At 70.5% G+C, this 57,671-nt stretch carries 42 protein-coding genes and 1 pseudogene (1 of these 43 cut by a window edge); 13 read left to right on the plus strand and 30 right to left on the minus strand.

The features are described from left to right. Together BLW57_RS40025 and BLW57_RS40030 are read right to left on the minus strand one after the other, a co-directional pair. Window positions 1-1,520 carry the 5' portion of an FAD-dependent oxidoreductase gene (locus BLW57_RS40025; protein WP_093481235.1) on the minus strand. Its footprint begins 148 nt before the window's first position, so 1,520 of the gene's 1,668 nt are visible here — the first part of the coding sequence; the start codon lies at window positions 1,518-1,520; its stop codon lies off the left edge, out of view. Then, complete coding sequence (locus BLW57_RS40030; protein ID WP_093481236.1) at window positions 1,517-2,095, minus strand: DUF5987 family protein; 579 nt, start codon at window positions 2,093-2,095, stop codon at window positions 1,517-1,519. The genes BLW57_RS40025 and BLW57_RS40030 overlap by 4 nt, the downstream gene beginning before the upstream one ends. Window positions 2,096-2,385: 290 nt before the next feature. Between BLW57_RS40030 and BLW57_RS40035 the strand changes: the two genes are divergently transcribed. Beyond that, window positions 2,386-3,462: a ParB/RepB/Spo0J family partition protein gene (locus tag BLW57_RS40035; protein WP_371127882.1), complete on the plus strand. Its 1,077-nt coding sequence runs from the start codon at window positions 2,386-2,388 to the stop codon at window positions 3,460-3,462. A 20-nt stretch (window positions 3,463-3,482) separates the two neighbouring features. Beyond that, the gene (locus tag BLW57_RS40040) at window positions 3,483-4,247 is read left to right on the plus strand and encodes a helix-turn-helix domain-containing protein (protein ID WP_093481237.1); all 765 of its coding nucleotides are present in this window, start codon (window positions 3,483-3,485) and stop codon (window positions 4,245-4,247) included. Between the two features lie 78 nt (window positions 4,248-4,325). Here the strand turns inward: BLW57_RS40040 and BLW57_RS40045 are convergent, their stop codons facing one another. The 10 genes from BLW57_RS40045 to BLW57_RS40090 all read right to left on the minus strand — a co-directional run bounded on the left by BLW57_RS40045 (window position 4,326) and on the right by BLW57_RS40090 (window position 19,443). Continuing rightward, window positions 4,326-5,675 carry a cytochrome P450 gene (locus BLW57_RS40045; RefSeq protein ID WP_093481238.1) on the minus strand — a complete coding sequence of 450 codons (1,350 nt, stop codon included), beginning with the start codon at window positions 5,673-5,675 and terminating at the stop codon, window positions 4,326-4,328. After that, a complete protein-coding gene (locus BLW57_RS40050; protein WP_093481239.1) occupies window positions 5,672-6,217 on the minus strand; it encodes a flavin reductase family protein in 546 nt (181 codons plus the stop codon). Before BLW57_RS40050 ends, BLW57_RS40045 begins: the two co-directional genes overlap by 4 nt. Next, window positions 6,214-6,672, minus strand: coding sequence for an acyl-CoA thioesterase (locus BLW57_RS40055; RefSeq protein WP_073901598.1), 459 nt, complete (start codon window positions 6,670-6,672; stop codon window positions 6,214-6,216). The genes BLW57_RS40050 and BLW57_RS40055 overlap by 4 nt, the downstream gene beginning before the upstream one ends. 3 nt (window positions 6,673-6,675) lie before the next feature. Beyond that, entirely contained in the window at window positions 6,676-12,552 is a 5,877-nt protein-coding gene (locus tag BLW57_RS40060; RefSeq protein ID WP_093481240.1) for a type I polyketide synthase, read from the minus strand. Then, window positions 12,549-13,667, minus strand: coding sequence for an enediyne biosynthesis protein (locus tag BLW57_RS40065; RefSeq protein ID WP_093481241.1), 1,119 nt, complete (start codon window positions 13,665-13,667; stop codon window positions 12,549-12,551). The genes BLW57_RS40060 and BLW57_RS40065 overlap by 4 nt, the downstream gene beginning before the upstream one ends. Before the next feature lie 2 nt (window positions 13,668-13,669). Further along, complete coding sequence (locus BLW57_RS40070; RefSeq protein WP_093481242.1) at window positions 13,670-15,520, minus strand: CRTAC1 family protein; 1,851 nt, start codon at window positions 15,518-15,520, stop codon at window positions 13,670-13,672. Between the two features lie 56 nt (window positions 15,521-15,576). Further along, on the minus strand, window positions 15,577-16,566 hold the full coding sequence (locus BLW57_RS40075) for a DUF1702 family protein (protein WP_093481243.1): 990 nt from the start codon (window positions 16,564-16,566) through the stop codon (window positions 15,577-15,579). A gap of 90 nt (window positions 16,567-16,656) precedes the next feature. Beyond that, a complete protein-coding gene (locus BLW57_RS40080; RefSeq protein ID WP_093481244.1) occupies window positions 16,657-17,634 on the minus strand; it encodes a DUF1702 family protein in 978 nt (325 codons plus the stop codon). Window positions 17,635-17,737: 103 nt separating this feature from the next. Next, window positions 17,738-18,181, minus strand: a complete 444-nt coding sequence (locus BLW57_RS40085) for a winged helix-turn-helix transcriptional regulator (RefSeq protein ID WP_093481245.1) — start codon at window positions 18,179-18,181, stop codon at window positions 17,738-17,740. A 74-nt stretch (window positions 18,182-18,255) separates the two neighbouring features. Beyond that, entirely contained in the window at window positions 18,256-19,443 is a 1,188-nt protein-coding gene (locus BLW57_RS40090) for an IS701 family transposase (RefSeq protein ID WP_371127883.1), read from the minus strand. A 421-nt stretch (window positions 19,444-19,864) separates the two neighbouring features. On the opposite strand from BLW57_RS40090, the gene BLW57_RS40095 reads away from it, so the two are divergent. Next, window positions 19,865-20,548, plus strand: a complete 684-nt coding sequence (locus tag BLW57_RS40095) for a TetR/AcrR family transcriptional regulator (RefSeq protein ID WP_256339894.1) — start codon at window positions 19,865-19,867, stop codon at window positions 20,546-20,548. On the opposite strand, the gene BLW57_RS40100 is transcribed toward BLW57_RS40095, so the two are convergent. Together BLW57_RS40100 and BLW57_RS40105 are read right to left on the minus strand one after the other, a co-directional pair. Further along, window positions 20,516-21,487, minus strand: coding sequence for an NAD-dependent epimerase/dehydratase family protein (locus BLW57_RS40100; protein ID WP_093481247.1), 972 nt, complete (start codon window positions 21,485-21,487; stop codon window positions 20,516-20,518). The genes BLW57_RS40095 and BLW57_RS40100 overlap by 33 nt on opposite strands. After that, window positions 21,484-22,110 carry a ScbR family autoregulator-binding transcription factor gene (locus tag BLW57_RS40105; protein WP_093481248.1) on the minus strand — a complete coding sequence of 209 codons (627 nt, stop codon included), beginning with the start codon at window positions 22,108-22,110 and terminating at the stop codon, window positions 21,484-21,486. Before BLW57_RS40105 ends, BLW57_RS40100 begins: the two co-directional genes overlap by 4 nt. Before the next feature lie 109 nt (window positions 22,111-22,219). On the opposite strand from BLW57_RS40105, the gene BLW57_RS40110 reads away from it, so the two are divergent. Continuing rightward, window positions 22,220-23,176 (plus strand): ScbA/BarX family gamma-butyrolactone biosynthesis protein, encoded by a 957-nt coding sequence (locus BLW57_RS40110; protein WP_176986005.1) that lies wholly within the window; start codon window positions 22,220-22,222, stop codon window positions 23,174-23,176. A gap of 1,948 nt (window positions 23,177-25,124) precedes the next feature. Here the strand turns inward: BLW57_RS40110 and BLW57_RS40120 are convergent. From BLW57_RS40120 to BLW57_RS40130, 3 genes are all read right to left on the minus strand, one after another. Then, window positions 25,125-25,901, minus strand: a complete 777-nt coding sequence (locus tag BLW57_RS40120; RefSeq protein WP_371127884.1) for a DUF6008 family protein — start codon at window positions 25,899-25,901, stop codon at window positions 25,125-25,127. Window positions 25,902-26,979: 1,078 nt separating this feature from the next. Further along, window positions 26,980-28,287, minus strand: a complete 1,308-nt coding sequence (locus BLW57_RS40125) for a ParB/RepB/Spo0J family partition protein (RefSeq protein ID WP_093481249.1) — start codon at window positions 28,285-28,287, stop codon at window positions 26,980-26,982. Beyond that, entirely contained in the window at window positions 28,284-29,549 is a 1,266-nt protein-coding gene (locus tag BLW57_RS40130) for a ParA family protein (RefSeq protein ID WP_093481250.1), read from the minus strand. Before BLW57_RS40130 ends, BLW57_RS40125 begins: the two co-directional genes overlap by 4 nt. A 564-nt stretch (window positions 29,550-30,113) precedes the next feature. On the opposite strand from BLW57_RS40130, the gene BLW57_RS40135 reads away from it, so the two are divergent. From BLW57_RS40135 to BLW57_RS40150, 4 genes are all read left to right on the plus strand, one after another. Next, window positions 30,114-32,279, plus strand: coding sequence for a telomere-associated protein Tap (locus BLW57_RS40135; RefSeq protein WP_093481251.1), 2,166 nt, complete (start codon window positions 30,114-30,116; stop codon window positions 32,277-32,279). A gap of 12 nt (window positions 32,280-32,291) precedes the next feature. Beyond that, the gene (locus BLW57_RS40140) at window positions 32,292-32,849 is read left to right on the plus strand and encodes a telomere-protecting terminal protein Tpg (protein ID WP_093481252.1); all 558 of its coding nucleotides are present in this window, start codon (window positions 32,292-32,294) and stop codon (window positions 32,847-32,849) included. A gap of 863 nt (window positions 32,850-33,712) precedes the next feature. After that, window positions 33,713-34,165: a MarR family transcriptional regulator gene (locus BLW57_RS40145; RefSeq protein ID WP_073901547.1), complete on the plus strand. Its 453-nt coding sequence runs from the start codon at window positions 33,713-33,715 to the stop codon at window positions 34,163-34,165. 53 nt (window positions 34,166-34,218) lie between these two features. After that, window positions 34,219-34,476 carry a replication initiation protein, RepL2 gene (locus BLW57_RS40150; protein WP_073901763.1) on the plus strand — a complete coding sequence of 86 codons (258 nt, stop codon included), beginning with the start codon at window positions 34,219-34,221 and terminating at the stop codon, window positions 34,474-34,476. Window positions 34,477-35,368: 892 nt separating this feature from the next. On the opposite strand, the gene BLW57_RS42840 is transcribed toward BLW57_RS40150, so the two are convergent. Further along, a complete protein-coding gene (locus BLW57_RS42840; protein WP_256339896.1) occupies window positions 35,369-35,863 on the minus strand; it encodes a hypothetical protein in 495 nt (164 codons plus the stop codon). 304 nt (window positions 35,864-36,167) lie between these two features. Between BLW57_RS42840 and BLW57_RS40160 the strand changes: the two genes are divergently transcribed. Further along, window positions 36,168-36,782 carry a hypothetical protein gene (locus tag BLW57_RS40160; protein WP_093481253.1) on the plus strand — a complete coding sequence of 205 codons (615 nt, stop codon included), beginning with the start codon at window positions 36,168-36,170 and terminating at the stop codon, window positions 36,780-36,782. Window positions 36,783-36,853: 71 nt separating this feature from the next. Here BLW57_RS40160 and BLW57_RS40165 read toward each other — a convergent pair whose 3' ends face one another. Beyond that, window positions 36,854-38,260, minus strand: a complete 1,407-nt coding sequence (locus BLW57_RS40165; protein WP_093481254.1) for a NucA/NucB deoxyribonuclease domain-containing protein — start codon at window positions 38,258-38,260, stop codon at window positions 36,854-36,856. A 721-nt stretch (window positions 38,261-38,981) separates the two neighbouring features. On the opposite strand from BLW57_RS40165, the gene BLW57_RS42845 reads away from it, so the two are divergent. The 3 genes from BLW57_RS42845 to BLW57_RS40185 all read left to right on the plus strand — a co-directional run bounded on the left by BLW57_RS42845 (window position 38,982) and on the right by BLW57_RS40185 (window position 40,960). Then, window positions 38,982-39,260 carry a DUF4913 domain-containing protein gene (locus BLW57_RS42845; RefSeq protein ID WP_256339897.1) on the plus strand — a complete coding sequence of 93 codons (279 nt, stop codon included), beginning with the start codon at window positions 38,982-38,984 and terminating at the stop codon, window positions 39,258-39,260. Between the two features lie 582 nt (window positions 39,261-39,842). Beyond that, on the plus strand, window positions 39,843-40,133 hold the full coding sequence (locus BLW57_RS40180) for a hypothetical protein (protein ID WP_143051672.1): 291 nt from the start codon (window positions 39,843-39,845) through the stop codon (window positions 40,131-40,133). Next, window positions 40,133-40,960, plus strand: a complete 828-nt coding sequence (locus BLW57_RS40185; RefSeq protein ID WP_101377129.1) for a Crp/Fnr family transcriptional regulator — start codon at window positions 40,133-40,135, stop codon at window positions 40,958-40,960. The genes BLW57_RS40180 and BLW57_RS40185 overlap by 1 nt, the downstream gene beginning before the upstream one ends. Window positions 40,961-41,029: 69 nt before the next feature. On the opposite strand, the gene BLW57_RS42850 is transcribed toward BLW57_RS40185, so the two are convergent. Further along, window positions 41,030-41,191, minus strand: coding sequence for a hypothetical protein (locus BLW57_RS42850; protein WP_256339898.1), 162 nt, complete (start codon window positions 41,189-41,191; stop codon window positions 41,030-41,032). A 59-nt stretch (window positions 41,192-41,250) separates the two neighbouring features. Beyond that, window positions 41,251-41,649 (minus strand): annotated as a pseudogene (locus tag BLW57_RS43255) (hypothetical protein); the annotation flags it as partial. A gap of 806 nt (window positions 41,650-42,455) precedes the next feature. Between BLW57_RS43255 and BLW57_RS41060 the strand changes: the two are divergent. After that, the gene (locus BLW57_RS41060) at window positions 42,456-42,722 is read left to right on the plus strand and encodes a hypothetical protein (RefSeq protein WP_093481259.1); all 267 of its coding nucleotides are present in this window, start codon (window positions 42,456-42,458) and stop codon (window positions 42,720-42,722) included. A 204-nt stretch (window positions 42,723-42,926) separates the two neighbouring features. Here the strand turns inward: BLW57_RS41060 and BLW57_RS40200 are convergent, their stop codons facing one another. The 9 genes from BLW57_RS40200 to BLW57_RS40240 all read right to left on the minus strand — a co-directional run bounded on the left by BLW57_RS40200 (window position 42,927) and on the right by BLW57_RS40240 (window position 57,566). Beyond that, window positions 42,927-44,120: a cytochrome P450 gene (locus BLW57_RS40200; RefSeq protein WP_256339899.1), complete on the minus strand. Its 1,194-nt coding sequence runs from the start codon at window positions 44,118-44,120 to the stop codon at window positions 42,927-42,929. Beyond that, window positions 44,117-47,167, minus strand: coding sequence for an AMP-binding protein (locus BLW57_RS40205; RefSeq protein ID WP_093481260.1), 3,051 nt, complete (start codon window positions 47,165-47,167; stop codon window positions 44,117-44,119). The genes BLW57_RS40200 and BLW57_RS40205 overlap by 4 nt, the downstream gene beginning before the upstream one ends. Next, a complete protein-coding gene (locus tag BLW57_RS40210) occupies window positions 47,164-48,348 on the minus strand; it encodes an aminotransferase class V-fold PLP-dependent enzyme (RefSeq protein ID WP_093481261.1) in 1,185 nt (394 codons plus the stop codon). The genes BLW57_RS40205 and BLW57_RS40210 overlap by 4 nt, the downstream gene beginning before the upstream one ends. Window positions 48,349-48,392: 44 nt before the next feature. Further along, window positions 48,393-49,361 (minus strand): proline dehydrogenase family protein, encoded by a 969-nt coding sequence (locus BLW57_RS40215; RefSeq protein ID WP_093481262.1) that lies wholly within the window; start codon window positions 49,359-49,361, stop codon window positions 48,393-48,395. Then, on the minus strand, window positions 49,358-50,494 hold the full coding sequence (locus BLW57_RS40220; protein ID WP_093481263.1) for a fatty acid desaturase family protein: 1,137 nt from the start codon (window positions 50,492-50,494) through the stop codon (window positions 49,358-49,360). Before BLW57_RS40220 ends, BLW57_RS40215 begins: the two co-directional genes overlap by 4 nt. A 43-nt stretch (window positions 50,495-50,537) precedes the next feature. After that, complete coding sequence (locus BLW57_RS40225; protein ID WP_093481264.1) at window positions 50,538-52,484, minus strand: S9 family peptidase; 1,947 nt, start codon at window positions 52,482-52,484, stop codon at window positions 50,538-50,540. Beyond that, a complete protein-coding gene (locus tag BLW57_RS40230) occupies window positions 52,481-54,847 on the minus strand; it encodes an ATP-grasp domain-containing protein (RefSeq protein WP_093481265.1) in 2,367 nt (788 codons plus the stop codon). Before BLW57_RS40230 ends, BLW57_RS40225 begins: the two co-directional genes overlap by 4 nt. Continuing rightward, window positions 54,837-56,123: an ATP-grasp domain-containing protein gene (locus BLW57_RS40235; protein WP_093481266.1), complete on the minus strand. Its 1,287-nt coding sequence runs from the start codon at window positions 56,121-56,123 to the stop codon at window positions 54,837-54,839. The genes BLW57_RS40230 and BLW57_RS40235 overlap by 11 nt, the downstream gene beginning before the upstream one ends. Before the next feature lie 210 nt (window positions 56,124-56,333). Next, window positions 56,334-57,566, minus strand: coding sequence for a helix-turn-helix domain-containing protein (locus BLW57_RS40240; RefSeq protein WP_093481267.1), 1,233 nt, complete (start codon window positions 57,564-57,566; stop codon window positions 56,334-56,336). Window positions 57,567-57,671: the final 105 nt, after the last annotated feature.

The following is a 57,671-nucleotide window of genomic DNA, read 5'->3' on the forward strand; positions in this document are numbered from 1 at the left end:
AGGGCGGCGATGGTCATGGCCGGGTTGACGGTCAGGGCTCCGGGGACGGCGGAGCCGTCGGTGACGAAGATGCCGGAGTGGCCGCGCAGTTCGTTGGTGTCGTCGAGGGCCGAGGTGCCCGGGTCGTCGCCCATCCGGCAGGAGGCCAGCGGGTGGACGGTGTAGGCGCCGACGAGGTCGTTGGTCCAGGGCATCACCTTGGCGAGGCCGTCCTTCTCCAGGATCTCCTTCACGTCGGCGTCGGCCTGGTTCCAGCCGTGCCAGGTGTTCTTCGTCGGTTTGTACGACAGGTTGCCGCGGCCGAGCAGCTGCTGGGAGATGCGGTGGGAGTTGCCGGTGGCCGGCGGCGGCCCGAAGACCCCTTCGTTGTCGTCCTCGGTCATGCAGAAGATCGTCAGCCAGGACTTCCAGTTCTTCAGGATCTCCTTCTTCTCCTTGCCGAACCAGGTCGGGCCGGTGGCGTCGGGGGCCTGCGCGAGGATGGTGCCGAGGCCCGGCGGGAAGTAGAGCTGCTCCAGGGAGTAGCGGGAGTACTCCGGCAGGGAGCCGTCGAGCTTGTCCCAGCTGGCCACGGTCGGGCCCTTGCCGATGGCGTTGGCGCCGTAGGGCAGTTCGCCGTCACCGCGGCTCAGGCCGAGGATTTCGGCGACCTTGTCCTCGTCGAGGATGGCCGTGTTGAGGCGCTCGCCGTTGCCGGAGAAGTAGCGGCCGACCGCGTGCGGCATCGTGCCGAGGTGGGTCTCGCTGCGCTGCAGGATGACCGGGGTGGCGCCGGCGCCCGCCGCCAGTACGACGATCTTGGCCTCGATGACGCCGGAGCCGGCCTGCAGGCGGTAGTCCTCGTCGTGGACGATGTTGTAGTGGACGCGGTAGCCGCCGTCGGCGGTGCGCTCCAAGTGCTGCACCTCGTGCAGGGGGCGGATCTCCGCACCGTGGGCGAGGGCGGCGGGCAGGTAGTTGACGGTGAGGGACTGCTTCGCCTCGAAGCGGCAGCCGGCCATCATGAAGTTGCAGTTGACGCACTTGGTGTTGTCGACGGCCGCGGCGAGCGGGTTGGCGGTGCGCCCGGCGTGGTCGCAGGCCGCCGCCCACAGGCCGCCGGAGTAGGAGGCCTCGTTCCAGTCGGGCTTGCTGACCGACAGGGATTCCTCGATCCGGTCGTACCAGGGGTCGAGGGTGTCGCGGCTGACGGCCTCGGGCCACATCCGGCGGCCGATGCTGCCGTGCCGGTCGAAGACGAACCGGGGGGCCCGCGGCATGGCCGCGAAGTAGACGACGCTGCCGCCGCCGACGCAGTTGCCGCCGAGCACGCTCATGCCGTCGCCGACGACGAAGTCGAAGATGCGGGTGTAGGAGGAGCCGAGCTTGTAGTCGTGCTCGAACTCGTCGGTCTTCAGCCAGGGCCCGCGCTCCAGGACGGTGACCTTGGCACCGCCGGCGGCCAGGTGGTAGGCGGCGATCGCGCCGCCGAAGCCGCTGCCGACGACCAGTACGTCGGTCTTCTCGATCGCGTCGCTCATGCGGGGCTCCCGGTGGGGGTGGTGTCGGGGTGGGGTTGGGCCAGCTGTCTGCCGTAGCCGGAGTTCTTGAAGCGCCACAGTCCGTCGGTGTCCGGCTGGGTGATGCCCATGGCCGTCAGACCGGGGTGGCCGTCCGCGAGGGCCTCGGCGGTGTGCAGGTGGGCCGCGGAGTCGAAGGCCATGTTGCAGAAGAGGGAGAGCAGGACCCAGAAGTCCTTCTCCGGGTGGCCGGGCGTGGTCAGTTCCTGGATGAGGTGGACTCGGTCGTCGTAGTCGAGGGAGACGAAGGGCGGCACGGTCGGGTCGAGGGTGATGCCGGCCTTCTCGGCGTAGTTGCGGGTGTGGCCGTTGACTCGGTCGGCCAGGTCCTCCAGACCGTCGTGGATACCGGTGGCGTCCCAGCGAAGGAGGTCGATGGCTCCGCAGACGACGGCGCCGCCGCCGGTGCTGACTCCGGCGATCGCCCGGTCACCGGGCCACCGCTTCTCGCCCGGGACGATGGTGTCCGCGTAGGCCTCGAGGGTGAGGGTGGTGTCGGGCCCGATGTCGACCCTGCGCTCGGGGATTCTTCTCACTGCGGGCAACTGGGCCTCCGGTCAGGTCATTTGGGGTTCCTGGTGGCGTGAGAAAAAGCTAGAAGTGCTAGGTCTTTTCAAACAACCAACCAGGTGGGTGTTCGCCCGAACACTGGTCCGCATACCCGACCCGCCAAAGTCGCGTTGTCCCCGCCGACGGGCTCCAGAAAAAAACAGGTCGTTCACTATGCTCTCTTCGGATGCGTTGTTCTCCGTGGCGTCCGGGCCCCTCTCCCGCAGTTCGAGGGAATCCGGGCACGTCTCGATCTCGCCGAGGGGGAAGGGGAGAGGTGAACAGCAACGACAGATCTCTGACGCTGCCCGCCAACTTCACTCACCGGGTGCGGATAGAGGCGCTCATGCCGGCCGATTCGCCCCGCCTGAACGGCGTCGACGAAAGTCACGTGCGCCGCCTCACCGACATCTACACCACGCTGCCCCCGATTCTCGTCCACCGCGGGACCATGCGGGTGGTCGACGGAATGCACCGGGTCGCCGCGGCCGCCGCTAACGGGCTCACGTCGGTGGAGGTGCAGTACTTCGACGGCGCGGACGAGGAAGCGTTTCTGCGGTCGGTGACGGCCAATATCGCGCACGGCCTGCCGCTGTCCGTGGCGGACCGCAAGGCGGCCGCCGAGCGCATACTGCGCTCCCGTTCCGACCTGTCCGACCGGGCCGTCGCCGCCTACACCGGGCTCGACGCGAAGACGGTCGCGACGCTCCGCCCGTGTTCGACCGCGGATTCTCCGCAGTCGAACATCCGGATCGGCGCCGACGGCCGCGCCCACCCGCTCGACCGCACGGCGGAGCGGATCCGGGCCGCCGAACTCATGACCCGCAGGCCGGATCTGCCGCTGCGGGCGATCGTCAAGGAGACCGGGCTGTCGCTGGGCACCGCCCACGACGTGCGCCAGCGGCTGCTGCGCGGCGAGGCCCCGGTGCCCACGGGCCGCCGGGCGCCCGCCCGGCGCGAGGCCGCGGAGACGGGGGACCGCCCCGAACCCCTGGCCGCCCCGTCGGCCACCGGCAACGGCGCCCCGGCGGCCGACGGGGGTCCCTCCGGATCGAACCGCACCCGCGGATCCCTGGAGACCCTGCGGCGGCTCGCCGGCGACCCGTCCCTGCGGCACTCCGAGTCCGGGCGCCAGTTCCTTCGCTGGCTGCACACCCACTTCATCGTCGACGAGGCCTGGCGCCAGCAGGCCGACGCGGTCCCTCCGCACTGCACGGGCACCGTCGCGGAACTGGCCCTCCAGTGCGCGGGCGCCTGGAAGCGGTTCGCCGAGGACCTCGACCGGCGGCGGCTGACCCACACGACGCCCGCTCCATCCCGGCACGCGGCCCCCGAATCTCGGCAGGGAGCATGATGCACAGACAGGGAGAAACGGTGACCACCACCGCGATCGAAGCCGCTGTCCTTCGAGTCATCGACGAAATGCATGCGAATCTCGGCCAGGAACTCACGATCGACGACATGGCCCGCACCGCCATGTTCAGCAAGTTCCATTTCACCCGCGTGTTCCGGGACGTGACAGGCACATCCCCCGGTCGCTTTCTCTCCGCCCTGCGTCTGCAGGAGGCGAAACGCCTGCTCCTCCAGACGGATTTCAGCGTCGCCGACATCAGCAGCCAGGTCGGATACAGCAGCGTCGGTACCTTCAGTTCCCGATTCAAGTCCTGCGTCGGCGTCTCACCGAGCATGTTCCGGGAATTGGACGGATTCACCACGGAAATCGGTCCGGACGAACAGAGCGAGCACTCCAGGGGTGCACTGCGCGGGCGCGTGCACCTGCCCCAGGACCGCGCGCCCGGTCACTGCTTCGTGGGCCTGTTCCCCACGCCCGTCCCGCAGGGGCGGCCGGTGCGCTGCGCGGTCCTGGACGGTCCCGGCTCCTTCGAGCTGCGTGACGTCCCGGCCGGCACCTGGCACGTGCTGGTGCACTCCGTGCCGTACGGCTACGAGCACATGCCGTCCGGCACCGGTGACCGTGACGTCGTCTCCGTGGGCAGCTACGGACCGGTGACCGCGCACGAGGACACCCTGCTGATGCCGGCCGAGATCGTCCTGCGCCCGCTGGACGCCCTGGACCCGCCGGTGCTGATGGCGCTGCTCGACCTGCGCGCCGACGCCATGGACCGCATCGCCGGCTGACCGCTCCAGGAACCGGCGAAGGGGCGGGCACGGAAATCCGTGCCCGCCCCTTCGCGCGTGGCCCGCGCGGTGCCCGCCTCAGTCCGCCGCCCGGATCGTCATCGGCAGTCCGCCCCGCATCCGCAGGGACATCATGGGCTCCGGGACGCCCGGGTGTCCGGGCACCACTGCCAGGTCGAGGTCCCGGGTGACGAGCGCGGTGACGAACACCGCCTCCATCATTCCGAGGTTGCTGCCCACGCAGAACCGCGGCCCGGCGCCGAAGGGGATGTAGGCGTAGCGGTGCCGGTGCGCGACGCGCGCGGGGTCGAAGCGGCCCGGGTCGAACCGCTCGGGGTCCTCCCAGAGGTCCGGATGGCGGTGCAGGGTGTAGGGGCACACCAGCACATCGGCCTTGGCGGGCACGTCGAACCCGCCGACCTGGTCGGGTCCCTGGGCGATGCGCGGCAGGATCCACACCGGCGGATACAGCCGCATGGCCTCCTGCACGACCTGCGTGGTGTACGTCAGCTTGTGCAGGTCCTCGGCGTCCGGCAGGCGGCCGCCGGCCAGCACGCCCCGCGCCTCCTCGCGCACAAGGTCGCGTACGTGGGGGTGGCGGGCGAGCAGCAGCAGGGTCCAGCCGAGCGTGCTGGCCGTGGTCTCGTGGCCGGCCAGCAGCAGCGTGACCAGTTCCTCCTGGAGCAGCCGGCGGCCGAGGGCGGCGTCCTCGCGCGCGCGGGCGGCGAGGATCATCCGGGCGAACGCGTCGTCGGCGCCGTCCCCGTCGGTGAGGCGGGCACTGCGGTCGGCGACCAGTTCGTCGACGATCCGGGTGAGTTCCCGGCGCGCCGCGCGGAACCGGCGCTGGGTGCCGAACGGCACCCAGGTCGGTACCAGGCCCTGGCTGACCATGTCGAACATGGCCTGGTCCTGGACGGCCTCGAAGGCGTGCTCGATACCGCCGTGCCCGTCGAGGGGGGTGTCCATGAGGGTGCGGCCGAGGACACCGAGGGTGAGCCCGGTGACCTCGTTCAGCACGTCGACGGGAGTGTCCCCGGCCCGCCGGCGCAGCAGTTCCACCAGCTTGGCGGACTCTTCGGCGACGGCTCCGGCCTGGGCGGCGATCCGCCCGGGCTTGAACGCGGGCTGCACGTTGCGGCGCTGGGCGCGCCACAGCTCGCCCTCGCTGGTGAGCAGGCCGTCGCCGAGCACCTTGCGGGACTCCACCAGGCCGATGCCCTTGTGGTAGTTGGCGGCGTTGTCGGCCAGCACGTGCTTGGCGTAGTCCGGCCGGTTGAAGATGTACAGCTTCTTCGGGCCCATGGAGACGCGGACGGCGTCGGAGAGGTCGGCTGCGTCCCGCATCATGCCGAGCCGGTCGACCGCGAGCTTGCGCAGCAGTCCGGGCAGCCGCCACACGGGCGGCCCGGGCGGGTGGACGCTCATGCGCGCTCCCCTTCCGCGGGCCCGGCCAGCCGCCGGAAGCGGCCGTGGTGGAAGACCAGCGGCTCGCGGTCCGGCACGGCGTCCAGGGCGAGCACCCGGCCAAGGTGGACCGTGTGGTCGCCGCCGTCGTACGCCCGCCAGCGGGCGCACTCGAAGTGGGCAGCCGCACCGGCGATCAGCGGGGCGCCGCTGGCCGGCCCGGGCAGCCAGTCCATGGCGTCGAACTGTGCGGCGCCCACGGGCCGGGAGCGGTCGGCGAAGTGCCGGGCAACGTCCTCCTGCCCGGCACCGAGGACCGACACCGCGAAGGTGTCGGTCCCGGCGAGGACCCGGTTCATGACGGCGTCGTTGCCGACGCACAACAGCACCAGGGCCGGATCCAGCGACACCGAGGTGAAGGAGTTGGCGGTCATGCCGCGCGGGCTGGTCCCGCCGACGGTCACGACCGTCACTCCGGTGGCGAAGGACCCGAAGGCCCGCCGCAGCCGCGCGGGATCGCCGGTGACGGCGTCCCGCGGCGGCGCGGCGGCCAGGGTGCTCATGCCGCCCGCCCCGTCAGCGCCCGGCCTTGGGCGGAGTACGGCTCGAGGGCGTGGGCCAGTGCCTCGGGGATGAGCGAGGGCACCGTGTTGGTGTTCGGGCCGCGCATGCACGCGATCCGCTGGCGGCCGCGGGCGATCAGGACTTCCGCGCCGCCGGTCACCTTGACGTAGTCGAAGGTGAACTCCAGCTGAGTCTGGCCGAGTTCGGCCAGCCGCATCCGGATGGACAGCTCGTCGAAGGCGGTGATCTCGGCGAAGAACTCGCAGTCCACCTTCAGCGTGAACAGCTTCAGGTCGTCCTGGACGTCGGCCAGCACCGCCGGCGCCTTCTGCTGCAGGAACAGCTCGCGGCACCGGCCCTGCCAGCGCAGGTAGTTCACGTAGTACACGTTGCCGACGAGGTTGGTCTCCTCGAAGCCGACCGTGTGCCGGTACTCGAAGTAGTCGTCCGCCATGGTCTAGGCCCTCCCTTCGGTGAGTTGAGTCTCGTGCGTGAGGAATGCGAAGACCGCCGGCTCCAGGGCGTCGCGCAGCGCGGTGACGAACGTCGCGATCCGCAGGTCGCCGGCGGCGAAGACCACCCAGGCGTCCTTGCGGCGCGGCAGCACCGTCAGCGGCGCGCCGGCCATGATGCCGGCCTTCCGCAGGCACTCCACGGCGCCCCACACCCGGGTGGCCGCGGTGTCCGGCGCCTCGCCCGTCTCCCGGGCGACCAGTTCGGCGACGGCGGCGTGCTCACCGAGCAGCCCGCGCCACTCGTCGGCCGAGCGCATGCTGACCGCCTCGATGTCGCAGGCGACCTCGGTGTCGGAGACGGCGCTGAGGGTGACCCCGAGGCCGTGGGCCGCCGACATCGACATGTGCCGGGCCGGCTCCAGTTCCGGCCGCCCGTCCGGGCGGTGCCGGACCGCGACGGGGCTGCCCAGGGCGCGGGCCGCCGCGTCCGCGGTGAAGCTGCGGCGCTGGGCCACGGAGCCGGCGGGGGTCTCCCCGTGCGGCTCGACGGCGACGGCGATCCGGCTGCCGACGACGTCCTCCAGGGAGCGCTCCAGGTACGGGCCGAGCAGCGGGGCGACCCACGGCCCGGAGCCGTCGGTCTTGCGCACGGCGTGCAGGGTGAGGCCGTCCCAGCGTTCGACGACGGTGCCGTGCTCGTCGCGCACCGCGATGTCGTACACGTAGGTGTCGCCGTCGCGGCTGCGTTCGACGGCCGTGTACCGCAGCCGGTCGGGCACGTGGTCGCCGGAGCCGAGCGCGTGGATCCGTTCCACGCCGGACGGCAGCAGGGTGGCGTCCGGGACGCACACCTGGTTGCCGTGCATGAGCGCGTCGCGCATGCCGGGGTCGGCGAGCAGCAGCTCACCGGGCAGGAATCCGGCGAACCAGCCCTCGGGCCGCTGCTGCACGGTGACTTCGGCGTCCACGTGCCGGGCGGCGGCCCGGTGGAAACGGCGCAGCCGCTGGAAGCGGGCGCCCTGGAACAGGACGCTGCCGTACAGGTCGGCGGCCGGGTCCAGGGGGACGACCGGGGTGTCCTCGGGCACCTGCAGCGGCGGGCCGTCGGGCGCCGCCGCCGCGTTGAACAGCAGCCGGGCGCGGAAGTGCTCGGCGACGAAGCCGGTGTCCTCGGCGTGGATGGCGACGTCGACGGCGTCGGGGCCGGTGACGGTCGCCGCGATCCGGATCCGGGTGCTGCCGTTCGGCGGTACGACGATGGGACGCAGGAACTTCGCGCCCTCGATGACGGGTGCGCCGGTGTTCCCGGTGACCGCGGAGGCGACCTGGGTCATGGCTTCCATGCCGATGACGGCGGGCAGGAGCAGGTTGCCGTCGAGCAGGTGGTCGGACAGGTAGGGGTCGGTGCCAGCGTTCAGCTCGACCTCCGTGACCAGCTCGACGCCGTGGTAGCGCACCAGCGGGTTGCCGGTGAAGCGCAGCATCGGCAGGGCGGGCAGGTCGCGGCGGACGGTGTCGATGCCCTCGGTGCGGCCGCTGACGACCGTGACGACGGGCGCGTCCGGGTCCTCGATCAGGCGCAGCAGGATGTCCACGCCCTGGTCCGGGGAGACCGGGGTGATGCCCTCGCGGGAGAGGGTCTCGACGACGGAGAGCTTCTCGCCCATGCCGACGCCCGACCACACCGACCATTCCACGCAGCGGGCGCGCATGTTCGGGTGGGTGCGGGCGACCTCCTCGGTGAGGTCGGCCAGCCACTCGTTGGCGGTGGCGTAGTGGGCCTCTCCGCGCAGACCGGCCCGGCCGATGATGCTGCCGAAGGTGACCAGCAGCTTCAGGCCGTCGGCGCCCACCGTGTCTAGGACGGTGCGCAGTCCGTCGACCTTGGGGGCGAAGGTCCGTTCGAAGTCCTGCGGGGTGAGCCGCCCGAGCGCGTTCGGCTCGTTGCGTCCGGCGCCGTGCAGCAGGCCGGTGATCGCGCCCAGTTCCTGCGTCAGTTCGGCCACGGCGGCGGTGACCTGCTCGGGGGCGGTGACGTCGGCGCGCGCGTAGTGCACGCGGACTCCGTCGGCACGCATCCGCTCCAGGTTCTCGGCGAGTTCGGGGTCCTGGGCCGGGTCGGACCGGCCGAGGACGGCGAGCTTGGCGCCGGTGCGCTGGGCCACGGCCAGCGCGCACTCGGCGGAGATGCCCTTGCCGCCGCCGGTCACCAGCAGGACGTCGGAGGCGTCCAGCGGGGACTCGGTGCGCTGCGCCGCCACGGGCAGGGCCCGCAGGGTCGGCACCCGGCGCGCGCCGGCGTCGTCGTAGTGGACCTCGGCGAACCGGGTGGTCGCCGCGACCTCGGCCACGACGCGTTCCACCACGTCCGGCACCGCCGGGGTGTGGACGACGGTGGTCCGCAGGTACGTCGCCTCCTGGTGCAGCGTCTTGACCAGGCCGGCGGCGCCGCGCCCGTCCTGGACGAGGACGAAGCGCCGTGCGCGGTCCCCGGCGAGGGCGCTGTGCGCGGCGGCCAGCACCCGGTCCACCTCCTGGCGGCCGCAGCCCTTGGCCAGTACGGCGAGGACACCGGCGCCGACACCGGCGCCCGCGAGTTCCCGGCGCAGCCGTTCGGCGTACGGGTGGCCGTCGGTGGCGAAGAGTTCCCAGTCGCCGTCGGTGCCGTCGGCGGCCGCGTGCGGCCGGGCGACCTCGTCGAGGTCGACGGCGAAGGGACGGGCCCAGGGGGCCGCGCCCGCGACGACGGGGGTGTCGCTCTCCACGGTGCCGCCGGTGCTGACCAGGGTGTCCAGCGCCTCGGCGAGTTCGGCGAGGGTGGCGGTGGCGAAGTTGGTCGGCACCTGTGCGGCGGCGATCCCGAGGCGGGACGCCGCCTGGTTGACGATCTGACCGACCGTGATCGAGCTCATGTGGAGGTCGTCCAGGAGCCGGCTGTCGGGGTCGACCAGTTCGGCGGGCAGTTCGGCGCGCTCGGCGACGAGGGCGCGCAGCACCCCCAGCGCGTCGGCGCCGGTGTCGGCCGTTTCCTCGGCAGCCGTGGCGTCCACGGCCGCCGTGGCCGGTGCCGCTGTCGTGCCCGCGGTCCGCGTGGCCGGTCCCGTCGGAACGGCGGAGGCGGCGGGGGCCGGACGGCGCACGGCCGCCGGCACCCCCTCGCGCGGCGCCTGCTCACAGGGGTTGGCGAGGAAGGAGAACTCCTGCCCGACCTCCAGGGGCCGGATGAGCCGGTCCTCGAAGAGCCGCTCCAGAGCGAGGGGCGCTCCCGCGACGAACGCGGCTCCGGCGACGGCCAGGACCCCGCGCAGCGACTCGTCGTCGGTGTTGAGGGCGACGGCGGGGATGCCGGTGGCGGCCTGGGCGAGGCCGGTGAGGACCCGTCCGGGGCCGACCTCGACGAACAGGTCGACGTGACGGGCGGCCTCGCGCACCGCCTGCGTGAAGCGGACGGGGCCGGTGATCTGCGCGGTGAGCAGCGCGGCCAGGTCCGTCTCCTGGGTCAGCCCCTCGCCGGTGACGGTGGAGATGACCGGCGCGGAGGGGGCGCCGAGGCGGGCGGTGGCCAGCCAGTCGCCGAACGTCGCGGCGGAGCCGGCGACGAGTGGCGAGTGGAAGGCGTGCGAGACCTTGAGGGGGATGCAGGCGACGCTGGCGCGCTCGGCGCGGCGCCCCACCTCCTCGATGTCCGCGGGTGAACCGGCGACGACGGTCTGCTCCGGGCCGTTGTACCCGGAGATGACGGCGTCGAGGCCGGCGAGGAGTTCCTCGGCCTGCTCGGGTGCGGTTGCGAGCGAGGCCATCGTGCCCGGGTCGCCGTGCTGGGCCATGGCCCGGCCGCGTACCCGTGCCGCTTCGAGGAGCGTCTCCTCGTCGAGGGCCTGCGCCCAGTGCAGGGCGGACAGTTCGCCGAGGCTGTGGCCGACGGCGACGGACGCCTCCAGCCGCAGGGTGTCGAGGACGCGCAGGCCCGCGGCGGAGCCGGTGGCGATGCGCGGCTGGGCCACGTCGGTGGCGACCATGTCGCCGGTGGTGGGCAGTGCGGCCCGGGCGAAGACCTCGGCTGCCTCGGGGAAGCGACGGCTCAGCGCCCCTCCGCCGGCGCCGTGACCGGAGCCCTGGCCCGGGAAGAGGAAGCCGATCCGGGCGCGTCCGTCCGCCCGGCCGAGGAAGCCTCGGCCGTCGGCGGCTGTGTACGACGTCTCTCCCGTCTCCAGCAGGCCGGCGAGGTGGGTGAGGCGGCGCTCGGCGTCCTCCGGGGAGGAGACGACGACGGCCGCGCGGTACGGCAGCCCGCGCAGCTCCCGCTGGAGCGTGGCGGCGAGGTCGGCGACCTGGCCGTAGGAGACCTGGGCGGCGAAGGCGGCGACCTCGGTCAGCCGCGCGCGCAGCGACTTCGGGGACTCACCGTCCAGGACGAGGAGCTCGCAGTCCTGCGAGGCGTTCGCGAGGGTGGCGGAGCGCCTGCTGGGGGCCGTGCGCCGCCGCCCGGCGGGCTCGTCGAGGACGATGTGGGTGTTGATGCCGCCGAAGCCCATGGCGGTGACGCCGGCTCGGCGCGGCGCGTCCTCGGGCCAGGCCTCGGCCTTGCGCAGCGCTGTGAGGTTGGCCTGGTCGTCGGCGAGCAGTTCGTGCGGGTCGACGGTGCCGATGGCCGGCGGGAGGGTCTGGTGGTCGACGGCCATGGCCGCCTTGATCAGACCGGCGACGCCGGCGGCGGCCTTGGTGTGGCCGATCATGCCCTTGATGGAGGTGATGGCCGCGCGCGGCGCGTCGGGGTCGGCCTCGCGGCGGGCGCCCATGAGGGCGGTCAGCTCGGTGGCGTCGCCGACGGCGGTGCCGGTGCCGTGGCCCTCGAAGAGCCGGACGGTCTCGATGCCGAACCCGGCCCGGTCGTAGGCCCGCTTGAGGGCGAGCTGGTATCCGCTGACCTCGGGGCGGGTGATGCCGCCCTGGCCGTCGGAGGAGACGCCCCAGCCCGCGATGGTCGCGTAGACGCGGTGGCCGGCGGCGAGGGCGTCCTCCTCGCGCATCAGGACGATCATGCCGCAGCCCTCGCCCGGCCAGAAGCCGTTGGAGCCGCGGTCGTACAGGCGCATCTCGCCCTTGGCGAGCGCGCCGGTCTTGGCGAAGCCGATGATCTCGAAGGGGTCGATCGACAGGTCGACGCCGCCGGCGACGGCGACGTCGATGTCACCGTTGACCAGCGCGGTGCCCGCGGTGGTGACCGAGAGCAGCGAGGAGGAGCAGGCGCCGTCGACGGTGTAGCCGCCGCCGTTGAGGTCGAAGTGGTTGCAGATCCGGCCGGCGATGGTGTTGGCGAGTCCGCCGGCGAGGGTGTCCTCGTCGATGGCCGGGAACGGCTCCTTGTAGGCGGTCTCGACGTCGCCGAGGAAGTGGGCGATGCGGTCGTCGTCCCAGTCCTGTTCGCCCTTGAGGGCGGCGGCCAGCACCCGCCGTACGTACGGCCAGCGCAGCCGCATCACGTTGGCGCGTGAGAACTCGCCGGTGAGGGTGTTGCCGACGACGACGCCGGTGCGTTCGCGGGGCAGGCCCTCGCCGGCCGGGAACCCGGCGTCGGCGAGGGCGCGTCCTGCGGTGTCCAGGGCGAGCCAGTGGGTCAGGTCGGTGGAGCGGAAGGTGCTGCCGGCGATGCGGTGGGCGATCCTGTCGAACTCGTAGCCTTCGATGACCGCGGCGTTGCGGGCGTAGAAGGTGTCGGGTGTGGTCGGGTCCGCGTCCCAGTAGTCGTCCAGGTTCATGCGGACGTCGGGCAGGCGGCGGAACGCGCGTCGTCCGGCGACGGCGTTGTCCCACAGCTGCTTGGGGTCGGTTGCGTCGGGATAGCGGCAGGCCATGCCGACGATGGCGATTCTGGTCATGCGACCACCGGTGTCCTCAGGGTCTCGGCCTCGGCGTCGGCCGGGGCGGGGCAGGAGCAGGCACCCTCCGGGCAGGCGCACGCGGCGGCCTCGGCGTCGGCCGGGGCGGGGCACGCGCAGGCGCCTTCGGGGCAGGTGCAGGCGGCGGTGTCGGCGGCCTTCTGGGCGACGGCGTCGGCCTGGGCGACGGACCGGGTGACGGCGGCGAGCGCGAGGGCCTCCTCGGCCCGTTTGCGCGCCACGATGTCGGCGGTCCACAGGAAGGTGCCGCGGATGCCGCATGCGAGGGCGGTTGCGAAGAACAGGCCGTAGGCGATGCCCAGCGCGGTCACCACGCCGTACAGGGTGGCGACACCGCTGCCGAAGGCGATCTGGCCCCACTTGGAGGACGGCGTCGTGCCCGGGTCGGTGATCATGTAGTTCGTGAAGAGCACGAACGCCACGCCGGTCATCATGGCGAGGCCCGCGGGGATGGAGGTGTCGAACAGCAGGCCGCGGACGATCGCCTGGAGGGCGAAGCCGCCGAGCCAGGCGAGGATCAGCCACATCCGCTCGGTGAGCTTGGCGTTCAGCATGGTGCCGAGCGAGAGGATGATGGCCGGCACGAGCCAGTCGAAGCCGCCGTCGAGGTACTCGGTGAACTGGTACGGCGGCGCGATGGACGCCCACGGGAAGAGCACCAGGATGACGGCGATGCCGAAGTTCGACGGGTTCATGAAGTGCCGCATGCGGCCCTTGACCGGGGCGCGCAGCACCCACTTGGTGCCGACGGCGACGATGACGCCGAACATCATGACCCACACGATGTCGTTGACGTACGACAGCATGTTCACCGCGAGACCGGTGATGTGGGCCGGGTAGAGGAACTCCATGACGCCGCGGGGGCCGTTGCCGCGGAAGCGTGCCGTGCGGCCCTCGGCGCGGGCGCCGATGATCTCCAGGACGATCTCGAGCGAGTAGGCGGTGGCCAGAGCGATCAGCGGCCAGGTCCAGGGCTGCTCGAAGCCCAGCACCGTGTATCCGAAGATGTTCAGGACGGAGATGGAGATCGCGAACCGGCGCAGGGCCGTGACGACCTTCGGGTTGTGGCGTGGTGCGTTGGTCTGGGGGGACATGGTCACTTCTCCTTGGCCAGGTCGCCGAGTTCGATGCTGTGCCGGCCCGGCTTCAGCGTCAGTTCCTGCTCGTGGACGTCACCGCCCCGGTCGCGCCAGGTGATCTGGGTGGGCAGCGGGCCCTTGATCCCCTTGCCGAGGCCGATGTGGATGTCGGTGCTGCGCTTGCCGGAGTGGCCGCCGCCGCCGTCGATGCGGTCGACGCGCTTGGTGCCGTCGGGCAGCTGGACGCAGACCTCGGCGCCCACGACGGGGGCGCCGTCGGGGTGGGTGAGCGTCAGGCCCAGGTAGGCGCCGGTGTGCCGGCTCACGTTGTGGTAGAAGACCGGCTCGCCCCACTGGCGGGCCACCGCCAGGTCCAGGCGGCCGTCACCGTCGACGTCGGCGGTGGCGAGGCCGCGGGTGGGCATCGGCTCGCCGATGCCGAGGGCCTCGGACAGGTTGACGTACTTGCCGGTCGCGGGGTTCTTGGCGTAGAAGCGCATGCGCTGGTTGCCGGCCAGGTCGTCGCCGTGGCGGACGTTGGGCCACCACTGCGGGTTGGCCACGAGGGCGTCGTTGGCGGTGGCGAGTTCCTGGAGCTGCGGCCAGCGGTTGGTCTTGCCCTTGACGAAGCCGTTGGCCTGGGTGATCTCCAGGTCGCCGTTGTTGTCGAAGTCGCCCATCTTCACGTCCCAGCCCCAGCCGGACCAGGCGAGGTTGAGACCGGAGGACTTGTCCTTGAACGGCGCTTCGCCCTTCTGGAAGCTCTTGCGCAGGTCGGCCTTGCTCTTGGCCTGGTCGAAGAAGGCGAAGTTCGACTCCTGGATACCGAACGACGTCGTGATGTTGCTGACGAACATGTCGTACAGGCCGTCGTGGTCCAGGTCGCCGAAGTCGACGCCCATGCCCTTGAACGAGCTGCGGCCCAGTTCCTTGGACTTGGGCACGCTGCCGCTGTGCACGGCCTTGACCTGGGCGAACTTGATCGTGCCCGGCTTGGATTCGTTGTACAGCAGCGCGGAGGTGCCGAAGTCGTGGGCGAGGAACATCTCCGGCAGGTGGTCGCCGTCCAGGTCGGCCGCGGAGGCGCCGAGCGTCCAGCCGTGGTTGATGCCCTGCGGGATGGCGTCGTCGACCTTCTCGTAGCCGTTCTTCGTCCAGCGGAAGAAGTGGCCGCCGCCGCCGTTGGTGGCGTGCGACAGCGAGGCGTTCATGGTGACGTCGCCGTCCTTGGTCGGGTCCAGGACGGGGCTGTCGGGGAAGTAGTTGCCGATGAAGATGTCGGCGTGGCCGTCACCGTCGTAGTCGGCGACGGCGGCGGCGTTGGAGTTCCACATCGGGCCGGTGTACTTCGCGCCGGACTTGCCGGGCAGCAGCTCGGTCGGCCGGAAGGAACGGGCCGTCAGCGGCTGCCCCTTGTGGGCCTGGTTCACGAAGATGACCGGGGTGCGGCCCCAGTAGTAGACGAGGAGGTCGATCTTGCCGTCCTCGTTGTAGTCGCCGGGCACACAGCCCATGGGCGCCATCGTCCTGCTGGTGCCGAGCGGCGCCGGGTTCAGCGCGAACGGCGCGTAGGCGTCCTTGCGCGTCGGCGCCGGGGTGACGAAGGCCTGGTCGATGCGCGGGTCGACGACGCACAGGTCGTTGGACAGCCCGTCCCCGTCCATGTCGTTGACGGCGATACCCGCACCGACCGAGGAGATCCACGCGGCGATGTGCTTGTACGCCTTGTTGACCTGCCGGATCTCCTGCTTCTTGAATCCGGCGGGCTCGGCGATGGACATCGGCTCGAACGAGTAATTCTTTGCCAGGCTGTCGACCTCGGCGGCCGAGGACTCAGGCAGCCGGACACCGTAGAAAGTGCCCACCATCAGGGCCAGGGCGACTATTCCCGGTGAATTTCTGCGAATCCAGTTCTTTGCGACCGTCACTGGTCAGCACCTTTCGAAACGAGCGACGAGGAAGCGAGTTGCGCGGCGATGTCGTGGCGCCATGCCTCGTAGGCCGGGAACGGGCCGGCGGACTCGGGCGTACGGGGCCGGGTGTCACGGCACACCTGCGCGGCACCCTCGGCCGTCGTGCCGCACACCACGCGGGCCGCGAGGTGGGTGTGGTCGATGACCGTGCCGGCCTTGATCCGCGCCTCGGTGGCGAACGCGGACCCCTGGGCGAGCGCCCAGCGGTGCTCGCCCGCGCCCTCGACGAAGCGGGCGAGTTCGTCCTCGCCGACGCTGCCGGCGTAGGCGCAGGCGAGGCCGGCGCCCGCGTAGAGGTCGGAGTGCCGGTGCTCGGGGTAGGCGCGGATCAGGCCGGTGACGACGTCGGGGTCGGTGCCGCCGACGAACCACAGGGCGCGGCCGATGCCCTGGTCGATGGCGTTGGCCGTGTAGTGGTTGTGACCGCCGCGCCAGCGGAAGGGGTGCTGCACGTGCGGGGTGCGCACGTACGCGCCGGTCTTGAAGTACGCCTGGTGGAATCCGTAGCCGTCCAGTGCCAGCCAGCGCAGCAGCGGGTCGGTGGAACGGATGTCGGGCCACAGCGGCTTGGGCAGGCGGGCCATCGCCCAGCCGATGCCGACGTAGATCATGTAGTCGTGGTCGCGGCCCCGGCCGGCCAGCAGCCCCTGGAGCCGGCCGCCGTGTCCGGGCAGCGAGTCGTACACCGCCGCTCCCATGCCGGCGCCCTCGTAGGCGAAGCCGCGCATGTCCCGCGGGACGGTCTCCAGCAGTTCCTCGGCCTCGGCGGGCGAACCCGCCTCCACCGCGTAGGCGTACCCCTTGAGGAACACCTCACCGATGTACTCAAGGCGTTGCTTTGCTTCCGCGTTCTTCACATGAAAACCGCGCACCTCCATGGTCGTCTCGGAAACCGGAGGTGTGAGCAATCGGCGCCTGAAAGCGCCAAAGAAACTGGACACAGCAGTGAACCGCCCCTCTCGAATCCCTTGAATCCCCCAGCGAATCGAATGTAGTCAGGGGCCTCGGAGGGGCGTCTACTTCAGATGTGCTCAAACAACGGCGGCGCTCAGTTGCCGGCGCACATTGCGGCGCCATACCTCGTAGGCCGGTCCGGTCCCGTCCTCGGGGGCGGTGGCCGCGCAGTCGTCGGCGAGGCGCGCGACGGCCTCGACGGTGCGCCCGGTGAACGCGTGCACCGCGGCGCTGCTGTGCTCGGGGACGTACCCGGAGTGGTGGCGGGCCTTGGCGGCGAACACGGCGCCCTGCGCGAGGTGCCCGGCGAGGTCGCCCGCCTCCGTGTGCAGTGCGCTCAGGCCGGCCGCCGTCGTGCCGCCCGCGAAGGTCGAGGCGAGGCCGACACCGCTCCACAGGTCGGCCCTGCGGTCGCCGGCGAACGCCCGTACGGCCGCGGACACGTTGCCCACGTGGCCGCCGTGGATGAACCACAGCGCGCGGCCGACACCCTGGTCGAAGGCGCGCTGCCAGTAGTCGGGGGCGCCGTCCCAGGCGTAGGGGGTGTCGAGGCGCTGTCCGTCCACCCAGGTGCGGGTGTCGAAGTAGGCGCGGTCGAAGCCGTAGCCGTCGACGCACAGCCAGCTCATCGCCGGGTACAGGTCGGGCTCGTCCAGGTCCGGGACGAGCTTCTTCCACAGCGGCCTGGGCAGTTTGGCCATGGCGAAGCCGATGCCGATGTAGTTGAGGAAGATGTGCGGCCTGCCGCCGCCGCGCAGCAGATCGGCGGTGCGGTGACCCTTGGGGCCCATCGTGTCGCGGATCGCGCAGGCCATGGTGGCGCCCTCGTAGGCGAAGCCCCGGTTGAGCGGGTCGACGAGCGCCAGCCGGCGCTCGGTGGTGGCGGTGTCGCGGTCCTCGATGCCCCATTCGAAGCCGGTCACCACCGCCTGCGGTACGGCCTCCAACTGACGTGTGTGGTCGGTGGGTTCCACGCGGAATCCTCGCCGCGCGAAGCCGACCTCGTCCAGGGACGGAGCCATGATGAGCCTGCGCAGCGCTCCCAATGCCGGCACGGACGCCTCCTCGTAAGCGCCGCTCCCTTACCGGCGGCGGGGCTGCCATGGTCATCGTCCCGGCGGCGGTGAGGCATCTTCGTCCGTGCGCTGTGCGCCGCGGTCAGCGGAGGCGGCGCACATCCACCTCTTCGTCGTGCACGGCGCGCCCGCAGTGCGAGCAGTGCAGTTCGACCTCGACGCGGCCCTCGCAGCCGAGGTGGTCGGCGCGCCTGGGCGGGCCCAGTTCCTGCGGCAGGTTGCGGTCCCCCCACTGCATCAGGGCGACGACCGCCCGGGTCAGGTCCCGGCCCGCCGGGGTGAGCCGGTACTCGTGGCGTACCGGCTTGTCCTGGTAGGGCACCCGTTCCATGATGCCCTGCTCGACCAGGCGGTTCAGCCGCGAGGAGAGCACGTTGCGTGCGATGTCCAGGTGGGACAGGAACTGGTCGAAGCGCGTGGTGCCGAGGAGCGCCGAACGGACGATCAGAAGGGTCCAGCGCTCGCCGACGACCTCGAGGGAACGGGCGAGACTGCAGTCCTGTCCCTCGTACGTGTGTCTCAGCATGCGATCACTCTAGGCAGGGTGAGTTGCGTGAAGGTACCCGACTTGGCGAAGCCGTTGCGAGTCGGCCGGGATGTTCAGGCCGCCATGAGCATGCGCTGACCGCCGCCGGTGGGACGCTGGTCGAAGCTGCTGTAGGCGTACGCGGCGGAGACCAGCGTCATGTGGTGGTGCCAGCCGGGGTAGGAGCGCCCCTCGAAGTCGAGCAGTCCGAACCCGTCCGACAGGGTGCGCACGGACCTCTCCGCCTGGGCGAGCGTCCGGGTCAGGGCGAGCACCGACTCCATGCGGGTGTGGGTGAGGCTGGTCAGATACATCTGGACGGGGCGCCGCCCGCCCTCTGGACGGACGGCGAAGAGGCGGTACGTGCGGTCGATGCGCTCGCCGCTCTGTCCCGCCCTGGGCAGTCGTACGAAGGCGGACATGACGGTGGTGTGCCGTCCGCGCCCGTCCCAGGGGGCCACGCTCTCCATCCGGGTGAGGGTGCCCGCGTCGAACTCGAACAGGCTGCGGGCCGCGAGCACCAGGCCTTGCCCGTCCTCGCCGTTCGGGCTCTGCATGCGCAGGCGCCGGCCGACGGCGACTTGGAGCCGGTCGGGGATGGCCACCACGAAGTCCCGTCCGCGCAGCGCGAGTCCGTGGATCAGGGAGGTCGCGTGCGTCCCGCCGGCGGCCTCCAGGTCGGCGACGACCGGCAGGGGTGCGGTGCGGCTGTTGCCGGCGAGGGTGTCGACGAGGTCGAGGGCGTGCTGCTCGACGGAGCGGGGGCCCACCTCGGCGGGGATCTTGGTCCGGACGCGGCGCTCGTGGTCCTTCACCCAGGAACCGGGAAGCAGCAGGCGCCAGTCGACCGGCACGGCCCGTTCGTAGGAGGACAGGAACATCCCGATGCCGACCTGGCAGGTCACCGAGCGGCCGGTGGAGGCCAGGAAGCGGCGGTGCACACCGCAGGAGTGCTCGCCGCGCTTGCGCAGCATGGCCGGGGTGATCACGCAGGCACGCGGGGCCAGTCGCGGCTCGACCCAGCGGGTGAGTTCCGCCCGGACCGGCATCCAGTCCCACGGGCTGGCGCTGACGAACTGGTGCAGCGACTGCGAGGCGGCGGGCGACGCCGAGACGGCCGCGGCGAGCCGCCGGACCGTCTTCTTGCCCTCAGTGACGAGCAGTCCCTCCACGTAGGCCTGCGCCCAGCGCCTCTGGTCGCTGCGCGGCAGGCACTCGAAGACACTCTCCGCGAACACCGGTAGCGAGGCCTGTGAAGCCATCAAAGCGTGCGTGACCATGGCAAGTTCCCTCCCTGACATCGGCCGGCGACTGCTGGCCACGCTAAAATAATAGCGAACGCCCTCTTTTTTTCACGACTAAGGAGAGTTGCCGGATGCACTTCGCCAAGTCGGTCCTCGCCGGGCCTCGCGACACGGTCGTCGCGCCGACTCCGCGGGAGCGCCCTGTCTCGGGCTACGGCGTGCGCGGCAGTAGCGCTGACCTGCGCGGCAGTCCACACGCCGGCCTCGGCCGCCATCTCGCGCAGCTTGGGCAACTCCGGGTTGCCAGGAATCGCGAGGTGGCGCAAAGGTGGTGGTCTGAGGCGATCTTCGACTCGGCTACGGACAGCACGGCCGTGCGCTGCCCGGGGAGTACGCCCGCGTGCACTCCGGCGGCCTGCAGCCCTCTTCGGGAGACGGCATGGTGAAGCAGGAGCGGGCCATGCGTACGCGCGAGGCCCTGGTCAGAGCGGCGGCGTCGGAGTTCGACCGTGCCGGCTACGAAGGCACGTCACTGTCGCGCATCAGCAAGTCGGTCGGCGTGTCCATAGGCGCCGTCACCTTCCATTTCTCGTCCAAGAGCGAACTGGCCGACGCGGTCCAGCAGGCCGGGCGGTCGGTGACCCGGACGGCGGTGGAGGGTGTTCTCGCCGAACCCCGCTCGGCGCTGCGCGTGGTGGTCGATCTGACGCTGATACTGGCCCAGTTGATGGAGCGGGAGCCTTCCGTCCGGGCCGCCATCCGCCTCAGCCGCGAGCGTCCGGACGCCGTCCCGTGGTCCGAGGTCTGGCTGCCGACGGTGCGCCGGCTCCTCGACGAGGCACATGAAACCGGTCAACTTCGTGCAGCCGCCCTGCCGGCGGACGTCACGACGCTGGTGGAGTACCTGACCAGCGGTGCGGAGGCCTATCTGCGCAGCCGTATGGGCTCGGACATGGCTTTCGAGAGCGCGGTGGCCCAGCTCAAGCGGCTCTGGCACGTGGCCATCGCGGGCGTGGCGGTCGACACGGGGGCCCACGCGGCCGGCGGCCCCGCGGCCGCCATCACCGAGGAGCCGGTCCTCCTCGGCCCGTCAGCCGTGGTGGTCGGGGACGGGCGCCAGTAGGGAGCGGTACCACGGTGCGGCCCCCGGCACCCGGGACAGCGGACCGGGACCGGGGTCGCATGCCGCCCTGCGCCAGATCTCGCGGCTGTCGTACCAGTGGTCGCGGGCCACCAGAGCGAGCTGGCGCTCGTTCAGCCGACAGGGCGACGCCCGCAGAAGGGACCGGCACTCGTCCCAGGCCAGTTCCGCCGACACCGCCGGCAGGCCGAGGTGCCGGGTCAGAGCCGCCAGGAGGTCGCCGGTGGTCACCGGATCGGGATGGCTGGCGTGCCAGACGCGGGGCCCGGGCAGGGGGGCCACCGTGGCGATGTGCGCGATGAGACGCGAGAGGTCCTCCACGGCGACCATGGAGACACGCGCGCGGCCGCCGTTCCACAGGGCCGGTACCGCGGTGATGAGTTCGGCGAGAGCGGGTACGACCCACCGGTCCCCCCGCCCCAGCACGAGGCCGGGGCGCAGGACGCACGCTCCTGCCGCCAGGGCGTGCTTCTCACCGGCGAGCCGGGTGCGGCTCGGGACGGACAGGGGGGCGGGGACGACCTCGTCCACACCTATCCCCCGGTGCGGGCCCGGCCCGTAGACGGCCGCCGTGGACAGGTGCACGATCCGCTCCACCCCGGACCGGGCCGCCTCACGCATCAGCGCGGCGGTCCCGTGGACGTTGACCGCCGTGCTGTACGCCTCGTTGGAGCTCTGCGAGGCCGCGAGGTGCAGCAGCACATCGGCGCCGTCGCAGACGCCCCGCAGGCTGCCCGGCTCCTCCAGGTCGGCCGGCGTCCACTCGTCGGCCAGTCCCGCGGTACCGACGGGTAGCCGTCTGCCGACCACACAGACGTAGGCGGGCCCGCCGGCCTCGCCGCGTAACCGTGCCAGCTGGTGCAGCACCGCCGATCCGATGAACCCGGTGGCACCGGTCAGCACGACCCGCGTACGTCTCATGCCGCGAGTCTCGCGACGTCGGCGGGCAGTTTCACCCGGGCCCGGCCCTGCGGGGTGGCGATGGCCGGCAGGAAGTACCTCCACATGGAGACCAGGCGTTCGGGAAGGTCCACGTACCCGCTGGCGATGTTGGAGAAGACCTGCGTACCGGTGTAGGCGCCCACCAGCACGTTGGCGAACTCCCGTTCATCGACCTCGGGAAGCAGTTCGCCCTGCTCGCGCGCGGCACGCAGGTGGACGTACAGCTGCTCTACCCACTCCTGGTAGGCCGTGTCGTCGCGCGGCCCGAACTCACCCTGCTCGACGGCGAGTCGGACGCTGGCCCGGAACAGCACGTTGCTGACCAACTGATGGGCGGTGAAGAACGTCAGGTCCACAAGCCCCTGCAGGCCGAACCCTTCGGATGGATGTGCGACGAACTCCTGCTGGCTCGTCAGGACGGCATGCGCCAGCTCCCGCTTCGACTTGAAGTGGAAGTACATCCCGCCCTGCGTGACGTTGGCGCGACTCATGATCTTGCTGATGCTCGCGCCGCTGTATCCGAACTCGTCGAAGATCTCGGCGGCCGCAGTCAGGATCGCGTCTCGCGTCCTTACTGCCCTCTCTTGCTTCGGCTCGCCCATTGCTGGTCCCGACTCTCTCGACAAAAAAAACGAACACCCTTATTTTACAGGTCGGGCCCCTCGACCGATAGAGGAGGGGCTTCCGCATACGAGCGCCAGGGGGAGAGGCATGCTCATCACCACGGAACGACCCACTGCGGTGAGACAGCCCGTGCTGACCACGACGGTTGCCCGGGAGTACGTGCATCGCGCGGCACTGTCTGAGGTGTTCCTGACCGGCTGGAGCAAGGGGGGGCCCGACAGCTTCACGGTTACCGCGCAGTGGCCGCGCAGCCACAGCTTCTACAGCTCCGAGCACGGCCTGTACGACCCGCTGCTGCTGAGCGAGACGGTGCGGCAGACGGGTCTGCTGCTCATGCACGTCGGCTACCACATGCCGTTCGGACACCAGATCAGCTGGTCGCGGCTCCAGTACGCGATCAACCCGCAGGCACTGCGCATCGAACCCACGCCCGCCGAGATCGAACTCCATGTGACCTGCTCGGACATCAAGTACCAGGGCAAGATGCCGCGAACCATGGTCATGCACCTGGAGGCCGTTCGCGCCGGCTCCCTGCTGGCCATGGCCAGCATCCGGTTCAACAGCCACTCCCCCGCGGTCTACCAGCGCCTGCGGGCGGGCCGGAACACCCAGGAGATCTTCGCGGCCGTTCCGGAGCCGATCGAGCCGGTCTCGCGGGCCGCCGTCGGCCGCCTGCGCCTGCAGGACATCGTCCTGTCGCCGACCGAGGACAGCGGTCGCTGGCAACTGCGCGTCGACACAAGCCATCCCGTGCTGTTCGACCACCCCGTCGACCACGTGCCGGGCATGCTCCTGCTGGAGGCCGTCCGGCAGGCGGGCCACGCCATGGACCCCGCGCAGGCGGGGGCGGCCCTGCCGGTGTCGCTGGACGTCTCGTTCAACCGCTACGTCGAGTTCGACGAGCCGTGCTGGATCGAGGCGGAGCAGATACCCACGACGTCCTCTTCATCCGGCACCCGACGCACTCTGCGCGTCAATGCCAGACAGAAAGGTTCCTTCGCCTTCCATGCGACGGCGGAACTCGCGGACGCCGCCTCGCTCTGAGAACCGAGAGGCACCACTCACGCAGCACAACACAACGATGCGCCGGGGGGATGATGTAGAACGCGCATGAGCGACCCGTGCCCTGCCAAGGGGACTGTCGCCGACCGACCCCCAGTGTGCCAGCACTGGGGTCCGCGGTCTTTTCACACCGCCCGTCGAGAGCCAACTCGACGGGCGCAGGCCCGTTTCCGGGTGCCAGCCCGAGAAACGCGCGATGCCAGGTCCTGCCAGAACCAGTCAGCCGCCGAATGACGGCTTCCGCATGCCTCTTGCACAGAGACCTCTCCATAATGAACCAGAGTTTCGTAATGCACCAGCCCTCCCACCACGTTTATGCGGCGGGAGGCCCTTGTGATGCCAGTAACTGCCAGTCGGCATCCCGCCAGTCTCTGGCTGGATCCCACCGCAGCGGCGCACTTGCCCTGCCGCGCGGGCGGGTGAAGGTGCCCATGCGGCTCGTCGAGTCGCCCCACTACCCCGACGCGGCACTCAGCGTCTACATCAAGGTCAAGGCGCTCGGCCTGCGCCAAGAGGGCTGCACCGCGGGGGTCGCCACCCTCGCCGCCTACCTGGGCCTTTCAGTGTCCACCGTGCAGCGGGGCCTGGCACACCTGCGTGCCCCGGCACCCGACGGTGTCGTCGAACTCCCGTTGAACACACGCCGTTCCCTGCCGGGCGGCCGCGGCACCACCGCACGCCGCCGGGTCCGCCCCCTGGAGCCCACCGAGCGGTTCATCTGGCTGCCCGTGACCGCGAGCGAACACCTGCGCCCCCGGCTGCTGCGCGCCTACGCGATCATCGCCCATGCCGTCGTGCAGAGGGTCCCCCTGACCGAGGGCGTCCTCGCCGGCTTCCTGCGCCACCACTCCGGCCCCCGCGCCGGCCAGGCCATCAGCATCGACGCGACAGGCCGCATCATCGACGAACTGGCCGCCTCGGGCTGGATCGACGTAGTGCGGCGAGCCGGTCTCCAGGGGCGCCACGAGTTCGTCGTCAACGCCCAACCCTCCTGTGCATGCCCCGTACTTGATGACCGATCGGGTCCCGAAGTTGATGACCGTTCGCTCGCGTACAAGGAAGACCTGAAGACTGACCGACCCGACAACGACGCTGCGCCTGTCTCACCCGCCGTAGGCGAGGTACCGGTGGACAAGCACGTCGCCACTACGCGCGAAGAACCGGCCTCAGACCGGGCAGCGGGTGTGCTCGCGCTGCGCGCGGATGACAAACCCAACCTCTCCCCCGACCGCAGGAAGCCGTACTCCGGACCCCAACTCACCTTCAGCGGCAGACTCCACGCCGTACTGGAGCCGGTCCGCTTCCTGCTCGCCAACGTGAACACCTACGTGCAACGCAGGATCGGCCGGGAGATCGCGCGCCAACTCGCCGACGGCACGCCCGTGGAGCGGCTGCGAGACAGACTCACGCAACGCCTCGCACAGACCGTGGTCGCCGACATCCGGGACGCGGGCCGCTGGCTACTGGGTGTCGCGCTGCCCCGTTGGGGCTGCGCGCATCCGGACTGCGAAACGGGCGTGCTCTGGTCCACCGGCGCACGCTGCCGTATCTGCTGGGAGGTGGTCGCGGAGGGCGAGGTCGCCCGCCGGGACGGCGTACCGCTCCCCCGCCGGGAAACGGCCAAGGGGAACGGCGCACCGAGCGCACCCCGCTCCGTGGCCGCCCCCGCACCGCCCCTCACGCACCGCACGAAGACCTGCTGCCCGAGCTGCGAACGCCCCCACCGGCCAGGGCATTCCGGGCTCTGCCGAGGCTGCCGCCCCGGCCCCGACCTCGTTCCCCCCGCACCGGTGGGCGACGGCTACTGCACGGGAAGGAACGGCACCTGCGGCCGCCCCTCCCCGCACGGTCTGTGCTGGCGGTGCCGCGTCACACCGGGTGGGAGACCCGCTGCCGTACCGCTGGCGGCGGCCGCCTCGACCGAGGACTCTCAGGAACGCCCGGCCAGGGTGGGCTCGGCCTCGGGGCTCTGCTCGGATCCGACGTCCGCCGAGTCAACGACGGCCGCCGTCACGTCCGCTTCGGACACCTCGGCCACGGGGGCCCCGTATCCGGCCTTGACCGCGCGCCGTTCCTTCCACAGGTGGTAGACCGCGATGGCGAGGATGGCCGTGCCGATCAGGTTGGCGACGAAGTGCCACCACACCCGGTATGTCACGAGGGCCGGGCCCGGTTCGATCAGCCCGAACCAGGTGGACAGCCCGATGGCACGGCTGGCGCCGAGTGCGACGGAGAGGGTCAGCGCCACGTGCTCCAGGCCGTGGATGGTCTGCATCCACACGCCCATCTTGGCCCACTTGCGGGACTTGAGCTCTCCGGCGGCCCGGCGGGTGATCTGCGCGATGCCGACGAGGCCCGCAAGGAAGATGAAGTTGCCGGTCAGGTGGAGGATCTCCATGCCGAGCATGGGCTTGCTCGAGTCGACCTGCCCCATGCCGCGCGACAGACCGTTCGCCCAGGGAGTCATCCAGGCCGGGGAGTACGGGTGCGCCACCCAGTAGCCGACCTGAGCGACGTGCTCCTGGAAGTGACCTATCTGCCCGATCACACCGAGCCCGATGAGGGCGACCGCCGTCTTGTACAGCCACGGCCGGACCTGGCCCCGGTTCCCGAGGGCGAGTACGACGACTGCCGCCCACATCGCGACGGCCCACCCGATGAAGAGGACGGCGCCCAGGGTGTCCAGAGAAGAAACGGTACTTCCCATGCCTCCCATCCCGCTCATTCCGTGTGCTCCGTGCGTGTGGTCCATGAAAATGCCCCCTCCGGCTCCGACTTCGAGCAGCGACCTGTCTGACGCTCTGCGTGATCTTAGGAACTCGGGCCACTGCGCGGCTACTTCAGCGGTGCGCAATTTCAAGTGCTTCGTACACGAATCCTCCTGACGGTGTGCCAGTGGTTCTCACACCCTGCGGACGGTCCGGCCAAGCCGGACATCCGACCGGCTCCGCCGACTATTACGCCGTAATAGCGCCCGCGCAGTCGGACCCCGCCTGCCCCCGCTGAGAAGCCCCCCTCGGACTCCGGCGCAGCCCCCACGCATCTGTCCCACCCCCACGCGAAGCGCAGTCGGCTATTACGCCGTAATAGCCCCCGCCCCCACCGCCCTCCGTACGGCCACCCTCCGCACCCACCGACCGGCCCACCGACCGGCCCACCGAGTGCCTCCCGCTCGTCGGGCCCTCGTCGCCGTCCCCTATTACGCCGTAATAGCCCTCGGGCCCCCCGACTCGAGCGGCCCGCACGCCCGCACCGTCTCCACGCGGGGTGCGCCTATGTCCTGGGGCGGCGGAAACGGCGGTGCGTCGGGGCGGCGCTCCGGGCAGCATGGCGAGGTGAGCGACCTGCTGGGGGATGACGTGAAGTGCCTCTTCGACCCGGACTTGATGGGGTCGTTGCCACTGCCTAATCCCTCTCCAGGAAGGAAGGCGCTCGCCGCGAATCAATGAGCTCGAACTCCGGGCCGCCGGGGCGAGACCGGACGGCCGGGTGGCCCACGGTCGGGAAGGTGCTGCCGTCGCCGACCGCTACCACGGGGCGTGCCCCGGTCCTGGCGCCGACTCCCGGTATCGACGTCCGGACCCTGGACAGAGAGCGTGCCTCCCGGAGCTCCTCGATCCGCCCGGTGAGGGGGAGGAAGTCGTGCCGGACCCAAAGGCCGGAGGCTCCATTGCGGAGCTGACGACGACGGTGACGGGGGCTGATGGCTATTACGGCGTAATAGTTCTCGGGAAAGCGGAAGGGGCCGGCAGCAGTGCCGACCCCTTCTTGATGGTGTCCTCGGTTCAGCCGACCCGAGCAGCGGCCTGCTTGGCGGCGGAGCGCGCGAGCTCTTCGAACCGTGCGGGATCCCGGTCGATCGCCTTGGTGTTCAGGAACTCCAGGAGGCTGAAGAAGACCTCGTCGGACTCGATCTTCGTGTCCAGGAGCATGGCGAGCGATCCGGGTTCGTCGTAGGGCACCTTGCGCGCACGGTCGCTGGAGGCGGTGACGTCGTCGGTCGAACTCGTCGGCGATGAGTCCGCGCGCGGTTCCGGAACGGCCTGCTTCGGCGACTCCTCTGCTGCGGTCGGCGCGGAGGGGTCGATCGCCTCGGCTGGTCCGTCTCCTATTACGTCGTAATAGTCCTCGCCCTCCGCGTCTTCCCGGTGCACCAGCATCGGGGCGGTCGCCGGGCCAGGCGCGGGCGGCTTGGCCGAGGGGCCCTCCTCTATTACGCCGTAATAGCCCTCGTGCTCGGGGACGCCGTGGCCCGTGTCCTTCGCAGCGGCGCCCTGGTCGTTCGAGGCCGAGTCCCTCGACGCACTCCCCTCTATTACGCCGTAATAGCCGGGGGCCTCCTCGCTCGGCGCCGGCTGTGCGCGCGGGGGCTCGCGCCGGTCCTCCTCCTTGCGAGCCCGCTCGTCCTTCAGTCGCCGAAGTGCCGCCTCCTGCTCATCGACCGGCTTGCCGGCGACCGCACGCAGCAGGTCGATGGGCTCCACCCCGATCCGGCTCTGGAGTTCCGGCGTGAGCTTGAGCAGGGCGAGCCGCTGCGACACCCAACCCTGGGACCGGTGGAGCCGCTTGGCCAGAGCCGTCTGGCTGCCGTGGATGGTCAGCAGCCGCTCCAGAGCACGGGCCTCGTCCAGCTCGTTCAGATCCTGCCGGTGGATGTTGGCGACCAGCGCGGATTCGAGCAGCTCCTCGGAGTTGCTGCCCTGATCGTCACTGACCATCACCTTGATGGTCGGAAGCTGCGCCTCACGGGCGGCGGCGAGCCGGCTGCTGCCGTCGATGACGACATAGGTGGTGTCGGCTTCGAGGTCGGTTTCGCGCTCGGGGTTGACCTTGATGTAGGCGTCTCGGTTCATGACCGTGATCGCCTGCTTCTGGCCGTGGGTCTTCAGGCTGCCCGCCAGGTCGGTGAGGTCACCGAGGCTCGACCGGGGGTTGTCCGGGTTCAGGCTGATGCGGTGCGGCGGGAGCTCGCCGGGCGGGGCGACGCCGTCGGTGGGCACACCGGTGGCGGCCGCGACGGCCTGGCGGCGCGCGCTGACCGGACGTACTCCCCCGCCGAAACGGCCGGCGCCGAGCTGGTCGGCCTTGCTCATGCGATCTCCCGGGCCAGTGCGCGCATGCCGATCGCCTGCTGGGACTTGGGGGCGTAGGACAGCAGAGGCCGCTTCATCCGGACGGCTTCCTTCTGTTCCTTGAGGTCGCCGATCAGCCCGACGACCCGCGGGTCCTTTATGTCGATCCACCCTTGGAGCGAGGAGGTGGCGATGAAGCCGCGGCGGGAGTCGTAGAGGTTGACGACGATGCCGAGGTAGTCGATGTCGATCTGGAGGTCGCCGCGCAGGTCGTCGATCTGTGTGGTGAGCAGCTCGTAGGCGTCGGCGGAACTGTCCTCGGCCTGGACGACGATGAGTGCCCCGGACTGTCCCGGCTTCTCTCCGTCGCGGCGGCGGCCGTAGTACGCGGCGGCGTCCATGCTCAGGCCGAGGCTCGGCGGGCAGTCGACGAGGATCACGTCGTAGTCGGCTTCCAGCGGGGAGAGGGCGCGCTCCAGTGCCGCTTCCCTGGCGCGTACGGCGGACAGCCGGACGTCGAGCAGGAAGGCGTCGTTGCAGGCTGGAAGGAGGTGAAGCCGGCCTCCGAAGGTCTCCTCGTCGATGGAGACGATCAGGTCGCGGAGGTCGCCCTTGGGGTCGCCGGCCATGTGGTTGGTGAGGCTGTCCCCGTTCATGGGAAGGGGAGCCCCGCCGAGCTGGTTGGTGAGGTGGCACTGCGGGTCGAAGTCGACGAGCAGCACGCGCAGCCCGAGGCCCGGCAGGTTCTCGATGTCCAGCGGGTCGGTGGCGGGAGGTTCGTCACCTGCGTCGGCGTCGCTCGCCCGCAGAGCCTGCGCGAGAGCCTTGGCCACCCGAACCGAGTGCAGGCTGTTGGCGTCCTCGGAGAGCGCCTCGCCGAGACCGGCGGTGATCGCGGTCTTGCCGACGCCGCCCTTCTGGTTGCAGACGATGATGCGACGGGTGACCTCGGGACGCTCGACATCCGGCGCGGGGTTGGAGTCGAGCCACAACTGGACGGACTGGGCCAGTCCCTGGATGAGGGAGACCCGGCGGTCCGTGGCGAGCAGCCGGAACTCTTCCCACTGGCCTGGCGGCAGGAAAGTGGCGAAGGAGTCGGCGCCCGAGGTGTCGACGGACGGGGGAGTGGAGGCGAGGGCGCACCAGTCTCGGATGCCCTGCTCGACGGCTGCCTGGATCTCGATGCCGTGTTGGGCGGCTCGAACCTTGAGGTTCTGCCGGAGCCATCCCGGCAGTTTGGAGACGACCTTCTCGCGGTCGCTGGAGGTGGCTGGCGAACTCATGGTGACACCTTACTAACGTTCAAGATCGTTGCAAGCATCGACACGTTAGTTAGCGGGTTCCTGAGGGCCAATCAGAGGCCAACCAGGACCGCTGGGACCTATTACGCCGTAATAGCCGCCCCTTGGATCGAGGCGACGCGGCACCTATTACGCCGTAATAGCTCGCCGCGACCGGCCACCGACACGGCGCCGCCGGAGCACCGGCGAACCGCCTGCCGGCCACCCTGAAGGCGGTCGGCTATGACGCCGTAATAGCTGGACCCGCCGAGCCCGAACAAGGACGCCGAGCGACGCCTCGAGATGGCGGCCGCGACAGGAGGCGCCGATCACGGCAGACCGCCTGTCCGTATCGGCCGGGGGCCAGACGCATCCGTGGCGGCCCTCCCCATGCCGCTGAGAGGGTTCTCCGATTCCGTGACGGCCCCTGGGCAGCGAAACCGTCAGACTCGCGGTCGGCGCCACAGCACCCGTGAGTCTCATGCGCGCCTCAAGAGCGATCCGATACGCGATTCGAGGTGATATCCAGCGTGCGATTCGGGATAGGATGGTCGAGGAGGTCGTTGCATGCCCACCGAGAACGAGCTGTTCAGCGCCGTCGACGCACTGCTGGAGCAGGTCACCCGGGAAGACCTGCCGCCGGTCGCGGAGCGCAAACGCCTACGTGAGGCGGCCGGCCTCACCCAGACCCAGGTCGGGGCCGCCCTCGGCACGCGCCGCGAGACCGTCGCGAGCTGGGAGTCGGGCAGGAACGAACCCCGCCCCCCGCAGCGCGCCGCCTACGCCCGCCTGCTGGAAAAGCTGGCTGACCGCTTCCCGGTCCCGGAAGCGCCCTCCGCCCCCACCGCGCCGCAGCCGGTGACGGAGCGCCCGGCTGCGGCACCCGAGACGCCGGCACCCGCACCCGGCCCGGTTACACCCCCCAGGACATCACCGACCCGACGCCCGAAACAGCACGCCGCCCTCCCCGCACCCGCCGCCCCGACGGCCGGCGGCGCCTACCCGCACGGCCCGCTCCTCGTCCTCGACGCCGGCCCGGACCGTCACATCACCGGCTACGGCACCGGCGGCCTGATCCTGGACGTACCGGCCAAGTCTCTCCCCGCGCTGGTGGAGTGGACACTGAAAGAAGGTCAGCTCGGCGCGGAGAGGCTGAACGCGTCCGGAAAGGACGCCGACCCGCTGCTCGTGCTCACTCCGGCCGCGTGCGAGCGGTACGGCCTGCCGGTCCAGCTCTCCGAAGAGGACCGGCTCGCCGGCCGCCTCCCGGACACCCACAAGGTCCTCAAGCAGCTCGACCGCGCCGAGTGGCGGCTCACCAAGCGCGGATTCGGGCCCTGGGCCAGGATCTACCGCCCGGCGCAGGGCGGCCGGCGGCAGTGCGTGCAGCTGTGCATCCCGTCCTGGCACGCCCTCGACGACCGGGCCTGGGGTCACGCCGCACAGCTGCCACCTGCGGAACTCGCCCGGGTCCTGGGGACGTTCGCGCGGCGGGTGATGACTCCGGTCGGCTCCACCGCCGTGACGGGCCTAGAGCTCATGACGGCCCTCAACCCGCCGATCCGCGCCGGCGAGCCGGACGCCGACGGCCGGCGCCGCTCCCAGCACCGGCCCGGCTCACTCGGCAGGGCACCGATGGACCCGGCTCCCTGCGAGGCGCCCGACGGCCACCCCGTCCTCAAGGACCTGCCCCGCTTCCACGTACGCGGCCCCGCCGAGAAGCTCTTCGAGGAGGCGTACGACTGGGCCCGCGAACTCACCGATGACGAGTGCATGAAGCGTCACCTGGTCGGCATCGACGTCAACCTCGCCTTCGGCGCGGCCGCCAACGGCGCCGTCGTCGGCCTCGCGACACCCCCCGAGCACGTCACCAACCCTGCCTTCGACCCGATGCTGCCCGGGGCATGGCTGGTCGACCTCTCCGGCGTCGACCTCTCCCAGGTCCTGATCGGCCGGCAGCGACACCGGCTCCACGGCCACCTGCTGCCCAGCCCGTTCACTCCGACCGGCGAACGTCCGGCGGGTCCGGCCTGGTACGCCACCCCGACCGTGGCGTACGCGATGGAACTGGGCTACGAGGTGGCCCCCTTGGAGGCGTGGGTGCGCCGCGAGAGCGGCCGGTTCCTGGATGGCTGGTACAAGCGGCTGCGCGACGCCTACGTCCACACCATGGCCGAGCTGGGTGTCGCCGAGAAGCTGCCCCCGGCCGAGTTCCTGACCGCGATGGACGGCTACAAGAGCCGTGACCGTGAGCTGGGCATCGTCGTGGACGCGGTGAAGATGACCGTCAAGGGCGGCATCGGCAAGCTGCGGGAAAAGGCCCGCGGCGGAGGCTGGAAGCCAGGGCAGGCCTGGCCAGCTCTGTCCCGGCCGACGTGGCGGCCCGACATCCGCGCGGTCGTGATCTCCCGGGCCCGGATCAGCATGCATCGCAAGATGCTGCACCTGGCCGCGGCCACCGGCCGGTACCCGGTCGCGGTTCTGTCGGACTGCGCCGTGTACGCCGCCGACGGGCCCGGCCCGCTGGACGTCCTGCCCTACAACGCCGACGGCAAGACCGTGCCCGGCTCCTTCCGGCTCGGCGTCTCCCCAGGGATGGTCAAGCACGAGGGCACCCAAAGCGTGCTGTGGGGCGCCGAGGTACAGGAGCAGCTCAACGCCGACGGCAAGATCGCCAACCTCGCCCGCTACATCAAGACCGGCGAGATCACCGCCAAGGACAGCGGAGAGTAGGGGACAGGGCCGATGGCAGACGTCGGGGAAGAGCTCGAGAAGGCGGTGGAGGGCGCGTTCACACGCCCCGTTCCCAAGTCCGCCGGAGCCCAGATGCGCTATCTCGTCAAGCAGTTCAAGGGCAGCACCAAGCAGGTCGCCCTGCTGCTCGGCATCACCCAGCGGACCGTCGAGCGGTACGTGAAGGACCAGATCAAGAGACCCCGGCCCGACCTCGCCGCCCGTATGGAGCGTGAAGTGCGTCGCCGCTGGCAGCCCCAGATCCGCGCCAGGGCCAAGAAGGCCGCGTCCACCACCGACGGCATCATGATCGACACGCGCGCCCGCTTCGGCTTCACCGCAGCCCCCGGAACCACCGACGACGCCCGCCTGCGCCATCTCACCCTGGCCCTGCCACCTGAGCACGCCGCCCGGCTCTTCGACGCCCAGGAAGCCGGCGCCACCGAGCAGCAGCTCCAGCAGATCGCGGCCGAGGCCCTGGGAGAGGTCTATTTCCGCGACAGCGGCCGCCGCGCCCACGGCCTGGAGGTCGAGTTCACGGACCTCGAACACGTGGAGTTCGAGCTCTGACCAGCGCCCGTGCAGAACTCTCCTGCCGGGACCTGTAGCAACTCGGGTGCGGCTCACAGCACCCACACCCGGGTGCCGGAACCGGTCGGCAGGGGAGCGCGCGTTACGTGGGACATCCCGGGGGTGGCGGGGCAGCGTGGTACCAGGGGCCTTCGCCGGCCCCTGGACCCCGCTGCCCCACCACTTTCCGGCGCGAAGCCGTTTCGTCGTGGCCCGGGCCCGTACGCGCCGGAAAGCGGTGGGTACGGGCCCGGGCTTGACGGCAGTCACCAGGCGCCCTCCCACACTGCGGATCCACTATCAGGCGCGGACCACAAGGGGTGACCCGTCCAAGGGCTGAGGCTGGTGGGGCGAGCGGTCGGTATCCGATGCGGAGGAGCAGAGGGTGCACGGACACACTCACGGCGGGCCTGTTGCACAAGGTAAGAGAGCGCAGCCGTAAAAGCGCCTCTGAACTGCGGAAATGCATCGAACAACCACGACCGTGGGAACTGCCAGGCAGTTCCTGTGGCCGTAGAGGGCGATCCTAGGAACCGTGTGCACGGTTCCCTCGGACGCAGTACCACGATCCAGGAACAGCACACCACGACTGACCGAACTGCCATAGCGGTCAGGAGAACTGCCACCACGTCTGTAGGAACTGGGCACCACGTTCCTACGACAGCGGCAGATTGACGTCACGTACATGACTCGGGCCTGAGAAGCCGAATAGTGGACGGGGCGATTCCGTAGCGTGGCGACAGAAGACGCGGCCGACAGGCGGAGTTGATTGACTTCCTGCTCATGTACGTTAAGTTCATCTGGTCGGCCTCGCGGCCGTCCTTCATGAGCCACCAATCAACCCCCGTGCACGGAGGGCCCCGTTGGGAGCAGTACGCAGACTGGTCGACGCCGACACGGGCGAGCCGGTCCCCTATGCGCCGTACGCCTTTTCCGGCCGGCACACACAGGTCGACAAGGCACGTGTCGAGGCCATCACCGAATCCAAGGCGTTCACGCCCAGTCAGAAGTTCCTCGTCCTCTGGTGGATCGGCGTGTCACCCGAAGGCATGGAGCCGCTGAGGGCCACTGGAGCGGACATCGGCAAGCGCGTGGGGATGTCGACCGACGCCGTGGGAAAGATCAACCGAAAGCTCGCGAAGCACCGGATCCTGATCGTTCGCGGACGCATCGGCAACTACAACTTCTACCGGATCAGCCCGTACATCGCGTTTCACGGGACCGGACTTGAACAACGTGAAGCAGTGAAGACGTGCAACCCGCCGAACATCCCCGGCTTCGATGACAACGTCCCTGCTCGGTGGGAGGCCCAGTGAACACCACTGACGACAAGCGGAAGAACCTCGAGCTGCTCGAGAAGACCGCCGGCATGACCGCCAACCAGCGTCTCGTCGTCATGCTCTACGCCCTGCACCCCACCGACCGCTCCGGCGCAATCCTCGAGACCGCGGCCAACCTGGCCAAGCTCGTCGGCATGGCCCCTCCCGTCTTCTCCCGCACCCGCAAGCAGGTCATCGAAGCCGGCTGGCTGGAGGAGACCGAGCGCATCGGCCACATCAAGTACTACCGCCTCGACCCCAAGCGCATGGGGGAGAACGTGGTCGTACCCCTGCGCCGCGCGACATGACGTCCTGAGGACCGCACCTCATTGACGTGACGTACATGAGGAGCGGTTCTGAGAACGTGGCTGATTTACATCTGGTGCACATGTGCACCAGGTCCGAAGCACTGCGCCGTGTCACCGCAGGCTCAGCCAAGCGGAAGGAGATCAGGCCGAGCAGTATGGGAAGGACGTCGTCAAAACGGCCCAGCTGCGGCAGCGACTCCAACGGCGATAGCGGTCGTACGACACCCCCGGGCCACGACAGATCACAGCGCTACGCACCGGATGGCGCAGTCATCTCCGACGCTCTGCGATCCCGTACGCGTCGACATCTGCGGACGACGACCGGGGTCCTCGGCGCACCAGTCAGCGGACGGCCCTGCGCAGGCCGAGGACGCGAACCAGGCAGCGCAGAACTGACTGCAGAAAGCGGAAGCGTACGAAGAGGCGTCCTTCGCGCACGACCAACCGGTCACGGCGGAGCCCACCCCGGCAGTTGAGCGCCGCCTCGTGACCGAAAGCCACCGCCGTGGGGCACCGGAATCACAAGACTTCGCCTCCTCGCTCCGGTCCAAGCGCTGGACGCCAAGCATCAGGCCGTCGCGATCGCGGCCCGCCTGATGCACCGCGGCGGACTCCTGCCAGGCACTGGCCGCGGTCAGGCTCGAGTGAGCGGGGTAGCCGTACCGGCCGCAGGGAGGCTGCCCGGAAGGCCTGGATGCTTCCGAACCCGCCTCCCTCTGCCGAACCCGCCGGGCTCGCACCCCCGTCGCGCCCGTCATCCGTCATGGCCGTCGTGCCGCCGCAGGCCACACCCGCTGCCAACTCAGAGTCCCTCAGCCGGCCGACCCGCCCTGCTCGTGTGCGAGAGGATCACCGCACCCGGCTTCGTGGTGGCCGGACAGCGCAGGGCGGTTTAGAGCTCGTTGATGCTCCAGGCGAGAGCGCCAGTCGTGCCCTTCGACCCGACGACGTCGATGTGGACCGGCCCGTGCCCCTTGATTCGCTGCTGGACCACGGCCTGGTCACAGGGGATCACCGCGTCGGCGCCCGACTTCTTGGGGACGACGGTCAGCAACGCGCGTCCCTGGCCGACGCAGGCGAGCACGAGCCGATAGGCCTTGCCCTCGCGAAGCACAGGACGCGTATGAATACCGTCCTTTACACGCTCCGACCCGCCTTCCAGCAGGGCTCCGCCGGGCACGCTTGCCACAACGGCGGTGGCGCGTTTGATCAGCTGGCCGTCCGGCGTGGAACTCGGTCCTGGAGGTGAGATGGTGCCCGACCTTGAGGGGTAGGGTTTGGCGTTGGTGTGGTCGTCGGAACTCTGGCTGCACGAGCTGAGAAGCAGGATCGACACGGCTGCGGCGGTGCAGGCCGGTGCGGCCAATCGGTTGCGCGCAGTGCTCATGAGGAGGTCTCCCAGTACTTCCAGCTAGCGGAGCCGACGGCATGCACTACGCATCTACGTAGGTCAGTGGTGCGACATGGGCCACTTGCAGAGCGTATGGCACCCCGCTCATCGAGACCGCCGTCGTCCTCCAACGCCGCCTGCGGCGCACACGCGACGATAACGATCACGGTCCGGTCGCCCTGCCAGGCAGGGAGAGACCGCCGAGTGCCGCGAGCTCGCCGCGGCACCCCACGTGGCCCTGCTACGGAGGCGTGTGACTGCTCATAGACCCTGTGCGTGCCCTCCTGCCAGGCTTGCGTGCATGCCACACATCAGTCGCGTCGGTGCCGTCGATATTGAGTACAGCCACTTCCCGGTGGGGGAGCTGTGGGAGTCGGGATTCGAGCGCAGGGAGGCCAAGCCAGACTTACGGACGGAGGAACCGGTCGTCGTCGCTCCGGGGCAGATCGTCGTGACGTCGCGGGTCCAGGAACATCGTGCGCCGGTCGTCTTGGCTGTCAATGACCGAGCGGACGAGGCGCCAGGACCAGCTTGGGTTCTGCTGACTTCAGTGGACTACCAGCCGATTTACACGGGGCGCATGGCCGCCTTCGACACCATGAACGGCACGGCCGGCGGCGCCACAGCGCCCGTCGAGGTCTTCGGTCGGCACGCTGAGCCGGGTGAGCCCATTGTCGATCTCGACCCGGCCCGCACGTACCGGGTGCAGGTGTGGGCGCAGGGCCGGGCCGATGCCCGCGAACGGTTCGACTCCGCGGCGCAGCGCGAGGAACGGGACAGTGCGGACGTGTTCGAGAGCTATGTGATCGTGTTCGTCCCCTCGGGCACGCAGGAGCCGCCGCAACCCGGCCGGGTGGAGGGCCGACGGGAGCGCCTTGCCCGCCAGCACGGAAAGCCGCCGCTCAACACGCGCTGACGTGCACGGTCGCTCGTCGGGAGGGAGAGGCGGCGCGGCGCCGGCTCCCCCTCCCGGCCGGCGAATGCCGGTTACTTCACATAGATTCCGTACGCGTTGTTGTGCAGGATCCGGTCACTGCCGTACCAGTTGCCGAGCTCGCGGCCCGCCTGTTCGTTCTCCTTGCCCGGCACGTAGCGGACGGAGAAGTTGTTGTCGCCCAGGCCGGCGCCTTCCTTGGTGGATGCGAAGGGGAACTCGTCGCACTGGTGGCTGTCGTCGGGGCGGCTCAGGCCCCGGCACGCGGCGTCCTTGGCGTTGCGGTTCTTCCGCGTCGTCTCTGCTGCGTCAGCGTCGTATCTGGTCCAGTTGCGGTGCAGGGGGCGCCAGTTGCCGTTCCAGATGTCGCCCGGAATGACCTTGCCCGCCTTGGTGGGATAGGTCGTCTGCGGCTTGTTAAGCGCGTCGTAGATGTGCTTCGCGACGCCCTCGGTGTCGTTCTGGGCCCGGTCGTAGAAGAACGACGGAGTGACACGATCGAAGATCACTCCCGCGTCGTAGAAGTTGCTGCCGAGGGACTTCGAGGAGTCGAAGCGCATGCCGTTGGAGGGACCGTCGCTCCACGGCGTCGTGGCACCGCCGCCGGTGACCTTCCAGTGGTGGTTGTACACGCAGGTCGCGATGTCGTCCGGACCGGTGCCGCTGCCCTTGGCCGACACCAGGCCGTAGGCGATGTACTCGTCCCGCCAGTCACCGACGGTCGTGGTGAACGGGTTCGAGGAGATGTCGGCCACCTTGCAGGAACTGGCGGAGGGCCAGCCCGCCTGGGTGACTTGGAAGCTCATCAGCGCGGAGTCGTTGAACTTACCGGAAGCCACGACCTGGTCCGTGTGGATCTCGACGGTCGCGTCGCGCATGTTGTCGGAGCCGGTACCGATTTCCGTTTCGCGGAACCGGACCATGCCTTCGACCCCGCCCTGCCCGTTGAGCTTGACGGCGGTGTTGTAGCCCCAGCGGCAGAAGCTGAAGTGGTTGATGATTTTCCCGGCGTCGTCGTGCGCGTCCGCCATAGCCCGGCACTGTTCCTTGGTCAGGGCGCTGGCGGCGCGCAGCCGTTGACCGGCCGCAGCGTCGCCGGGCTCGGCAACGTAGGTCTCGCCGCTCTCCTGGGCGATCTGCTGCTCGTCGGCTTCGCTGGACGGGGACGGCGCCTGCGGTGTCTCTGTGTCGGGCAGCGTTTCCACCTTGGCGGCGGAGCGTTGCCTGGCAAGGTCCGTCCTGTAGTCGGTGCCGAGCGGCAGTTCGATCGGCTTGCTGGACCGGATCCAGACGATCCGCTCCTGCTGGCTGGCCGGATGGCCGGCGGCCTGGGCGCCGGTTCCGGTGAGTAACGCGGTGAGGCTGGCGATGCCTATGGCTGCGGCGGTTAAGCCTCTGCTGGTACGCAAGGCGGCTGTCCTCCCATGTCTTGTGAACGGGAACATCACCCCATCAGGCATCGAACAAATGAACTATGGCTGAGGTCACCGTTTACGAGGACGAGCACAGGATCGGTCAATCTGCCCCCGCTAAGGGCTACTTCGCAACGCGCCGGATCTGTCTCGATCGATGCACCCACGAGCGGAGGCGAAGCTGCTGTGGTGAGCCTGTTCGGCGAGACATGCAGGCAGGACTCACGCACGCCATCGCGGAGCGCGTCAGCCCACTCCTCCCGTGGGGCGCGGGACCCCGCGAGTACAGGGATGCATGACGGAGAAGGGTATTACCAAATAGGCCGAAAGCATCATGCGGGCGGCGTTTGTCATGCAAGGCGCTCATGCCATGGCAGCCGCAGTGATCATCCTGATCCGAGGGGACGTGGAAGTCGACTGGGACGCGACCGTGATCGTGGCGTCGGCCCGTTGCCGTGCTTGCCCACGAGGAGCGCAAGGCGGCCCGACGTGACCGATGGCCAGCCCGACTTCGACGTCCCCGTCCGCCTCTTCCAGGACGTTGAGGACCTCAAAGCTCAACTCGCGCAGCCCACCGCCCAGCTGAGGACGCTCACCGAGACCGCCGGAACCGGCCCGGGCGACACACCGGTCGACGGCAGGGAGGAGCCGGACGGCCCCGACGCCGGCGGAGGAGGAGGCCGAGTACCCGCCGTTCATCCTGCTGCTCGACCCGCCGCAGTACGACGAGGAACTCCGCGCCCTGGTCGAGTGGGTGGAAGGTGTCCTCGTGCCCGGCTACCTTGCCGAGCCCAGCAGTGACGCGCGCTGGTGTCACCTGTGGCTTGAGTACCCCGTGGCCGTCGCCCGCCTGCATGCTGCATGGCTGGCCTGGCAAGAGCTGACCGACCCCGCGACCTGTGGATACACCGGCCCCACCTCGACCCCTGCATGCGAGAGCTGCGCGCCTCCGGCGGTCCCTGCGCCGGAGGCACCAAGCGCGAACACGAAGGTCATCCACCGGATGCCGGGCCTCGCGCCCAGCGCTTGGCGCACGGCCGACGGCTGAAGAAGGACCGTGATCATGCTGGATGGTGTTCCATGTGGAATATCGCGGCGTCGATACTCCCTACCAGGAGGGATTCCGTCACCGCAAAGCGCCTGTCTCCCTACTGGGAGGGATTATCGGGGCTGGTTTGACGGTTATCTAGAGGTCGCTGACTCGCGTAGCTACATGGAATTGGCTGCATCAGCATTGCCGGGTTTCCCCCGGGGGTGGTTCCCCTGGGGCCTGAGGGGTGGTTCCCTTGGGGCCCCGGTGCTCTTAGGTGAAGCCCCGCCCAACGGCGGGGCTTCACCTATGTCAGGACCAGCGTCGCGCAGGGCGGTCAGGTGTGCTGACAAGCGCGGTACGCCGAAGTGAGCCTTTGTCAGTTCCTCGCGCGCAACGGAAGATTGATGTGTTCCCGGATTATCGTCGCGCTGTCGCCATGCCGTAGGATTTTTCGCTAAGCCGATAGGGGCCCCTCACCAAGGCTCGCGACTACCGGTGCAGTCAATTCCGTTTCTCGCGGGAGGGCTTGGGCTAACCACCCACGGCCCTCTCGCGAGACCTGGCTGACGTAAGTCAGTAAGGAGACTCGCCTTGAGCATGAACCTGACCATCTCGGTCATCTTTCTTGGCACGCTTGCCGTGGCCTGCTGCGCGGTTTTTCGCCTGTCCAGCACTCCGGCCCGCATCGTCGCCGTCATCCTGGCGGTGGCGACGCTGGTCGGTGCACTGAAGCCCATCGTGGCCACGCTGACCGACTCGCGAGGGTCGCAGATCCAGACGGTAGCGCCGAACGCTGTCGCCTCCAGCGCCTCGGCGTCGACGCCCCCGACGGCGCACCCTTCGACCGTCCCGACGCGGCCGGCGCAGTCCAGCGCCGAGGGGCTGTGATGGACGCGGCGACCTCTACGGGCAAGTTCGTCGCAGATCGTGGACGGCGCGTGCGGCACCCGAGGGCTCGGGCCGTCGACAAGCTCTTCCGCAGTGACGAGCACGTGCCGGGTTGGTCCCAGGTGTCGAAGCTCGCGGTGTCGAGCATGTTCGAGCAGAGCACGCTGCGGCACGGGCCGGTCGACACGCGTCTCTTCCTGACCGGCAGCCAGATCTACAACGTCGTCTTCGTTACGTCCGGCAGCGTCAGGGAGGAGTACGCCGACGGGAAGGTCCGACTGTGGGGTGAAGGGGCTGTGCTCGGCTACTGGTACGAGTCGAGTGATGCTCTCCCCCCTTCTCGCGGCTACTCGTTGACGAGTGGGACTGCGGTGATCAGCATCGCGCCCGATGCCCTGCGGATGCTGATGCTTCAGCATTCCGACCTTGCACTCGGTGTGATGCACCTGATCACCGCCCATCACCGGGTGACCGAGGACGTGTACGGCGTCTGCAAGGAGAGCCCTGCTTCCCGGGTAGCCCGGCTCCTGCTGTACCTGTCGCAGGCTTCCCTTGCGGAAGGCCCGGTGATCAGGACCAGGTCCCGGGAGGACGGGAAGTCGGTAGTCCGGCCCATTCCCGGGGGGATCGTCGAGGGGCCGACCCAGGCCGACATCGCGGACGCCCTGGGCCTTGCGCGAGCGACGGTAGAGAAGATCATCGCGAGCTTCCGCGCCGAGGGCGTCCTGTGGAAGCCCTCTCCGGGAGAGCGGCGGCGGAACCGGGTCTATGAGATTCAGGATCGCACCCTGCTGGAAGAGATCGCGGGTAGACGGAGCTGGTATTGAGGGAGCGGGTCCCGGCCCACCTCGTGGTAGTCGGGGCCCGCCGCCCTTGCTGGAAGCCCTACTCCGCCGCTACAGCCCCTCGAAGGGGTCGAATCCCAGTAGTTCGATCTTGTCCCGTCGGGCCGACTCCTTGGGGCGCCACTGCATGCTGGCCGGGTAGAGCAGGCGCAGGCCGGCCGCCGGGGGAGCGGCCATGTACTCGGCCCGGGGCAGCCGCTGAGGTGCGGGCACTGCTCCAACACGCGTCTGCAGTACCGGCAGAGGAGACCCCGCACCTGCCCCGTCTGGTGGTCGTGGTCGACCATCGCTCCGGGGTACAGCCCGCACTGGTGGCAGTCGGGGCCGAGCGCCTCGACCAAGGCGGCCCGCAGACGCCGGATCGACGCGGTGCGAGCCGGCGGTAGCGGCCACAGGTGGAGCAGCGTGTACCGGCCGCCGGCGCAGCGGAGGCCGCGGCCGACGCCACCTGGGTCCACAGCCGGGCCGACAGGGTGCACGGCCCACTCGGAGGTGACGGAGCGCCAGGCCGTGTCGGCCGGCGCTAGGCCGCCCTTCCACTCCGCCGGGCCGTTCTCGGTCTCGACCCAGCAGCAGTGCTGCTTATGGCTCCAGCCTGCGCGCTCTAGGTGGAAGCGGCCGTCGTCGCCCGGGAGCGCGAGCGTTCTGCCCGTAGGTCCGGGCGGGGCCATCGGTGTGTGGCAGGGCTGATTCGCGGCGTCCCGCACCAGGTCTTCCACCCCGGCAGGGCCACGTTCCGTGTAGAGCCAGAGCAGCTGAGCGCGTCGATATCGGGGCGGTCGTCAAGAGTCGACACAATGCAGATGGCGACCTCCGGCACTGACAGCGGGACGGGGCCTCGCGCAAGTCTCGAACGCCCGTGCCCATGTGGCGGGTATTGCGCCAGTTGCCAGCGAAAGACCTACCGGTACGGCCGCGGCGGATTCCCCCTCTGTCAGTGGTGTCGCCGCCCCTGTGAAGGAGGAGTGGGGCCCGTGCGCTTCGACAGCGTCCGCACCTAAGTCCCGCCTTCGTTGTGCCGACACAACAGCGGTGCCTGATGGCCCGGAATCCGTTGACTCGGCACAACGTTCGGCGGGTCGCCCCCAATGCGGTCCGAGGAGCATGCCCGTAGCGGCGCAACCCCCTCACTGGGTGACGATCAGAGCCACGACCGCAGTCAGGGCCGTCGCGCTGTCCATAGGCCGGGATCGCGATTTGTGTCAGAACGGCTGCCCGGCATCTCTGCGCTGCCGACCCTGTGCGGCTGATGACGGACGGCGGTTGGCCGGTTTGTGACCGACGTGAGCCCTGAGTGCCTGTGAGCTGGCGTTTCATGCTGCGCTTCGGCATCCCACGTAGTGGTGGTTTCCGCGTGGAGGCACTGGTTCCGCGTGGGTGGGTCAGGGCTGAATGGAGGCGGGGCCGGGGCCGGCAGGCACGCTCCGCCCGATGTCGCGCACTCTCGACGCATCACCCCATCCGGAAGGACTTCTTGGTGGACCAGCTGGCATTGCGCCCGTACCGCCTGGCCGTAGCACCGACCGTGCGGCGCGTGTCCATCGTGGCGCGGCTGTACGGGTATCCACCGGACCACAACGCCGGTGGCTTCGGTGGTGGCGTAGACGCGCAGCAGCCGTGGTTGATCGGGGATGGCGGGCGGCTCCCTGGCGGCCCTGAGCAGGCCGCTGATGCGATGGATGGCATGCATCATGCGGGCGCGTTCGCGGTGGCTGACGCCCGCGCAACGACCGGCCGGCCATAGCAGGAGCAGGGCGCCCCGGCAGGTGGCGGGTCCGAAAACGGGCGCGCGGCCATGCAGAACCGGTAGTGCTGGGCGGCGGCTGCGCGCGGATGGCGACGGGCCGGCTCTTCCAGACCGGCGACCCGCACCAGCCGCTCCTCGCGTACGGCGTCGGCTGCCGGGTCCGGGGGCATGCAGCGACCATGGCGCGGGGCGGTCCGCCGCTCACCTCGCCCGGAGTCGCACCGGCAACCGCTCCAGCCCGCTGACCACGATCGACTCCACCGGCACCGCCGGGCCCGTCTGCTCCACGCTCCCCACGGCCGTCAGCAGTTCATCGAAGAAGACACGCATCTCCGCACGGGCCAGCATGCTGCCGATGCAGAAGTGCTCGCCCGCGCCCAGAGCGAGATGACGGTTGGGCCGGCGCGTGATGTCGAAACGGTCGGGATCGTCGAAGACGCGCTCGTCGCGGTTGGCGGACGGCAGCCACACCGCGACACGCTCTCCCGCCCGGAGCTGTCGGCCATGCAGGACGACGGGCTCGGTGACCGTGCGCAGGACATGGGTGGCACTCGACGTATAGCGCAGGACCTCCTCGACCGCCGCGGGCAGCAGATCCCGGTCGGCGCGCAGCGACTCCCAGGCGTCCGGATGGTCGAGGAACACCTGCATGCCACTGGACACGGCCAGCCTTACGTTCTCGGTGCCGCCGACGAGGAGGTTGTCGCAGTTGAGGAGGACGTCCTCCTCGCAGAGGAGCTCACCGTCGATCTCCCCCGTCACCAGAGCACTGACCAGGTCGTCCTCGGGTTCGGCCATGCGCCGGTACATCAGCTCGGTGAAGTACTGCAGGATCTCCTGGTGCGCGGCCCTGCGGGCCTCCGGGTCCCCGGCCGCGAACGCCTTGCTGGCCAGGGAGAACAGCAGCTCCTGCTCCGTGGCCGGCACACCCATGAGGCGGCAGATGACGTACAGCGGAAGCCGCGCCGCGATGTCGGTGACGAAGTCGCACTCCGTGCGCTCCACCGCGCGGGCCAGTACGGCGCGCACCGCGTCCCGCATGGCGTCCTCCAGCGCACGCACCGAACGGGTGGTGAACCAGTCGGCGACGAGTGAGCGCAGCGCCTTGTGCCGGGGCGGGTCGGTGAGCGCCAGGGTGCGGCCGCCGCCAGGGTCGGCGCCATGGGTGACGGGGCGCAGCACGATGCCCTGGGCCGAGCTGAAGACCCGGGCGTCCCGGGACACGGCACGGATGTCGTCGTACCTGGTCAGTGACCAGAACCCCGGGTAGAGCCCGGGCTCGTGCCAGTGCACCGGATCGCGTTCGCGCATCCAGCGCCACACGGCGTGCGGGCCGGCGGTCGCGTGGAACCGGGGATCGAGCAGATGTGTCGTCTCAGGAACCGTGATGGTCACGACCGGGCCCTTCGCGGGAGTATGCGGACGGAGTCGGCGAGGCCTTTGAGGAGGTCGTGGGCCAGGGCGTGGGAGACGGCGTCCGGGCGGTAGTTGACCACCAGACGCAGCCTTCCGTCGGCCAGCGGCCAGACCTCCGTCTGGACCTCGAGGGGGATGTCGAAGTACGGCGGGCGCAGGAAGCGGGTCGTGAGACCGTCGAGTGCCAGGTCGGGAGTGGCGTTGTCCTGCAGGACGAACAGCGTCTGGAAGAGCGGGGACCGGCTGCCGCGGGGCGGGTTCACCAGACGGACGACCTCGCCGAACGACACGTCCTGGGCGGCGAAGGACCCGGCCACGGCGCGGGCGGCTGCGGCGAGGGCGCCGGCTTCGTCGCCGAGGGCCTCACCGCGCAGCCGGACGCAGGCCATGTCGATGTGGCAGCCGACAGCGGACTCCAGCCGACTGTGGTGGCGCTGGGCCACAGGAACGCCCACGGCGAAGTCGTTGCAGCCGGTCAAGGCCGCCAGCAGGCGGCCGTAGCAGGACAGCAGGACGACGAACCGGGTGACGCCCGCCTCGGCGGCCGTCGTGTCCAGCCGGGCGACGTCCCGGGCATCCAGGACCGTGTCGCAGCGGCCCGGCGGGGCCGGTCGTGCCATGGCCGGTGCACCGGGCCAGCGCAGGGCGGGAACGTCCCGCAACTGGGCTGCGAGCCAGTCCCGTTGCCGGTCGGTGTCGGCGAGTGCCAGGCGGGCGGTGCGCAGAGCGTGGGTCTGCGCAACCGTGGGAGCGGGCAGCGGGGCCGGAGTGTCCGCGGTCCCGCGCAGGGCGTTGTACGCCTTGGCCAGGTCGGTCGCCAGGACCGCCTCCGACCAGCCGTCGAAGGCGATGTGGTGGACGACGCAGCCGAGGACGGCGCCGTGCCCGGACTCCAGCGGCACCAGGACGACCCGCCAGATGTCCGCCTCGGCCAGTTCCAGGGGCTCGCCCAGCACCTCACGCAGGGCGGAGACCGCCGCCTCGGCGTTCGGCGCGGCGGGCAGCATCTCCAGCACGGGCGCGGGCACGTCGACCGGGCGGGCGACGGGTTCGGGGTCCATCAGATAGACGCACCGGAGCACCTCGTGGCGCCGGTGCACGCGGTCGACCGCCGCCTCCAGGACATCCAGGTCCAACTCGCCCTCGACCGACCAGACCACGGGGCAGTGCGCGGTGCGGTCCGTCGGATCGAACAGGTGGCGGGTGAGGTAGACCGTCTGCATCGGGGTGAGCGGTACGTCACCCGTTGGGGTGGCGGCCGGCCCGGCGGCCGGCTGGGAGGTGTGCAGCCACTGCGCGAGGGCCCGCGCGGACGGGTGCTGGTAGAACGCCGAGACCGGCACCGGACGCCCGAGTTCCGCGGCCAGCCGGGCACAGACCCGCCCCATGTCCAAGGAGGTACCGCCGAGTGCGGTGAACGGCGTGTCCAGGGATACGCCCCCAGTGCCCAGCACGGAGGCGACCGTGCTGACGACCGCGTGGAGGAGGGGGTCGGACGCATCCGGCGCCGCCACCGCGGCGGCCGGTGCCGCGGGGCCGGGCCGCGCCAACCGCAGCAACGCGCCCTCGTCCACCTTGCCGTTGGCGGTCACGGGAAAGGACGCGACACCGATCAGGACTTCCGGGCACTGGTACCGCACCAGCAGCGGGCGCAGTTCGTCCAGGGCGCCGTCCAGCGGGTCCCCGGGGTCGGCGGGCACGCAGGCGGCTACCAGACCGCGGGCCGTACCCGCCTCGTCACGGCGTACGACCACCCGGCAGCTGCTGACCGCAGGCAGCAGCTGCTCGATCTGCCGCTCGACCTCGGCCGGTTCGATCCGGTGGCCGTGGAGTTTCACCTGTCGGTCCTTGCGGCCGCGATAGTGCAGGACTCCGTCCTCGTCCAGGTGGCCCAGGTCTCCGGTGCGGTAGACGCGTACGGGCCGCCCGTCCAGACGCAGGTGCGGGAACCTCTCCTCGGTCAGTGCGGGGTCGCCCAGGTAGCCGAGCGCGAGCCCGTCACCTGCGACGCAGATCTCGCCGTCGACGATGTGGACGGTGGTGCCCGGGACGGGCCGGCCGACGGGGATGCCGTCGGGCAGGTCGCAGTCGGCCTCGGTGATCCGGTGCGTCGTGACGAACACCGTGCTCTCCACCGGCCCGTAGCCGTTGATGAGCGCGATGCCGGGATGGCGCCGCAGGAAGGCCCGCACATGGGGCACGGAGAGCCGCTCGCCGCCGGTCATGACCTGGTGCAGTCCCGTGAAGGCCTCCAGGTCCTCGTCCACGATCATGTTGAACAGGCCGGCCGTGAGCCACACGGTTCCGACGCCGTGCGTGCCCACGCCGTCGCGCAGGACCTGTGCGGTCGGATACGGCTCGTCCACGACGAGGGAGGTGCCGCCGTTGTGGAGCGCGCCCCACAGCTCCAGGCAGAAGGCGTCCCAGGGGACCGCGGCCGCCAGGGGGATCACGGTGCCGGGGGTGAACCGGGCGAAGGTGCCGGGCCGCATGAGCCGGGTGGTCGCGATGTGCGGGACGACGACGCCCTTGGGACGGCCGGTGGTGCCGGAGGTGAAGAAGACACAGGCGGCTGCCGTGGCGGGCACCTCGGCCGGCCGGAAGCCGGGGGACTGCCCGGCCGGCCCCGCGGCGGTCGCGTCGGGAACGGACCAGACGGGTGCCCCGAGGTCCGGCGCCGGTACGCCGCGCCCGGTCACGAGGACCGGCGCGGCGAGCTGCGCGACGACTTCCCGGTGCCGGCGGCCGGGCCAGGCGGGGTCCAGCAGGGCGTAGGCGGCGCCGGTCTTGAGTACGGCGAGGACGGCCACGACCAGTTCCGCGCTGCGCGGGAGCAGCACCGGGACCAGCGAGCCGGGGCCGACGCCCCGGCTCGCCAGGGACGCCGCCCACAGGTCGGCGGTGCCGTCCAGCTCGGCGTAGGTCAGGGTCCGGTCCCCGTGCACCACCGCGAGGGCCGAGGGCCGCTCCTCGGCGTGCCGGCGGACCGCCGCGTGCAGGGTCTGCGCGTCCCCGGCGGATGTCACGACGCCGCCCCGCTCGCGACGACCTCGTGCAAGGCCCGGCCGAACGCGTCGATCTCTTCCAGGGTGTTGTAGTAGTGCACGGAGGCGCGGACGGCCGTGTCCACACCACGCTGCGCCATGTAGAGCGGCGTGTGATTGCCGACGATCTTCCACGCGTTGATCCCTCGCTCGGCGAGGCCGCGGCGGATCCGGTCGGCCGGCAGACCGGGGTGACGGAAGGAGACGATGCCGGACTGGACCTCCCCGGGGGCGATCAGTTCGATGCCGGGCGTCCGGGCCACGGTGGAACGCAGCGCCTGGAACTGCTCCTTGTGCTCGAACGGGGTGCCCGACTCGTGCAGGGCGAGGGCGGCGTTCAGTCCGGCCACCGCCGCGCTGGTGCGTTCGGCAAGCTCCAGGGTGCGGGCGCCGGTGCCGGTGACGCGGTAACCGGTGGCCGAGTCCACATGCGCCACGTGCAGGTCGTGGAAGTCTGTCGCCAGCGCCTGCCGCAGCTCGGGCGCCACGTACGCGAACCCGGTGCCGCGCGGGCCGCGCAGGAACTTGCGTCCGGCCCCGGTGAGCAGCTGGCATCCGATGCGGGCCACGTCCACGGGGACCTGGCCGATCGACTGGCAGGCGTCCACGGCGTAGAAGCACCGGTGGGGCGCGAGGATGCGGCCGATCTCCTCGACGGGGTTGACGATGCCGCACCCGGACGGGATGTGGGTCACCGACACCAGGGCCACCCGGTCGGAGATGGAGCGGGCCATCCAGTCCAGGTCGAGGTCGCCGCCCGGCAATGTCGGGATGACCTCGATGCGGCATCCGGTGCGGTCCCGCAGGGAGAACAGAGAGATGAGGTTGCCCGCGTACTCGTACGGCGTCACCCAGACCGTGTCCGAGGGGCCGAGCCGCAACCGGGGCACCACCGCGCACCAGGCCCGGGTCGCGCTGTCGAACAGGGCGACGTCCTCGACGGGGGCGCCCACCACCCGGGCGAGCCGCTGGTAGATCTCCCCCTGCAGGACGTCGTCGAGGAACTCCTCGGTCTCGTAACAGCCGGTTGCCGCCTCCCGTTCGATACATGCCGTCATTGCCGCCCGGACGGTCTCGGGCATCAGACCGGCTCCGGCCGTGTTCAGATGGATCAGCCGGCGTTGCGTGCCGTCCGTGTCGTGCGGTGTCCGTCCACCATGCATGCTTGGTCCACCCCGTTCTGGTGTCTTCGGTGATCGATTGCGTGTCAGTAGTCGGCCCCGACGGCCCGTGCGGTGTCGTCGCCGAGGTCCGCGAGGGCGGTCAGCACCATGGGCGGGTGCTCGGCCAGGCGGTGCAGCAGGTGCAGCCACCAGTTCTCGCCGTAGGTGGCGTAGATCCGGCAGGCGTGACCGGCCTCCCGGTAGCTGCGCAGCAGGTGGGGCTGGACGCCGTGCAGCATCTCGATCTCGGCCACCCGGTCCAGCAGCCCGCTGTGCTTCGCCGCGGCGAGCACGGCCGGATCCTGGGTGGCCAGACTCAGCCGCACCCCGCGGCCGACGAGCTCCTCGGCGAAGCGCAGATAGCGCTCGTCGAGAGCCGGGCCACGGCGCACCGCGACCTCGGCAGCCTCCTGGAAGGCCCCCTTGACCAGGCGCACCTTCCGCCCGGGTGCCGCCACCGCGGCCAGATCCTGCTCGGTGCGGTGCAGGTGGGCCTGCAGCGTGATCCCGATGTTGTCGTACCGCTCGGCGAGCTCCCGGTAGACACCGAGGACGGTGTCGACAGTGGGCGAGCGCTCCATGCTGAGGACCACCGTGCAGCCCCGGTCGGCGGCGGCCTCCACAATGCGCGCGGTGTTGCGCAGGGCGAGGTCCCGGGATACCGCGAGGCCCACGTTGGACAGGTCGAAGCCGAGCTGTTCCGGCACCGGTTCGTGCCCGAGCAGCGCCAGGTACTCCTGGACGACCTGCTCGATCTGCCCGGGGTCGGAGTTCTCCTCTCCGACGAACTCGACCGTGATCAGATAGCCCTTGGCGCGCAGGGTCGCGAGATGGTCGAGGAACTCCTCCCGCCCGGCGGCGAGTACGTAGCGGTGGGCGGCCGGCGAGAGCAGGTTCTGCAGCAGGGATCCCGGCGCGGTGAAGGCCTCGCGGCACCGGTCGTCCGCGGCCAGGGAGCGCAGGCCCCGGGCGGCGGCTTCGGTCAGCGCACGGGACGAGGTCTGGGAGGTCATGACGCCACCTTCGTGTGTCGTTCGGAGTCGAGTGCGAGGGAGGGCGCGGACACCGGTGAAGTGGCCGCGAGCAGCATCAGCTGGGCGAACGTGCGGTCGCTCGCCGCCGGGTCGCCACCGTCCTTGCGCCACTGCCGGTACTTGGCGGCGTAGCTCAGCACGGTCTCCTTGTCCCGCCGGGAGCGAGTGCGGGTGAACGCTCCGGCCCACAGGCCGTCCCAGGCGGCGTAGCCGGGGTCGCGCAGCAGGACGCGGTGGGCACGGCCGAGATTCCAGTACGGGATGCCGGTGTTGAGATGGTGGACCAGGTGGTAGCGGTCGTTGTGCCGGCTGATCAGGAAGCGTTCCAGGAAGCGTCCGTGGCGGTTGCGGGTGAGCAGGACCTGCTGGTGCTCGGTCTCCGGCATCGGGTAGTGCTCGGACAGCTCGGCGAGCCAGCCGATGGCCACGTTGGTGGTGAAGAGCGGGACGAACCAGAACAGCAGCAGTTCCGGCAGCACCCCGAACCCGACGCAGACGCCGGTGATCAGAACCCACTGGACGAGGAGTACGGCACGTTCGACGCGCAGCGGCATCGCGACGGACACGGTGATCCGGGAACTGTCGCAGAACACCCGCTCCCGGGCGATGTAGCCGAGGTAGGCGAAGGTACGAAGGCCCAGCACGGACAGGACGACTTCCCTCAGGAAGAAGTGCCGGTCGGTGCGGCGGGTGTCGTACAGGCCGCACTCGATGTGGAACTGGTAGTCCGGGTCGGCGTCGGCGTCACCGAGGTTGCGGTGGTGATTGCCGACGTGGGAGCTGCGGTAGGGGCCGTGCAGGTGCCACACCAGGTAGCCCGACAGCACAGAACCCCCGATCAGATTCACGGTCTTGTTGCGGGCCAGCACCTTGTGGCTGGACTCGTGCAGGAAGTGCGCGAGGAAGCGCTGCACGGAACCGATGACGACCAGGGCCAACGGGTAGAACCAGTACGAGACGCCGACGCAGAGCGCCACCGATCCGGCGACCAGCGCGTATTCGAATAGCACCCCGAGCAGCCAGTGATGGTTGTCGAGGCGGCAGAGTTCCCTGAGGTCCTTCCTCACCGCTGGAGCAAGGCGGTCGAAGTTCAACTGTTCTATTTCAGACATACCAGTCCTTCGATCGTGGTGCGTGGGTGTCGCTGAATGCGCGTCAGAGCGCGGGCGTGAAGCCCAGGGCCCGCCCGTACAGCTCCAGTTCGGCGTGGAGGGAGTCGACGACGGCCCTCGCGCGCCGGAAACCGTGTCCTTCGCCTTCGAAGGTGAGATAGCGGTGCCGCGGACCCGAGTCGCCGAGCAGGGCGAGCAGCCGCTCGGCCTGGGCGGGAGGGCAGACGGTGTCCGCGAGCCCCTGCAGCAGCACGAACGGCGCCCGGATCCGCGCTGCCGCCGCCACCGGGGACCGCTCCTCGTACCGGCCCTTCGCCTGCGGCCAAGGGCCGATCAGGCCGTCCAGGTAGCGCGACTCGAAGTCGTGGGTGCCCCGGGTGCGCCAGCCGACCGGATCGAGGACGGGGTAGTAGATGCCCGCGGCCCGGTACAGCCCGGGTTCGGCGCCGAGCGAGGCCGCGGCCGTCCAGCCGCCCGCGCTGCCGCCGCGGATCGCGACACGGTCTGCCGAGGCGAGCCCGTCGGCGATCAGGCCGCGCGCGGCCGTCGCGCAGTCGCGCACGTCGGTCAGGCCCCAGCTCTCGCGCAGCCGTTCCCGGTAGGCCCGGCCGTAGCCGGTCGACCCGCCGTACTGCACGTCGAGCACGCCGATCCCTCGGCTGGTGAAGTAGCTGATCTCCTGGTTGAGCACCAGATGACTGCGGCTGGTCGGGCCGCCGTGCGCGAACACGATCCAGGGCGGCAGCTCGCCGTTCGGGCCGGTGAACCCGGGATGGTGCGGGGGATGGACATGGGCGTGCACCTCCTCACCGTCCGGCCCCCGGTAGGTGCGCCGGTACGACCTGCTCGCCCAGGCGTCGTACGAGGTGTCCGCAGGCGGCCGCAGCACCGTGACACGGCCCTCCGCCGGATCCGCCAGCACCACGGTGCGACGCATCAGGGGTCCGGCGCAGACCGCGGCGATCCGGCGGCCGTCCGTCGCCGGGAAGAACCATTCGGTGGCCTCGCCCGGCAGGTCCGTCAGCCGGCCGTCCCGGGTGAGGACGCCGAGCCGGCGCTCGCCGACCCCGTGCAGCACGGCGAGGGTGCCGTCCCGCAGCGGCAGCAGCCAGCGCAGGCCGATCCGCCACAGTGCCTCACCGAACTCCTCGGCGGCGGGGTACAGGTTCCGGCTGCCGCCCGCCGGGAGGATCTCGTGGACGTTCCACCAGCCGTCCGGGTCGGTGACCGCGTACAGGGCCCCCGAACCGTCGGCGGCCCACTCGACCTGGGTGACCGCCTCCCGTCCGGATCCGCCCGCGGCCACCGTCGGTCGCGTCACGGTGCCGTCCGCGCGGACGCGGGCCAGCATCACCTCGGTGGTGTCCCAGGGCATCGCGGGATGGTCCCAGCCCAGCCACACCACCCGGTCCCCGCCGGGTTCGATCCGCGGCCCGGTCATGAAGTGATGGGTGGCCGCCAGCTCCCTGACCCGCGCGGGATCGTCGGCGGCGCTGCCGTCCAGGGGCAGCGCCACCAGATGACGGACCGCGTCCGTCGCGTCCTCGTCGGCTGCTCTCTCCCGCAGACACCAGACCTCGTCGCCGCGCACCGCGAAGTCCGCGTAGCGCAGTTCGCACGGCCAGGCCCCGGCAGGGCTGAGCGGGACCGGGGCGCGGCCAGGCCGGTAGCGATAGACGCGCTGGTCGGCCGCGTGGACGAAGACGATGCCGTCCTCGGCGCGGTCGGACAGGGCCTGCCAGGGACGGCCACCGTACTCGATCACCCGGGTACGGACGTCCCAGCGGCCCGGCAGGGCCTCCACAGGTCCCTCGGGTGTGTGCCGTACCAGCGCGCTGCGCCCGTTCTCCTCCGGACGTGCCTCGGTCCACCACACCTCGTCGCCGACGAAGCCCACCCATTCCACCAGGGCTTCGCCCCGGGCGACGTCGGCGGCCTCGATGGGCGAAGGCCAGCTGCCGTACGGGGCGGTGCGCCGCTGCGCCGTCACGGCCGGCTTCCTTCCCGCTCACCGGCCGGTCCGGCCTGCTCGTCCCGGTAGCGGATGCGCGGAATGCCCGGGGCACTGCTGTCCAAGCGGTAGGTCCCCACGGCCGGGTCGCCGGCGACCCAGAAGTGTCCGTCCAGATCGGTCCAGTCGCACAGCCCCGCGAGCTGCGCCGCGTAGGCGATGGCCCGCGGCGGTTCGAGGAAGCAGCCGAGCATCCTGACCCCGCCCAGCTCGGCCGCGCCGGTGAGAGCGGCCAGTGCCGGCAGCAGTCCGCCGAAACGCATGAGCTTGACGTTGACCCCGCCCGCGGTGCGGACCGCCCGCTCCGCCAGGCGCAGGGAGTCGATCCCCTCGTCGAGGACGAGTCTGGTGCCGGGCAGGGCGGCGCGGATCTCGGCGACGAGCTCCGGCTCCCGGGCCGGGTCTTCCAGGACGGCCGGTGCGAGTGCGGCGACCAGTGGGCGCAGGCGCTGCCAGCCGGCCCGGTCCCAACCGCCGTTGACGTCCAGGATCAGCGGCCCGCGCGCCCCGGTGAGGGCGCGCAGGATCTGCTCGTCGTCCGGCCCGCCCAGCTTGATCTTCAGGGGGCGGCCGTCGGCAGGTATCTCCGCACCGATCGGCACCGTGTGCAGCAGTTCGATCCGGCCGGGTTCGGGCAGGGAGAGCAGCTGCCACACCGGCAGCTCCGCGGTGCGAGCCGCACGGTCGAGGAAGGCCATCTCCACGAGCATGCGGGCGGGGGCGCCGGTGCCGTCGGCGGCGGCCCGTTCCAGCCGCCCGGCGAGCCACGCCACCGCGTCCGGGCCGGCCGGGGGAGTCTGCGCCGCCAGGGTGCGGGCGAGCCGTTCGGCTTCTGCCGCGATGGCGGGGCCGTCCTGACCGTAGCCGAGATCGGCGGCGATCTCGCCCTCGCCCAGCACCCGGCCGTCGGGGTCCGTGAGCATCAGCCGGACGATGTCGACCGAGCGGATCGTCATGTGGGAGATCCGGAAGGACTGGCTCAGCGGCTGCGACCGCAAGGTCACGCGGACCTGCGCGTCCGGTTCCCGGCCGGTCGGCGCCGGCACGGGCTCGGTGACGAACCGTACGGAGCCGACCAGGTCGCGGGCGAGCGCCGCGGCTTCCTCGGGCGTGTCGGCCCCGACGACCACGGCCCCCACCCGGTCCGCACCGCTGCGGTAGGAACCGATGACCTCACCCGGGGAGACGAGGAGTTCGGCGTGCAGCACCGACGGGTGACCGCGCACCTCCTCCCATCCCTCGACCGAGACCAGCCGGCCGGGCGGCGGCGCGAAGTAGCGGGAGGCGGCGGCACGGACCGGTCCGGCGGGCAGCCGGGGTGCGCGGCCGAGGACATCGTCGTACACCAGCCCGTACAGCTCCAGTCCGGGCAGGGCGTGCGGCAGCATCCGGTGGATCCAGCCGCCGCCGATGCGGGCGTGCACCTCGCCGAGGACCACCCCGTCCGGGGTGAGCCAGAGCTCGACGTGGAACAGGCCGAGGCGCAGTCCCAGCGCGGTCAGCGCGGCGCAGACCTGCTCCTCGATCTCCTTGCGGCTGTCGTCTGCGAGGGGGGCCGGCAGGACGTGCCCGATCTCGACGAAGTACGGCGGCGCCAGCTTCTCCTTGGCGGTGACGGCCAGCACGTGCGGGGTGCCGTTCAGGAAGACGCCCTCCACGCTGTACTCGGTGCCGTCGACGAACTGCTCGACGAGGAAGGAGCGGTGCGGCTCGGGCAGCCCGGCCAGCGCGGCCGGCAGCTCATCGGCGTGGGTCACCTTGCGTACGCCCGCGCTGTCCGCGCCGTCGCGCGGCTTGACCACCCACGGTCCGCTGCTGCGGGCGAGGAAGGCACGCGCCTGCTGTTCGTCGGCGCAGACCGCGACGGCCGGCTGCCGGAAGCCGGCCGCGGTGAGCGCCGCCCGGCAGGCGTCCTTGCTGCGGACCCGGCGGACGGCGTCTGGCGGGTTTCCCGGCACCCCGAGGGCGGCGGCCGTCTCGGCGACGGCCTGCTGGGCCATCTCCCGCACCCCGAACACGAGGTCGAACGGCGTGTCCCGAGCGGTCTGCCGGGCCCACTCGGCGGTGCCTGCCGCGTCCGTGAAGTCGACGGCGGACACGGCGTCGGCCCGCTGCCCGACCGCCCGGGTGGCGTCCAGGGTGTCGTTCCGGTTGACGACATGGGTGCGCAGGCCGCGGGCGCGTGCCTGGTCCAGGGCCTCGAGGGCGACGTCGATGCTGAGTGTCATCCCCCCGGCTCCGCCGACCAGGAGCAGGCTCGGCTGCCGTTCTCCCCGCGGCGCCGCCGCGGTCGGTGCGGCTGCCTCGGCGGCCCTCCCGGCCGCGGTGGTCTCAGTGGTCACGGTCGGCCTCCGGATTTCCCCGCAGCCGGTACACGCGGTCCTTCAGCTCCTGGATCCGGGCGTAGTCCCGCTCCAGCGCCTCGGGCGACTCGTTGGCCGTGTGCACGACCAGGGTGGCGGTGTACAGGTCGACGGTCGGGCGGATGCGGCTGCCCGGAGCGAGCTTGGGGGTCAGCAGGCGCACGGACTCCAGGGCCTCGATCTCCGCGATCACCTGCTCGTCCAGGCTGTCGACGACCCCGTTGAGTTCGGTCGCGGTGAAGACCAGGCTGGCCTCGCGCAGTTTCCGGTAGGTGCGCGAGGCGTACCGGTCCACGAACTCCTCGGGCCTGCTGTAGGCGAGAGCCGTGAGGTCGGCCTGGTTGGCGCCGAGGCACAGGTCGTGGAAGTCGGGGACCACGCCTCCGGTGAGCCGGGCGCCGATCTCGACCAGGGTGGGGCCCTGGGGTGTGACGATGACCTCGGCGTGCGTGGGGCCGAAGCGGAGGCCGAGCGCGTCGAGCACCTCGTGCATGTACGCGATGATCTCGGGCGCCGGGCTGCTGTCCGGCGGGGTGATGGAGTCCCGGTCGTAGATGCGGTGGGTGCCGCGCAGCCGCTTGCGGTACTGCCAGATGCCGCACGCGTGGCGCCGGCCGTCGTAGGAGACGAAGTCGACCATGTATTCCTCGCCCTGGAGGAACGACTGGATCAGCACCTCGTCGTTGGTCTCGCCGAAGATGTTCCGGGTGCCCAGCACCGCCTCGGCGGCCTTGCGGACGTCCCCGGGGCCGTGGCAGATGGCGACCCCGTCGGTTGCGGCCGAGGACAGCGGTTTGACCACGACCGGATACGTGCAGCGGCTCTCGGCCCACTCGACCAGGGCTTCAGCACTGTCGCTCTTGAACTGGTCCGCGCAGCGCACCCCGGCGCGGCGGAGCGTTTCGATCATCTCGAACTTGTCCCGGCGGGCCCGGGACAGCGCCGTGCCGTTGCCCGGAAGGGCGAGCCGCTCGGACAGGTCGTCGGCGAGCTTGACACCGGGCTCCTGGCCGGCCACCACGCACAGCGGGTCGTACTGCTCCAGTCGCGCGGCCGTCTCCTCCGGCGTTCCGTAGGGGAGGACGGCGCGGTAGGCCGTCAGATCCGGCGGCCGCATGGAGGTCATCAGTTGGGGCGTGCTCTGGACGTGAACCACGTCCACACCACATCTGGCAAACGCGGGTGGCAAGTGATTGCCAGTGGTGTACGCGTCCACCAAAACCGCGACTGGGCGGCTATTTTGCAGGCTAGTCATGACTCCACCTCGGGCGTATGAGGGGTGGTCGGCGACCGCACGGACGGCGCGCCTTTCCAACACGAGGCATGACATTGCCACAGCAGATTGAATTTTGGCAACAAGTTGTCGATTTGGTGGATGATCAGGCAACATTGCCGGGGCGGTCCGGAAAAGCAGAAACGGCCTCCGGCAGTGCCGGAGGCCGTTCGGTGGGGGACCGGGGTCAGGTCAAGCGCTCTGCCCGGACGGCTTGTTGCGCACCTGGACCAATGTCTCGGCCGCGATGCGCCAGATGTCGGCCGCCAGATCGATGTTGGAGGTCTCGTGGGCCTGCTGTGCCAGCCGGTGCATCCCGCGCAGGCCCTCCTCCTCGTTCCCCTCGGCGATGCGCAGCCGGTTGTCGAGCACGTCCACCTGCACGCGGTCCCGGTGGGTCAGGCGCAGGGAGGTGCGGTCGAGTTGGCCGAGCAGCGCGCGGGCGTCCATGTACCGGCCCTCATGGAACGCCAGATTCGCCTTGAGGAACGTCAACTCCTGTTCCAGCATGGGTGATCTGGCGAACGGCAGACCGGCTTCGATGGCCTCGATGCAGCGCTGGGCGGCGTCCGGGTCGGCCGGGGTGTTCAGCAGGTGCAGCCGCGCCGAGGCGACCCGCAGCCGCAGCCACAGGACGAGGTTCTCGCTGCTCTGGAACTCCTCGAGGGCGCGGCCGAGCAAGGCTTGTGCCGCCGCCAGGTCGCCTTGCCGCACCCGCACGGCCGCGACCGTCCAGACCGCCTCGGCCCACAGTGTGTCGGAGCGTCCCTCGACCAGGGTCAGCAGTTCCTCACCGTGGGCGCAGGCGTCCGGCAGCCGGCCCCCTTCCGTCTCCACGGAGATCAGGGCCAGCAGGTTGAGGGCCAGGTCGGAGGTGCTGAGTTCGTTGTCCCTGGCCAGCAGGTGCGCTCGCGTGGCCATGTCGGTCGCCCGGGCGATCTCGCCGGAGGACCTGAGGCAGCGGGCGAGTTGGGTCATCGCCCTGACCCGGAGTGCGGGCACGCCCGTGGCCTCGCCGAGTTCGACGAGTTCCTCCAGGTGCGCCAGCTCATGGGCGTGCTCGCCGCTACGGCGCTTGCGCTGGGCCAGCAGCCACAGGGTCTGCCAGCGCAGCAGCACGTTGCTGCCGTCGTCCGCGGCCAGTGCCGACTCCAGCGCCTCCGTGTTCTCGTCCGACTCGGCGGAGACGGCGACGGTGAAGGCGTGGGCGAGCGATGCGACTCGCTGTTCCTCGAACTCGGCTGCTCCCACTCCGAGTTGTTTCATCAGGTACTCGGTGGCGCGCGCCGTGGGTCTTCTCGCGCCTGACTCCAGGCGTGAGAGATAGCCGGTGGACATGTCGTCCCCGGCGAGGACGGCTTGGGACAGGCCCCGCTCGATCCTCAACTGCTTCAGGCGGCGCCCGAAGTATGGCTGCTCCAGCATGAATCGCCCCAGATGTCTTGCGAGACCAAGCGGATCGGGACTCCGGCCGTGCCTTGTGGGCTCACCAGCCTTTCCACGTCTTTCCTTACGGAATGCTAGCCCCGC

Origin of the sequence: Streptomyces sp. 1222.5, assembly GCF_900105245.1 — a bacterium.
Classification (GTDB): domain Bacteria; phylum Actinomycetota; class Actinomycetes; order Streptomycetales; family Streptomycetaceae; genus Streptomyces; species Streptomyces albidocamelliae.

What these genes read in the sequence shown, in the direction of transcription:
- BLW57_RS40045 (WP_093481238.1), bottom strand. Translation starts at nt 5,675, where the DNA reads ATGAGCGTCCACCCGCCCGGGCCGCCCGTGTGGCGGCTGCCCGGACTG.
- BLW57_RS40050 (WP_093481239.1), bottom strand. Translation starts at nt 6,217, where the DNA reads ATGAGCACCCTGGCCGCCGCGCCGCCGCGGGACGCCGTCACCGGCGAT.
- BLW57_RS40055 (WP_073901598.1), bottom strand. Translation starts at nt 6,672, where the DNA reads ATGGCGGACGACTACTTCGAGTACCGGCACACGGTCGGCTTCGAGGAG.
- BLW57_RS40060 (WP_093481240.1), bottom strand. Translation starts at nt 12,552, where the DNA reads ATGACCAGAATCGCCATCGTCGGCATGGCCTGCCGCTATCCCGACGCA.
- BLW57_RS40065 (WP_093481241.1), bottom strand. Translation starts at nt 13,667, where the DNA reads ATGTCCCCCCAGACCAACGCACCACGCCACAACCCGAAGGTCGTCACG.
- BLW57_RS40070 (WP_093481242.1), bottom strand. Translation starts at nt 15,520, where the DNA reads ATGGTGGGCACTTTCTACGGTGTCCGGCTGCCTGAGTCCTCGGCCGCC.
- BLW57_RS40085 (WP_093481245.1), bottom strand. Translation starts at nt 18,181, where the DNA reads ATGCTGAGACACACGTACGAGGGACAGGACTGCAGTCTCGCCCGTTCC.
- BLW57_RS40090 (WP_371127883.1), bottom strand. Translation starts at nt 19,443, where the DNA reads ATGGCTTCACAGGCCTCGCTACCGGTGTTCGCGGAGAGTGTCTTCGAG.
- BLW57_RS40095 (WP_256339894.1), top strand. Translation starts at nt 19,865, where the DNA reads ATGGTGAAGCAGGAGCGGGCCATGCGTACGCGCGAGGCCCTGGTCAGA.
- BLW57_RS40100 (WP_093481247.1), bottom strand. Translation starts at nt 21,487, where the DNA reads ATGAGACGTACGCGGGTCGTGCTGACCGGTGCCACCGGGTTCATCGGA.
- BLW57_RS40105 (WP_093481248.1), bottom strand. Translation starts at nt 22,110, where the DNA reads ATGGGCGAGCCGAAGCAAGAGAGGGCAGTAAGGACGCGAGACGCGATC.
- BLW57_RS40110 (WP_176986005.1), top strand. Translation starts at nt 22,220, where the DNA reads ATGCTCATCACCACGGAACGACCCACTGCGGTGAGACAGCCCGTGCTG.
- BLW57_RS40120 (WP_371127884.1), bottom strand. Translation starts at nt 25,901, where the DNA reads ATGGGAAGTACCGTTTCTTCTCTGGACACCCTGGGCGCCGTCCTCTTC.
- BLW57_RS40125 (WP_093481249.1), bottom strand. Translation starts at nt 28,287, where the DNA reads ATGAGCAAGGCCGACCAGCTCGGCGCCGGCCGTTTCGGCGGGGGAGTA.
- BLW57_RS40130 (WP_093481250.1), bottom strand. Translation starts at nt 29,549, where the DNA reads ATGAGTTCGCCAGCCACCTCCAGCGACCGCGAGAAGGTCGTCTCCAAA.
- BLW57_RS40135 (WP_093481251.1), top strand. Translation starts at nt 30,114, where the DNA reads ATGCCCACCGAGAACGAGCTGTTCAGCGCCGTCGACGCACTGCTGGAG.
- BLW57_RS40140 (WP_093481252.1), top strand. Translation starts at nt 32,292, where the DNA reads ATGGCAGACGTCGGGGAAGAGCTCGAGAAGGCGGTGGAGGGCGCGTTC.
- BLW57_RS40150 (WP_073901763.1), top strand. Translation starts at nt 34,219, where the DNA reads ATGACCGCCAACCAGCGTCTCGTCGTCATGCTCTACGCCCTGCACCCC.
- BLW57_RS42840 (WP_256339896.1), bottom strand. Translation starts at nt 35,863, where the DNA reads ATGAGCACTGCGCGCAACCGATTGGCCGCACCGGCCTGCACCGCCGCA.
- BLW57_RS40160 (WP_093481253.1), top strand. Translation starts at nt 36,168, where the DNA reads ATGCCACACATCAGTCGCGTCGGTGCCGTCGATATTGAGTACAGCCAC.
- BLW57_RS40165 (WP_093481254.1), bottom strand. Translation starts at nt 38,260, where the DNA reads ATGCCTGATGGGGTGATGTTCCCGTTCACAAGACATGGGAGGACAGCC.
- BLW57_RS40180 (WP_143051672.1), top strand. Translation starts at nt 39,843, where the DNA reads ATGAACCTGACCATCTCGGTCATCTTTCTTGGCACGCTTGCCGTGGCC.
- BLW57_RS40185 (WP_101377129.1), top strand. Translation starts at nt 40,133, where the DNA reads ATGGACGCGGCGACCTCTACGGGCAAGTTCGTCGCAGATCGTGGACGG.
- BLW57_RS40210 (WP_093481261.1), bottom strand. Translation starts at nt 48,348, where the DNA reads ATGCATGGTGGACGGACACCGCACGACACGGACGGCACGCAACGCCGG.
- BLW57_RS40215 (WP_093481262.1), bottom strand. Translation starts at nt 49,361, where the DNA reads ATGACCTCCCAGACCTCGTCCCGTGCGCTGACCGAAGCCGCCGCCCGG.
- BLW57_RS40220 (WP_093481263.1), bottom strand. Translation starts at nt 50,494, where the DNA reads ATGTCTGAAATAGAACAGTTGAACTTCGACCGCCTTGCTCCAGCGGTG.
- BLW57_RS40235 (WP_093481266.1), bottom strand. Translation starts at nt 56,123, where the DNA reads ATGACTAGCCTGCAAAATAGCCGCCCAGTCGCGGTTTTGGTGGACGCG.
- BLW57_RS40240 (WP_093481267.1), bottom strand. Translation starts at nt 57,566, where the DNA reads ATGCTGGAGCAGCCATACTTCGGGCGCCGCCTGAAGCAGTTGAGGATC.